This window comes from Micromonospora sp. NPDC049151, from assembly GCF_040648395.1.
GTDB lineage: Bacteria > Actinomycetota > Actinomycetes > Mycobacteriales > Micromonosporaceae > Micromonospora.
On the sequence record NZ_JBEZDP010000007.1, the window covers coordinates 168,090 to 225,382 of the forward strand.

52 protein-coding genes and 1 pseudogene (2 of these 53 cut by a window edge) are annotated in these 57,293 nt (G+C 72.5%); 38 read left to right on the forward strand and 15 right to left on the reverse strand.

Going from position 1 to position 57,293, the window contains the following annotated elements; translation table 11 throughout:
* From AB0B20_RS11205 to AB0B20_RS11225, 5 genes are all read left to right on the forward strand, one after another.
* Positions 1-259: the final stretch of a TOMM precursor leader peptide-binding protein gene (locus AB0B20_RS11205; protein ID WP_357383353.1), read on the forward strand. 2,018 nt of this gene lie to the left of the window's left edge; the window shows 259 of its 2,277 coding nt (coding positions 2,019-2,277); the start codon falls outside the window, past its left edge; the stop codon is at positions 257-259.
* Between the two features lie 80 nt (positions 260-339).
* Positions 340-1,791, forward strand: a complete 1,452-nt coding sequence (locus tag AB0B20_RS11210; protein WP_357383355.1) for a SagB family peptide dehydrogenase — start codon at positions 340-342, stop codon at positions 1,789-1,791.
* On the forward strand, positions 1,788-2,597 hold the full coding sequence (locus tag AB0B20_RS11215) for an HlyD family efflux transporter periplasmic adaptor subunit (protein ID WP_357383357.1): 810 nt from the start codon (positions 1,788-1,790) through the stop codon (positions 2,595-2,597). Before AB0B20_RS11210 ends, AB0B20_RS11215 begins: the two co-directional genes overlap by 4 nt.
* Positions 2,594-4,777 (forward strand): NHLP family bacteriocin export ABC transporter peptidase/permease/ATPase subunit, encoded by a 2,184-nt coding sequence (locus AB0B20_RS11220; RefSeq protein ID WP_357383359.1) that lies wholly within the window; start codon positions 2,594-2,596, stop codon positions 4,775-4,777. Before AB0B20_RS11215 ends, AB0B20_RS11220 begins: the two co-directional genes overlap by 4 nt.
* Positions 4,778-4,801: 24 nt before the next feature.
* Positions 4,802-7,834 (forward strand): ATP-binding cassette domain-containing protein, encoded by a 3,033-nt coding sequence (locus AB0B20_RS11225; protein WP_357383361.1) that lies wholly within the window; start codon positions 4,802-4,804, stop codon positions 7,832-7,834.
* Between the two features lie 8 nt (positions 7,835-7,842).
* Here AB0B20_RS11225 and AB0B20_RS11230 read toward each other — a convergent pair whose 3' ends face one another.
* Positions 7,843-8,622, reverse strand: a complete 780-nt coding sequence (locus AB0B20_RS11230) for a MerR family transcriptional regulator (RefSeq protein ID WP_357383363.1) — start codon at positions 8,620-8,622, stop codon at positions 7,843-7,845.
* A gap of 335 nt (positions 8,623-8,957) precedes the next feature.
* On the opposite strand from AB0B20_RS11230, the gene AB0B20_RS11235 reads away from it, so the two are divergent.
* The 6 genes from AB0B20_RS11235 (at position 8,958) to AB0B20_RS11260 (ending at position 15,703) form a co-directional block, all read left to right on the forward strand.
* Positions 8,958-9,320, forward strand: coding sequence for a hypothetical protein (locus AB0B20_RS11235; RefSeq protein WP_357383365.1), 363 nt, complete (start codon positions 8,958-8,960; stop codon positions 9,318-9,320).
* Between the two features lie 144 nt (positions 9,321-9,464).
* On the forward strand, positions 9,465-9,839 hold the full coding sequence (locus AB0B20_RS11240) for a hypothetical protein (protein ID WP_357383367.1): 375 nt from the start codon (positions 9,465-9,467) through the stop codon (positions 9,837-9,839).
* A gap of 31 nt (positions 9,840-9,870) precedes the next feature.
* Positions 9,871-11,037 carry a YcaO-like family protein gene (locus tag AB0B20_RS11245; protein ID WP_357383369.1) on the forward strand — a complete coding sequence of 389 codons (1,167 nt, stop codon included), beginning with the start codon at positions 9,871-9,873 and terminating at the stop codon, positions 11,035-11,037.
* On the forward strand, positions 11,030-12,427 hold the full coding sequence (locus tag AB0B20_RS11250) for a TfuA-like protein (RefSeq protein WP_357383371.1): 1,398 nt from the start codon (positions 11,030-11,032) through the stop codon (positions 12,425-12,427). The genes AB0B20_RS11245 and AB0B20_RS11250 overlap by 8 nt, the downstream gene beginning before the upstream one ends.
* Before the next feature lie 10 nt (positions 12,428-12,437).
* Positions 12,438-14,564, forward strand: coding sequence for a radical SAM protein (locus AB0B20_RS11255; protein ID WP_357469957.1), 2,127 nt, complete (start codon positions 12,438-12,440; stop codon positions 14,562-14,564).
* Positions 14,565-14,635: 71 nt separating this feature from the next.
* Complete coding sequence (locus AB0B20_RS11260; protein WP_357383375.1) at positions 14,636-15,703, forward strand: DUF2855 family protein; 1,068 nt, start codon at positions 14,636-14,638, stop codon at positions 15,701-15,703.
* Between the two features lie 403 nt (positions 15,704-16,106).
* On the opposite strand, the gene AB0B20_RS11265 is transcribed toward AB0B20_RS11260, so the two are convergent.
* Positions 16,107-17,399, reverse strand: a complete 1,293-nt coding sequence (locus AB0B20_RS11265) for a GAF domain-containing protein (RefSeq protein ID WP_357383377.1) — start codon at positions 17,397-17,399, stop codon at positions 16,107-16,109.
* A 251-nt stretch (positions 17,400-17,650) separates the two neighbouring features.
* On the opposite strand from AB0B20_RS11265, the gene AB0B20_RS11270 reads away from it, so the two are divergent.
* Positions 17,651-19,051 carry a glycoside hydrolase family 6 protein gene (locus AB0B20_RS11270; protein WP_357383379.1) on the forward strand — a complete coding sequence of 467 codons (1,401 nt, stop codon included), beginning with the start codon at positions 17,651-17,653 and terminating at the stop codon, positions 19,049-19,051.
* Between the two features lie 54 nt (positions 19,052-19,105).
* Here the strand turns inward: AB0B20_RS11270 and AB0B20_RS11275 are convergent, their stop codons facing one another.
* The 3 genes from AB0B20_RS11275 to AB0B20_RS11285 form a co-directional block, all read right to left on the reverse strand.
* On the reverse strand, positions 19,106-19,780 hold the full coding sequence (locus AB0B20_RS11275; RefSeq protein ID WP_357383381.1) for an NAD(P)-binding domain-containing protein: 675 nt from the start codon (positions 19,778-19,780) through the stop codon (positions 19,106-19,108).
* Positions 19,781-19,792: 12 nt separating this feature from the next.
* A complete protein-coding gene (locus AB0B20_RS11280; RefSeq protein ID WP_357469960.1) occupies positions 19,793-19,990 on the reverse strand; it encodes an ester cyclase in 198 nt (65 codons plus the stop codon).
* Positions 19,991-20,067: 77 nt separating this feature from the next.
* Positions 20,068-20,754, reverse strand: coding sequence for an SDR family NAD(P)-dependent oxidoreductase (locus tag AB0B20_RS11285; protein ID WP_357383385.1), 687 nt, complete (start codon positions 20,752-20,754; stop codon positions 20,068-20,070).
* A 118-nt stretch (positions 20,755-20,872) separates the two neighbouring features.
* On the opposite strand from AB0B20_RS11285, the gene AB0B20_RS11290 reads away from it, so the two are divergent.
* The 3 genes from AB0B20_RS11290 (at position 20,873) to AB0B20_RS11300 (ending at position 23,884) form a co-directional block, all read left to right on the forward strand.
* Positions 20,873-21,496 carry a TetR/AcrR family transcriptional regulator gene (locus tag AB0B20_RS11290; protein WP_357383387.1) on the forward strand — a complete coding sequence of 208 codons (624 nt, stop codon included), beginning with the start codon at positions 20,873-20,875 and terminating at the stop codon, positions 21,494-21,496.
* Between the two features lie 148 nt (positions 21,497-21,644).
* Entirely contained in the window at positions 21,645-22,715 is a 1,071-nt protein-coding gene (locus tag AB0B20_RS11295) for a sporulation protein (RefSeq protein WP_357469963.1), read from the forward strand.
* Between the two features lie 227 nt (positions 22,716-22,942).
* A complete protein-coding gene (locus tag AB0B20_RS11300) occupies positions 22,943-23,884 on the forward strand; it encodes a cation diffusion facilitator family transporter (protein WP_357383572.1) in 942 nt (313 codons plus the stop codon).
* A gap of 111 nt (positions 23,885-23,995) precedes the next feature.
* Here the strand turns inward: AB0B20_RS11300 and AB0B20_RS11305 are convergent, their stop codons facing one another.
* Together AB0B20_RS11305 and AB0B20_RS11310 are read right to left on the reverse strand one after the other, a co-directional pair.
* A complete protein-coding gene (locus tag AB0B20_RS11305) occupies positions 23,996-24,313 on the reverse strand; it encodes a hypothetical protein (RefSeq protein WP_357383391.1) in 318 nt (105 codons plus the stop codon).
* Between the two features lie 38 nt (positions 24,314-24,351).
* Positions 24,352-25,989 carry an ABC-F family ATP-binding cassette domain-containing protein gene (locus AB0B20_RS11310; RefSeq protein ID WP_357469966.1) on the reverse strand — a complete coding sequence of 546 codons (1,638 nt, stop codon included), beginning with the start codon at positions 25,987-25,989 and terminating at the stop codon, positions 24,352-24,354.
* 85 nt (positions 25,990-26,074) lie between these two features.
* Between AB0B20_RS11310 and AB0B20_RS11315 the strand changes: the two genes are divergently transcribed.
* The 3 genes from AB0B20_RS11315 (at position 26,075) to AB0B20_RS11325 (ending at position 27,633) form a co-directional block, all read left to right on the forward strand.
* Positions 26,075-26,845 (forward strand): ROK family protein, encoded by a 771-nt coding sequence (locus AB0B20_RS11315; RefSeq protein ID WP_357383395.1) that lies wholly within the window; start codon positions 26,075-26,077, stop codon positions 26,843-26,845.
* 91 nt (positions 26,846-26,936) lie between these two features.
* Positions 26,937-27,299, forward strand: a complete 363-nt coding sequence (locus AB0B20_RS11320) for a tetratricopeptide repeat protein (RefSeq protein ID WP_357383397.1) — start codon at positions 26,937-26,939, stop codon at positions 27,297-27,299.
* Positions 27,300-27,378: 79 nt separating this feature from the next.
* Positions 27,379-27,633 (forward strand): Smr/MutS family protein, encoded by a 255-nt coding sequence (locus AB0B20_RS11325; RefSeq protein ID WP_013288724.1) that lies wholly within the window; start codon positions 27,379-27,381, stop codon positions 27,631-27,633.
* Positions 27,634-27,797: 164 nt separating this feature from the next.
* Here AB0B20_RS11325 and AB0B20_RS11330 read toward each other — a convergent pair whose 3' ends face one another.
* From AB0B20_RS11330 to AB0B20_RS11340, 3 genes are all read right to left on the reverse strand, one after another.
* A complete protein-coding gene (locus tag AB0B20_RS11330) occupies positions 27,798-28,691 on the reverse strand; it encodes a hypothetical protein (RefSeq protein ID WP_357469970.1) in 894 nt (297 codons plus the stop codon).
* A 426-nt stretch (positions 28,692-29,117) separates the two neighbouring features.
* Positions 29,118-29,852 carry a hypothetical protein gene (locus tag AB0B20_RS11335; RefSeq protein ID WP_357383399.1) on the reverse strand — a complete coding sequence of 245 codons (735 nt, stop codon included), beginning with the start codon at positions 29,850-29,852 and terminating at the stop codon, positions 29,118-29,120.
* 23 nt (positions 29,853-29,875) lie between these two features.
* Positions 29,876-30,454, reverse strand: a complete 579-nt coding sequence (locus AB0B20_RS11340) for a YciI family protein (RefSeq protein ID WP_357383401.1) — start codon at positions 30,452-30,454, stop codon at positions 29,876-29,878.
* A 32-nt stretch (positions 30,455-30,486) separates the two neighbouring features.
* Here AB0B20_RS11340 and AB0B20_RS11345 point away from each other — a divergent pair.
* Positions 30,487-30,621 (forward strand): annotated as a pseudogene (locus tag AB0B20_RS11345) (NAD(P)-binding domain-containing protein); the annotation flags it as partial.
* A gap of 69 nt (positions 30,622-30,690) precedes the next feature.
* Here AB0B20_RS11345 and AB0B20_RS11350 read toward each other — a convergent pair.
* Positions 30,691-33,069 carry a M28 family peptidase gene (locus AB0B20_RS11350; protein ID WP_357383403.1) on the reverse strand — a complete coding sequence of 793 codons (2,379 nt, stop codon included), beginning with the start codon at positions 33,067-33,069 and terminating at the stop codon, positions 30,691-30,693.
* A 266-nt stretch (positions 33,070-33,335) separates the two neighbouring features.
* Between AB0B20_RS11350 and AB0B20_RS11355 the strand changes: the two genes are divergently transcribed.
* The 7 genes from AB0B20_RS11355 to AB0B20_RS11385 all read left to right on the forward strand — a co-directional run bounded on the left by AB0B20_RS11355 (position 33,336) and on the right by AB0B20_RS11385 (position 42,127).
* Positions 33,336-34,574: a fused response regulator/phosphatase gene (locus tag AB0B20_RS11355; protein ID WP_357383405.1), complete on the forward strand. Its 1,239-nt coding sequence runs from the start codon at positions 33,336-33,338 to the stop codon at positions 34,572-34,574.
* Between the two features lie 32 nt (positions 34,575-34,606).
* Positions 34,607-36,373: an ATP-binding protein gene (locus tag AB0B20_RS11360; protein ID WP_357383574.1), complete on the forward strand. Its 1,767-nt coding sequence runs from the start codon at positions 34,607-34,609 to the stop codon at positions 36,371-36,373.
* Positions 36,370-36,822, forward strand: coding sequence for a response regulator (locus AB0B20_RS11365; RefSeq protein ID WP_210896790.1), 453 nt, complete (start codon positions 36,370-36,372; stop codon positions 36,820-36,822). The genes AB0B20_RS11360 and AB0B20_RS11365 overlap by 4 nt, the downstream gene beginning before the upstream one ends.
* Positions 36,815-37,624, forward strand: coding sequence for an inositol monophosphatase family protein (locus AB0B20_RS11370; protein ID WP_357383408.1), 810 nt, complete (start codon positions 36,815-36,817; stop codon positions 37,622-37,624). Before AB0B20_RS11365 ends, AB0B20_RS11370 begins: the two co-directional genes overlap by 8 nt.
* Before the next feature lie 184 nt (positions 37,625-37,808).
* Positions 37,809-38,846, forward strand: a complete 1,038-nt coding sequence (locus AB0B20_RS11375; RefSeq protein ID WP_357383410.1) for a hypothetical protein — start codon at positions 37,809-37,811, stop codon at positions 38,844-38,846.
* A 60-nt stretch (positions 38,847-38,906) separates the two neighbouring features.
* A complete protein-coding gene (locus AB0B20_RS11380; protein WP_357383577.1) occupies positions 38,907-40,439 on the forward strand; it encodes a fused MFS/spermidine synthase in 1,533 nt (510 codons plus the stop codon).
* A 71-nt stretch (positions 40,440-40,510) separates the two neighbouring features.
* The gene (locus tag AB0B20_RS11385) at positions 40,511-42,127 is read left to right on the forward strand and encodes a serine/threonine-protein kinase (RefSeq protein ID WP_357469974.1); all 1,617 of its coding nucleotides are present in this window, start codon (positions 40,511-40,513) and stop codon (positions 42,125-42,127) included.
* Between the two features lie 73 nt (positions 42,128-42,200).
* On the opposite strand, the gene AB0B20_RS11390 is transcribed toward AB0B20_RS11385, so the two are convergent.
* Both AB0B20_RS11390 and AB0B20_RS11395 read right to left on the reverse strand, forming a co-directional pair.
* Positions 42,201-42,869, reverse strand: coding sequence for a TrkA family potassium uptake protein (locus tag AB0B20_RS11390; protein ID WP_357383414.1), 669 nt, complete (start codon positions 42,867-42,869; stop codon positions 42,201-42,203).
* Complete coding sequence (locus tag AB0B20_RS11395) at positions 42,859-44,193, reverse strand: potassium transporter TrkG (RefSeq protein WP_357383416.1); 1,335 nt, start codon at positions 44,191-44,193, stop codon at positions 42,859-42,861. The genes AB0B20_RS11390 and AB0B20_RS11395 overlap by 11 nt, the downstream gene beginning before the upstream one ends.
* Before the next feature lie 106 nt (positions 44,194-44,299).
* On the opposite strand from AB0B20_RS11395, the gene AB0B20_RS11400 reads away from it, so the two are divergent.
* Positions 44,300-45,439 (forward strand): glycerophosphodiester phosphodiesterase, encoded by a 1,140-nt coding sequence (locus AB0B20_RS11400; RefSeq protein ID WP_357469977.1) that lies wholly within the window; start codon positions 44,300-44,302, stop codon positions 45,437-45,439.
* 236 nt (positions 45,440-45,675) lie between these two features.
* Here the strand turns inward: AB0B20_RS11400 and AB0B20_RS11405 are convergent, their stop codons facing one another.
* A complete protein-coding gene (locus tag AB0B20_RS11405; RefSeq protein WP_013475183.1) occupies positions 45,676-45,903 on the reverse strand; it encodes a winged helix-turn-helix domain-containing protein in 228 nt (75 codons plus the stop codon).
* A 278-nt stretch (positions 45,904-46,181) separates the two neighbouring features.
* Between AB0B20_RS11405 and AB0B20_RS11410 the strand changes: the two genes are divergently transcribed.
* The 7 genes from AB0B20_RS11410 to AB0B20_RS11440 all read left to right on the forward strand — a co-directional run bounded on the left by AB0B20_RS11410 (position 46,182) and on the right by AB0B20_RS11440 (position 51,673).
* Positions 46,182-46,484 (forward strand): DivIVA domain-containing protein, encoded by a 303-nt coding sequence (locus AB0B20_RS11410; RefSeq protein ID WP_357469981.1) that lies wholly within the window; start codon positions 46,182-46,184, stop codon positions 46,482-46,484.
* The gene (locus AB0B20_RS11415; RefSeq protein WP_047894639.1) at positions 46,481-46,726 is read left to right on the forward strand and encodes a hypothetical protein; all 246 of its coding nucleotides are present in this window, start codon (positions 46,481-46,483) and stop codon (positions 46,724-46,726) included. Before AB0B20_RS11410 ends, AB0B20_RS11415 begins: the two co-directional genes overlap by 4 nt.
* A gap of 215 nt (positions 46,727-46,941) precedes the next feature.
* Positions 46,942-48,144 carry a substrate-binding domain-containing protein gene (locus AB0B20_RS11420; protein WP_357383427.1) on the forward strand — a complete coding sequence of 401 codons (1,203 nt, stop codon included), beginning with the start codon at positions 46,942-46,944 and terminating at the stop codon, positions 48,142-48,144.
* Positions 48,145-48,147: 3 nt separating this feature from the next.
* Positions 48,148-48,891, forward strand: a complete 744-nt coding sequence (locus AB0B20_RS11425) for an ABC transporter ATP-binding protein (protein WP_357469985.1) — start codon at positions 48,148-48,150, stop codon at positions 48,889-48,891.
* A complete protein-coding gene (locus AB0B20_RS11430; RefSeq protein ID WP_357469988.1) occupies positions 48,892-49,680 on the forward strand; it encodes an ABC transporter ATP-binding protein in 789 nt (262 codons plus the stop codon). It begins immediately after the preceding gene.
* A complete protein-coding gene (locus AB0B20_RS11435; protein WP_013288704.1) occupies positions 49,677-50,567 on the forward strand; it encodes a branched-chain amino acid ABC transporter permease in 891 nt (296 codons plus the stop codon). The genes AB0B20_RS11430 and AB0B20_RS11435 overlap by 4 nt, the downstream gene beginning before the upstream one ends.
* On the forward strand, positions 50,564-51,673 hold the full coding sequence (locus AB0B20_RS11440; RefSeq protein WP_357469992.1) for a branched-chain amino acid ABC transporter permease: 1,110 nt from the start codon (positions 50,564-50,566) through the stop codon (positions 51,671-51,673). The genes AB0B20_RS11435 and AB0B20_RS11440 overlap by 4 nt, the downstream gene beginning before the upstream one ends.
* A gap of 213 nt (positions 51,674-51,886) precedes the next feature.
* Here the strand turns inward: AB0B20_RS11440 and AB0B20_RS11445 are convergent, their stop codons facing one another.
* Entirely contained in the window at positions 51,887-52,687 is an 801-nt protein-coding gene (locus tag AB0B20_RS11445) for a hypothetical protein (RefSeq protein ID WP_357469995.1), read from the reverse strand.
* Between the two features lie 165 nt (positions 52,688-52,852).
* Here AB0B20_RS11445 and AB0B20_RS11450 point away from each other — a divergent pair, with 165 nt between their 5' ends.
* The 4 genes from AB0B20_RS11450 to AB0B20_RS11465 form a co-directional block, all read left to right on the forward strand.
* Complete coding sequence (locus tag AB0B20_RS11450; RefSeq protein WP_357469998.1) at positions 52,853-54,676, forward strand: BTAD domain-containing putative transcriptional regulator; 1,824 nt, start codon at positions 52,853-52,855, stop codon at positions 54,674-54,676.
* Entirely contained in the window at positions 54,673-56,790 is a 2,118-nt protein-coding gene (locus AB0B20_RS11455) for a DEAD/DEAH box helicase (protein ID WP_357383441.1), read from the forward strand. The genes AB0B20_RS11450 and AB0B20_RS11455 overlap by 4 nt, the downstream gene beginning before the upstream one ends.
* A 146-nt stretch (positions 56,791-56,936) precedes the next feature.
* Positions 56,937-57,167, forward strand: coding sequence for a heavy-metal-associated domain-containing protein (locus AB0B20_RS11460; RefSeq protein WP_302905479.1), 231 nt, complete (start codon positions 56,937-56,939; stop codon positions 57,165-57,167).
* Positions 57,160-57,293: the beginning of a hypothetical protein gene (locus tag AB0B20_RS11465; protein ID WP_357383443.1), read on the forward strand. 889 nt of this gene lie beyond the right edge of the window; 134 of the gene's 1,023 nt are visible here — the first part of the coding sequence; it begins with the start codon at positions 57,160-57,162; its stop codon lies beyond the right edge, outside the window. The genes AB0B20_RS11460 and AB0B20_RS11465 overlap by 8 nt, the downstream gene beginning before the upstream one ends.

Genomic DNA, 57,293 nt, shown 5'->3' on the forward strand with positions numbered 1-57,293 from the left:
GGCGCTGACCACCGGCGACGTGGGCGACGACGTGCGCCGGTGCGTACGCCGGGCGGAGCGGGCCGGCCTGGAGGTGATCGTCGTCGACCAGTCCCGTCCGGACGTGGAGCTGGCGGTGGTGAAGGTCGTGGTGCCCGGCATGCGGCACTTCTGGCGCCGGCTCGGCCCGGGACGGCTGTGGGACGTGCCGGGCCGACTGGGCCGGACCCCGCTGGCCGCCGACGAGACGTCGGCCAATCCGCTGAACGTGTTCTTCTGACCGGCGCTCCCGGCCCGCCGGGAACGTGGAAGGGATGTGGGGATGAGCACCGTGGCGGACCCGACCGGCCGGTGGCCGTCGTGACCGGCGCCGCCGGCCCGCCGGTGCAGGAGTCGTACCGGCTGCGCCGGGACGCCGAGCTGCGGCTCGGTGAGGACGGCTCGCTGGTGCTGCGGCAGACCCGCTTCCGGCTCACCCTGGAGCGACCGGGCATGGGCCGGCGGGCGCTGCTGCTGCGGCTCGCCGCCGACTGGGTCGGCGACGTCGAGGTGGGACGGCTGATCAGCGGCCTGGAGGGGGAGAGCCGGGTGTTGCCGGCCCAGTTGCTGCTGCGCCGGCTGCTCGCCCACTGCTGGCTGGAACGCCGCGTCCAGGTCGACGACCGGCCGCTGCTCGACCTCGTACCCACCGGCCTGGGCCGGGGCAGCCTGCCGGAGAGCCGTCCGCACACCCCCGGGGTCCGCTACCGGCTCTCCCGCTTCGCCACCCTCCAGCACGAACGGGGAACGCTGGTGGCCGCGTCGTCGCTGAGCACCCTCACCGTCGGCTGCGCCGACGCCGCCCTCGGTGCGGTCCTGGCCGCCGCGGTGCCGGGCCTCGGACCCGACACGGTGGCCCGCACGCTCGGCGTGTCGCCGGAGGCCGCCGGCCGGGTGCTCGACGAGCTGGCCACCGCCCGGATCCTGGTCACCGACGCCGAGTACGAGGCGGAGCACGACGACGCGCCGCTGGCGTACTGGTCACCGGAGGAGCTGCGGCTGCACCACCGCTCCCGGGCCGGCCGGCACGCGCTGCCGGTGGGCGGCACCTACCGGATGCGGGAGCGCTTCGCGCCGCAGCCGTTGCGCCGCCCGTACGACGGGGACCGGGCGATCGAGCTGCCGCTGCCCGACCTGGCGACGATCGCCAAGGCGGAACCCGCGTTCAGCCAGGTCGTCGCGGAGCGGCGCACCGTACGCGAGCACGACGACACCGCGCCGCTGCCGCTGGACCGGCTGGCGGAGTTCCTGTACCGGACGCAGCACACCACTGTCGCCGGTGAGGCCGGCGGGCAGGAGGTGGGCCACCGGCCCTACCCCGGCGGCGGCGGGGTCTACGAGCTGGAGATCTATCCGCTGGTCGCGCGCTGCGCGGGGCTCGACCCCGGGCTCTACCACTACGACGCCGTCGGGCACCGGCTGGAACCGGTCGCCGGGTGGGGCGTGGCCGCCGACCGGCTGCTGGCGTACGCCCGGGCGGCCGGCGCCATGCCCCGGCCGCCGCAGACGGTCCTGGTGGTCACCGCGCGCGTGCAGCGGCTGATGTGGAAGTACGAAGGGATGAGCTACGCCATGATTCTCAAGGACGCTGGTGTGCTGACCCAGCAGATGTATCTCGTCGCCACCGCGATGGGACTGGCGCCGTGTGCTCTCGGCGCCGGGGACTCCCAGGCCTTCGCCGAGTTGTCCGGGCTCGACCCGCTCGTCGAACCGAGCGTGGCGGACTTCCTGCTCGGCTCCCGCCACCCCGCCGGCGCGGGAGGCCGGCGGTGAAGTTCCGGCGGCAGGCGCTGCGCCAGTTGGAGGCGCCCGAGCAGCTCGACCGGGCGGTCCGGCTGACCACCGTGCCGAACTGGCTGGCCACCGCCGCTCTGCTCATCGTCGTGGTCGCCGCCGGGGTCTGGTCGGTGCGTACGGTGGTGCCCCGGACCGTCGAGGCGGCCGGCGTGCTGATCCACTCCAACGGCATCTCCGCACTCGACGCGCTGGACAGCGGTCAGGTCACCAAGGTGTGGGCGTCACCGCACCAGCGGGTGACGAAGGGCACGCCCCTCTACAGCCTGCGGTCGATGGACGGCAAGGTGCGGGTGGAGAACGCGCCGGGTGACGCGTACGTGGTGGCCTGGCTGGTGTCCGAGGGCGAGATCGTCACCCCCGGCACGCACCTGGCCGACCTGGAGCGGCTGGACACCGCCGGGGACGCGTTGCAGGCGGTCGTCTACGCCCCGGCCGTCGCCGCGCCGCTGCTGCAACCGGGCGTACCGGTCGAGGTGGCCGCCGCGGCGGCGCCGCGCAACGTGTTCGGCACCCTGGCCGGGCGGGTGACCACCATCGGCGCCTTCCCGGAGACGGAGGCCTCGCTGCGCGCCTTCCTGGGCACCGGGCCGGACGTCCGGCGGCTGCTCGCCCGGGGCAGCGTGGTGCGGGTGACCGTCACCCTGGAACCCGACCCGGCCGCGCCGGGTGGCCTGCGCTGGACCAAGTCCCCGCCACCGTTCCAGCTCAACTCGGCCAGCGAGGTCACCGCCTGGTTCACAGTGGACCGGGAGCACCCGATCGACTGGTTGCTGGGCCGATGACCGCGCCGACGACAGCCGCCACCGCGACGCCGGAGATTCCCCGGATCCGCCGCCGACGGGTGCGTACGCCCACCCTGATCCAGATGGAGGCGGTGGAGTGCGGCGCCGCCGCGCTGGGGATCCTGCTCGCCCACCACGGCCGGCACGTACCCCTGGAGGAGCTGCGCCGGGTGTGCGGGGTGAGCCGGGACGGCTCCACGGCGGCCACCGTGCTCCGGGGCGCCCGCAAGTACGGCATGGTGGCCAAGGGTTTCCAGATGGACCTGGCCGGCCTGGCCACCGTCGCGCTGCCGGCGGTGCTGTTCTGGCGGTTCGAGCACTTCGTGGTGCTGGAGGGGCTCGGCCGCAAGGTCTACATAAACGACCCGGCCACCGGGCCGCGCGCGGTGAGCTGGGAGGAGTTCGACGGCGCCTTCACCGGCGTCGCGCTCACCATGGAGCCCGGCCCGGAGTTCCGGCCGGGCGGCACCCGATACCGGCTGCTGCGGGCGCTGGCGCAGCGGTGGCGCGGCCCGGGTTCGGCGATCGCGCAGATGCTGCTGCTCGGCCTGCTGATCGCCGTGGTCGGCTTGACCATCCCGGTGATGGCGAAGGTCTTCGTCGACCGGGTGCTGTTGCAGGAGGACCGGGCCGCGTTCGCCGGGCTGGTGGCGGCGGTGGCGGTGGCGACGGTGCTGACCTTCCTGGCCAGCCTGCTCCAGCAGCGCCTGACCGTACGCGCCGAGACGGCGCTCGCCCTGAGCAGCGCCGCCCGGTTCTTCCGGCATCTGCTGCGGCTGCCGCCGGCCTTCTTCGACCAGCGGCAGGCCGCCGACCTCGGCCAACGGGTCCGGGGCAACGAGGTGGTCGCCGAGGTGCTCACCCGCCGGGCGGCCACCACAGTCGTGGACACCGGACTGGTGCTGGCGTACGGGGCGCTGCTCTGCCAGTACGACCTGCTGCTCGGTCTGTGCGCGGCGGTCCTCGCCGGGCTGAACGTCAGCGTGCTGCGTTACGTCGCCTCGACCCGGTCGACTGCCGTCGCGGGCCTCCAGGCGGACCGCAGCAAGATGGTGACCACCGTCTACACCACGCTTCAGATGATCGAGACGGTGAAGGCCGGCGGCGAGGAGGAACGCGCCGTGGCCCGGTTCGCGGCGCGGCACGCCACAGTCGCCTCCCGCCAGCAGCGGCTGGGGGTGCCGACGGCGGTGCTCTCCGTCCTGCCCGCGTTCCTCGCCTCGGGGACCACGGCGGTGCTGCTGGGGCTGGGCAGCCGGCAGGTGGTGGCGGAGGCGATGAGCGTCGGCGTCCTGGTCGGCATGCAGAGCCTGGCCGCCGCGATGAACCGGCCGTTGGGCAACCTGACCGCGCTGGGCTCGCGGCTTCAGGACATGAGCGCCGACCTCAACCGGCTGCGCGACGTGGAGCGGTACCCGCTGCCGCCGGCCGAGGACCGGCCCGCGCGGCGGTTGACCCCGATGGAGGGGCACCTGCGCATCGAGGAGGTCACCTTCGGCTACAACCCGCTGGGTCGCCCGCTGCTGGAGAACTTCAGTCTGGACCTGCCGCCGGGCGCCCGGGTGGCGCTCGTCGGGCGGTCCGGCAGCGGCAAGTCGACTGTGGGCCGGCTGGTCGCCGGGCTCTACCGCCCGTGGACCGGGCGGGTCACTGTGGACGGCCTGGAACGGACGGCCACCGACGACGGCCTGTGGGCGGCCACGGTGGCCATGGTGGACCAGGACCAGCGGCTGTTCGAGGGGACGATCCGCGACAACGTCACCATGTGGGACCTCACCGTCGCCGACGAGGACGTCGTCGCCGCGTTGACCGACGCCTGCCTATACGACGAGGTGGCGGCCCGCCCGGGCGGCCTGGCCGGTCCGGTACGGGAGAACGCCCGCAACTTCTCCGGCGGGCAGCGGCAGCGGCTGGAGATCGCCCGCGCGCTCGTCCGCAATCCCCGGGTCCTCGTGCTCGACGAGGCCACCAGCGCGCTGGACGCCGAGACCGAACGCCGGATCGATCTGCACCTGCGCCGCCGGGGGGCGACCTGCCTGATCGTGGCGCACCGACTGTCCACGGTCCGCGACTGCGACCTGATCGTCGTGCTGGACGGCGGCCGGGAGGTGGAGCGCGGCACCCACGAGCAACTGGTCGCCCGCGACGGCGCGTACGCGCGCCTGGTCCGGGACCACTGACCGCCACGACACGAGGAGACGCTGATGAGCGGCGCGGTGGAGGGTCCCGCGGCGGGTAGCCTGATCGGCTTCTGCGCCGAGGGCGTACGCGAGGTCTGCCGCCTGGACGACCCGGTGGCGGGCTGGCTGGTGACCGGCGGCGAGGCCGACCTGTTCGCGGTGCGCCGGACCGGGTTGAACCCGTCCCGTCGGCACCACGTCGCCCGGCTGCCCGCGGGCGGCCTGGTGCCGACGTCCACGGCGATCGGCGTGTGGCAGCTGATCCTGGTGCCGCTGCCCGGCACGGAACTGCGCGCGCTGCCCCGGCCACACCTGTCCCTCCTGGAGCGGCAGGTCCGGCCCGGCCTTCCGGCGGACGAGGAGGTCTCGCCGCGGGCGCGCGGCGCCGCCACGGAGTTGGTCGCGGCGGTGGACCTTGTGCTCGTCGCCGTCGCCGACGCGCTGCGGCGGGGGCAGGCGCCCCGGGAGGCGTCCACCCTGAGCGGGCACGAGATCGTGTCGCTGGCGCAGGGGAGCACCCTCGTCTCCACCGGCGGCGCCTGGTGGCTGCGTAGTGCCGGCGGGCAGTTGCGCCGCAACGACGGGGGCCCGGCGGAGGTGTCGGGGGAGCGCGAGCTGTTGCTGATCGCCGAGCGGGACTGGGTGGTGGCCGAGTCGCCGTGCGCGGTGGAGAGCCACGGCAGCTGGGACCTGCTGGTCACCGGCCAGCTCCGGTCGGCTGTCGACCAGCACGTGGTGCGGCTGCTGCGGCTGGTGGAGAGCCGGATCGAGGAGGCCGACGCGGCACTGCTGAACGGCGTGGAACGGCGTCGGCAGATCGACGCCGAGATCCTCGCCGCGGCGGCCCGCCGGTCACTCGGGGTGATCGGCGCGGGCGCTGCGCTTGCGGTCCCGGACCCGGAGGCCGGCTTCGACAGGTACGGGCGGGCGGCCTCGGTGCTCCGGGTGGTGACCGAGGGGATGGGCAGCCCGGTCAACGAGCCGGCGGACCGCGGCCGCGCGCCGCTGGACGACCGGGCGGCGGTGCGTGCGGTGTCCCGGGCGTCCAGCCTCTTCTTGCGCGAGGTGCGGCTTCCGGACCGGTGGTGGCGGCGGGACCTGGGGCCGCTGGTGGGGTGGCGGACCGGCGACGATCCGTCGGCCGCCGTCGCGGTGCCGTTGCTGTTCCGTCGCGGCCGCTACCACCACGTCGACCCGGAGACCCGCGCGTACGGGCCGATCGACGCGGCGGGGGCAGCGGCGCTGGCCGCCGAGGCGACCCAGGTGCAGGCGCCGCTGCCGCCGGTCGCCCGGATGCGTCACCTGCTGCGGGCCGGGCTCGTGGGCGCGGCCCGCGACGTGCGGGGGCTGCTGGTCGCCGCCGCCTGCGTGGCGGTGCTGGGCCTGGGCGTGCCGCTGGCCACCGGCGAGGTGCTCGGCCAGCTGGCCCGGCAGGGCGAGGTGGACGGGCTGTTCGGCTTCCTCGCGCTGATGCTCAGCGCCGCGGTGGTCGCGGGACTGGTCGGTGTGATGCAGAACCTGCGGTTGCTGCGGCTGGACGGCCGGTTGCAGTCCGGCACGCACATGGCGATCTGGGACCGGCTCATGCGACTGCCGGCCCGGTTCTTCACCGGTCGCAGCAGCGGTGAGATCGCCAACTCGATGCTGGGGATCTCGTTCGTCGGCGAGGCGCTGAGCGCGCTGCTGCCGCAGCTCGCGTCCGCGTCCGCGACCGTCGCGGTGACCCTCGGCATGCTCCTGGTGGTGGAGCCCGTGCTCGGGTTGTGGGGGGTGGGGATCGTCGTCGTCACGATGCTGACGTTCGGCGCCTTCGCCGTCCTGATCGCCCGCCGGCAGCACGCCGCGCTGCCGGCCGAGCACCGGGCGGCGGCGATGACGAACCAGTTACTCGGGGGCATCGTCAAGATCAAGATTGCCGCCGCCGAGTCCCGCGCCCACGCCCGCTGGTCGGAGGCGGCCGCGACTGCCCGGGCGGCGCTGCAACGGGTCCGGCAGAGCCAGGCGGGCCTCGTCGCCTTCGCCACCGCGCTGCCGGTCGCCGGTCAGCTCGTCCTGTTCGCCGTGCTGATGGGCCCGCTCTCCGGCCGGGTCTCGCCGACCGACTTCTTCGTCCTCAACGTCGGCTTCGCGATGCTGCTCGGCTCGCTGCTCGTGCTGGTGTCCGCCGGGGTCGAGGTGATCGCGGCGGTGCCCCGGCTGGGCGGCCTGCGGGACATCCTGCGCGCCGAGCCCGAGGCCCGGCCCGACCGGGTGGACCCGGGCGAGTTGCGCGGCGAGGTCGCACTGCACCGGGTCACCTTCGCGTACCAGCCGGACGAGCCGCCGGTGCTCGTCGACATAGACCTGCACGTCCGCCCGGGCGAGTTCGTCGCGGTCGTGGGGCCGAGCGGCTGCGGGAAGTCGACGCTGCTGCGGCTGCTGCTCGGCTTCGAGCGCCAGCAGCAGGGCGCGGTGCTCTACGACGGCCAGGACCTCTCCGAACTCGACGTGCACGCGGTACGCCGGCAGTGCGGGGTGGTCCTGCAGGACGGCCAGCTCTTCGCCGGCTCGGTACGTGACAACATCTGCGGCGCCGGCAGCTTCCCGCTGGACCAGGTCTGGGAGGCGGCGCGGCTGGCCGGGCTCGCCGACGACCTGGAGGCGTTGCCGATGGGGATGAGCACGATGGTGCCGTTCGGCGGCGGGACGCTCTCCGTCGGGCAGCGCCAGCGGGTGCTGATCGCCCGCGCGCTGGCGCCCCGGCCCCGGATCCTCTTCTTCGACGAGGCGACGAGCGCGCTGGACAACCGGACCCAGGAGATGGTCACCAGGAGCACCGCGACCATGGCCGCGACCCGGGTGGTCATCGCACACCGGCTGTCCACGGTCCGTGCGGCGGACACCATCGTGGTGCTCGAAGCGGGGCGGATCGTCCAGCGGGGCACCTACGACGAGTTGATGGACCAGCCGAACGGGCTGTTCCACCGGCTGGCGCGGCGGCAGCTGGTGGACCAGCCGGGACGCGTCGACGCCGTGGCGGAGAGCCGGCAGCCCGACGGCCAGCCCGCGGCGGGCTGACCGCCCGGTCAGCCGTTGTCGATGACCGCGCCGTCCTCCAGGCACACGTCGGTGTCGAGGTGGTTCTCCAGCAGCTCCGCGATGTGCGCCTCGGCCTGGTTCTCCACGGCGAGCCGGAACGCCTCGGTGAGCACGCCGACCACCCCCTGGGTCAGCAGCAGGGTCTCCCGGTCGAGGTCGGCCCAGGACGACCGGTTGCCGTTGCGGGCCAGCTCCGGCGCGAGGGCCAGCAGTCTCGCGGTCACGGCGGCGACCAGGTCGCCGGCGACCGGCCGGAGGCTGTCCAGCACCTCGCTCAGGGTCTGCAACGCCGGCACCGTGCCGACCCGTACCCGATGCAGGTCCAGGGCGGCGCGTAGCGGGCGCGGCCGGGTGGTCCGGACGGTGCCGTCGGCGGCCCGTCCGATCACGCCGTGCCGGGTGAGCGAGTGGGCCAGCGCGGGACGCTCGGCGGCCAGTCGTTGCAGCATCGCGGTCAGCCCGTCGGGCGCCTCGTCGCCGGCCCGGACCCCGAGCATGGCCTCGATGGAGACCAGGTTGAAGCCCTGTCGTTGCAGGGCGAGGATCGCGTCCAGCCGGCGGACGTGGGAGTCGTCGTAGAGCGCGGCCCGGCCGTGCCGCACCGGCGGGGGCAGCAGCCGCCGGGCCTGGTGGGCGCGGATGTTGCGCGGCGACATCCCGACCTTGCGGGCGAGTTCCTCCACGCTGTACCCGGCCGGGCCGCCGGGCGTCGTCGTCACCTCGTCGATGGTCACGGTGGCCTCCGGCAGCGCTCGGTGACGGAACACGGCACCCCGCCGGACCGCTGTCACGGGGGCGAGCCGGCGATCGCAGCCTAGGTGCGGGCGACGCGCGGGTGACAGGCGAGGAATCACTACTTGTTCACACTGATGACAATCATTAGAATCGCCAATCCGTGGCACGCCGTTGATTCCCAATTACCCGGCTTTCGCCGCGCTGCGGCCCCGTCGCGGCCACATTCGATGAAATTCCCACTCGCCCGGCGGGGCGGCACGGTCCACGGGCCCACGATGAATCGGAAACCGGTGGCCCGGGCCTCCCGCGCTGCCTTCGCCGTCCCGGTGTCACCGCGGGGCGGCCGACCGTCGAAGGGAGCAGGGGTGTGACAAACGTCGATCGGGCGGTCTTCGTGGCCGCGTACAGCCGGCTGGTCGCCGACGTCTGGGCCGACCCGGCCAGGGAGCGGGCGCTGGACTCCGACCCGCGGGCGTTCCTCGCCGGCTACGGCCTTCATCTGCCGGAGGATGTGCAGGTCCGGGTGGTTCGCGACGTCGCCGACGCCGATCCGGACCTTGAGGTGCAGGTCGAGTCGTGGGAGCTGGCGGAGGTCACCGGCGCCTTCGTGCTGTTCGTGCCGTCGCTGCTGCCGGTGGCCGAGGCGGAGCTGGCCGAGGACGAACTGGACAGTGTCGTCGCCGGGCTGGACTCCAGTTGTGCCTGCTGCTGTCCGTGCTGCTGCACCTGACACCGATGTCTGCCGCCCGCCGGGCGGCACGGCAGATTCTGATGGCAGTCAGCGGAAATGCTTGATTGCCTCACCTCGATCTTCCTAGCGTTCTCGCCACAGCAATTAACCGCCCGGCCCGCAGCCCCACGAAAGGACCGAAAGATGAGCAACGACGACCAGGAATACGGTGCCAGGTTCGTGACCAAGTACTCGGAACTGGTCACCGCCGTGTGGCGCAGCGACGAGGAACTCCAGCGCCTCCTCGCCGACCCGACCGGCTACGCGACCGCGGCCGGCCTGCCGGTCGCCCCCGGCGCCACTGTCGAGGTCGACCGCGCCCAGCCCGCCACGCTCTACACCAAGGAGCAGATCGTCGCCGACTGGTCCGGCACGCCCGGCCGGCACGTGCTGCACGTGCCCGAGGTGCCGCTGGTCGACCTCAACGAGCTGACCGAGGCCGAACTGGAGACGGTGGCCGGCGGCGTGGCCGCGGCGGCCGACAACAACGTCAACATCATCGCCGTCCTCATCGTCTGAGTTCCTCCCCCCACCCCCGCCGGGAGCCTCGATGACTGACACGACCGAGACCATCGCCTTCCGATCCGGCACCTACCGGACGGCCACAGTGGAGCAGACCTGGGCACGGGTCGGCGGCATGCTCGACCGGTTCCGGCTCACCCGGGTCGCCGACATCACCCGGCTCGACGAGATCGGCCTGCCGGTGCACGTCGCCTACCGGCCGGTCGGCGCCACCATGGCGGTGAGCGTCGGCACCGGCGCCACGGCGATGCAGTCCCGGGTCAGCGCGGTGATGGAGAGCATCGAGTCCTGGCACGCCGAGAACCTCCGGCCGGGGACCGCCGTCCGGTCCCCGGCCGAGGCGCTGGACCTGCCGTACGACGTGCGGTGGCTGCACCTGGCGGAGCGGTCACCGCTGACCCCCGCCGTCGAACTCGACTGGGTCGAAGGCCGTGGACTGGTTACCGGTACGCCCTGCCTGGTGCCCCGCGCCACCATCGAACTCGACTTCACCGTCCGGCGTGGCTGGGACCGCGCCCTGTTCACCGCCAGCAGCAACGGGCTGGCCACCGGCAACACGCTCGCCGAGGCCAGCCTGCACGCCCTGCTGGAGGTCGTCGAGCGCGACTGCATCGCCCCGTACTGCACCTCGCCGCTGACCGAGCGCACCTACACCGACCCGGGCACCGCCACCAACGCCATGACCCGCACCGTGCACGAGGCGCTGCTCCGGGCCGGCTGCTGGGTGGAGGTCTGCGACATCACGAACGAGGTCGGCGTGCCCTGCTACGCCGCCTCGATCTGGTCCCCGGACCTGCCGGTCACCTTCGGCGGCTTCGGCTGCCACGTCGACCCCGAGATCGCTGTCGGCCGGGCCATGGCGGAGGCGGCGCAGTCCCGGCTGGTCATGGTCTCCGGTGCCCGCGACGACATCGACGCCACGGCGTACCACGACGTCGGCGCGCCGCCGGTGCCGCCGCCCACTGTCGACCGGCCCGCCGGGCCGGTCCGCCGAGACCCCCCGCCCGCCGGGGACGTGACCCAGGTGCTGCGTGAGCTGGCGGCGCGGGTGCAGCGGATCACCGGAGTCGAGCCGTTCCGCGTCGACCTGACGCACGACGACATCGGCATCCCGGTGAGCAAGGTGTTCGCCCCCGGCCTGCGCATGTTCGACGAGCGGGCCCTCAGCACCCGACCGGGAGCACCGCGTGACTGATGTCGTCTTCATCGGACCGAGCCTGCCGGCCGACGAGGTGGGCCGGCTGATGCCCGAGGCGGTGGTGCTGCCACCTGTCGCGCACGGCGACCTGCTCCGCCTGGACGTCGGCCCCGGCGACCGGGTCCTCGTGATCGACGGGTTCTTCCTGCAACACCCGCCGGTCCGTCACCGGGAGATCCTCGACCTGCTCGACCGTGGGGTGACGGTGGCCGGCGCGGCAAGCATGGGCGCGCTGCGCGCCGCCGAGCTGTGGCCGTTCGGCATGCGTGGCGTGGGCGAGGTGTTCCGGCTCTACCGCGACGGTGTGGTCACCGGCGACGACGAGGTGGCGGTGGTGCACGGGCCCGCCGAGGAGGGTCACCGCACGTTGAGCGAGCCGCTGGTGAACATCCGGGTCGAGCTGCGCCGCGCGGTCACCGCCGGAGTGCTCAGCCCGGCCGAGGCCGAGCTGCTGCTGGACATCGCCCGGGAACTGCCGTTCCGGCGGCGGTCGTACCGCGCGCTGGAGCGCACCGCGCCGCCCGGGGCCGCGGGCGCGGTGGACCGGTTCCTCACCTGGCGACGGCGCGATCCCGGGGACGCCAAGGGCGCCGACGCGCGGCTGCTGCTGTCGATGGCGGCGGAGAACGCGCCGGAGTTGTGCCCGGCGCACGCCGGGGACCAGCCGATCGACAACCTGCACACCCGTTTCCTCGACAGCTGGCGGTCACGGTTCGCCGGGGCGTCGGTCGGCGGCCACTGGGTCAGCGACCGGGAGGCCGCGGCGGTGCTGATGCTGATGCATCCCGAGGCGCCGGCCTGGCACCGGCGCGGGGTGCTGGCCGGGCTGGCCGAACTCGACATCACCCACCCGGCGGTCGAGGAGCGCGCCCACCGGGCGGCCCGCGACCGTGGCCTCACCGGCGTGCCACCGGGCGGCTGGGAATGGCTCACCGACCGGGACCGGGGCATCGACGACCGCGAGGCGGTGCTGCGGGTGCTGGTGCGGGCGTTCGGCACCACGCCGTACCGCAGCCTGGCGCTCTGGATGGTCGCGGCGCCGCTGCGTACCCGCGCGATGCTCGCCGCGGCGCGGCAGGTCGCGGCGACCGCGGCGTCGCTGAACGAGACGCTCGTCCCGCGTACGACGGGACACCGCCGCCCGGGCGGCCGGCTCCACTTCCGCACCGAGGTGGTCGACGGGTGCTTCGCGCGGTTGTGGGGCTGCGACGACGGTGGCCTGGAAGCGGCGGCGTGGGACCGGGGCTTCGACAGCCTGGCGGCGTTCCGGTACGCCGCCGAACCGCTCGTGGCGTACGTCAAGGCGTTCGGCGCACCGCGACTGCCGGCGGTGGCGCAGCGCGCGCAGGAGGACAGCCCGGCCGGTTCAGCGGCCCGGATCGGCTGAGGAGGCGTCGATGACCGCAACGGTGAAGGCGGCACTTGTCTACCCCCCGCTGACCGACCCCACGTCGGGATACCACTCGCTGAACTACCTCGACTCGTACGCGCGGGCGCAGGGGCACCGGCCGGCGGAGATCATCGACGCCAACATCGAGGCGTTCCATCACTCGTACACCCCGGGGGCGTACGAGTGGCTGCGACGGGAACTGTCCCGGCGCTCGACCGACGACCTCAGCGGCCCGGACGCGTTGATGGCCCGGGCGAACCACCTCGGCCTGCCCGACCCGGACCCGGAGCGGCTGCGCCGGTCGATCGGCGTGTTGCAGGACCCGAACCTGTTCTACGACTACCGGCACTACCAGGACGCGGTCGAGGGCGTGATCTCCTGGATGGACGCGCTCGGCGCGGTCGGTTTCCCCGGGCAGTTCCGGGCCGGTTTCCGGCTCCAGCCACCACCGATGGTCTCGATCGGCTCGGTGGCCGCGCTGACCGACGAGGCGCTGCTCGGCCGGCTCAACCGGCCCTTCCAGCCGTACTACGAGGACGTGCTCATCCCGCGGCTGGCCGCCGGCGACCATCAGGTGATCGGGATCAGCGTCACCTACCAGTGGCAGCTACCGTTCGCGCTCTGGATCGCCCGGCTCGTGCGCCGGGCCTGCCCGGACGCCTTCCTCGTCGCCGGCGGTACGGAGATCTCCGACCTCTGGAAGTGCGCCGGCCGGCCCGAGTACGTCTTCCAGGTGCTCGCCGACTTCGACGCGATAGTGGTCGGGGAGGGGGAGAGCGCGTACACCGAGATCCTGGACGCGGTCGCCACCGGCACGCTGCCGGCCGGGCACCCGAACGTCCGCCTGCACCCCAGGTACGGCCGCCAGCGTCAACTGCCGTTGCGCTACGAGCGCCTGGCCCAGGTGCCGGTGCCGGACTTCTCCGGCCTGCCGTGGGACCTCTATCTCAGCCCGGAGCGGTTCGTCTACTACTCGCCGACGCGCGGCTGCTACTGGAACAAGTGCACGTTCTGCGACTACGGCCTGAACACCGACGGCCCCACCAGCCCCTGGCGGCAGGACACGGTGGCCAAGATGGTCGCGGACGTCACCGAACTGTCGAAGTTCGCCAAGTTCATCTACTTCTCGGTGGACGTGCTCGCGCCCGCTACCATCCTGCGTTTCGCCGAGCAGGTCGTCGAGCGTGGGCTCGACTTCCGCTGGGGCGCCGAGATCCGGCTGGAGAAGTACTGGTCGGACGAGCGCTGCGAGCTGCTGCGGCGCAGCGGCTGCGTGGCCGTGTCGGTCGGCTTCGAGTCCGGCAACCAGCGCATCCTCGACCTGATCGACAAGGGCACCAAGCCGGAGCAGGTGCGGCGCACCATGACCGCGATGACGAAGGCCAACATCGGCGTGCAGATGATGGGCTTCACCGGCTTCCCCACCGAGACCCGGGAGGAGGCGCTGGACAGCATCACGTTCCTGCGCGACAACCCCGACCTGTGGACCCTCGGCGGGCTCGGCGACTTCATGCTGACCCCGGGCGCCATCGTCGCCAAGGAGCCGGAGCGGTTCGGCATCACCAACGTGCGGCCGGTGGAGGGCTCGGACATCGTCCGGATGCTCCGGTACGACGAGCCGGTGACCGAGGCGGCGCAGGCCGAGGTGGCCAGGGCCAAGGCCGACCTGAACCCGGGCCACTTCCACCGGCCCTGGCTGGGCAGCACCGACACCCCGCACACGTTCTTCTACCACGACCGGTACGGCACGGCGGTGCGCGGCGTGCTCGCCCACGACCGGGTCCGGCACGACACCGACGACGAGACCGAGTTCCTCGCCAACGGCGTCTTCGTGGATCGCGACGACGAGCAGGTGTGGGACGCGTACCGGCGGATCCGCTCCGACGAGCAGGAGGGCGCACCCGGCGAGCTGCCGGCGAACCGGCACCTGTTCCGTCGCACCGACGGCCAGGTGTTCGCCCTCAACCGCAGCAGCCGGCTGTTCCTGGATCTGTTCAGCGCGCCGCTCACCCTCGCCGACGCGCAGCGCCGCCTCTGGATCGTCGAACCGGCTGTCGCCGACCGGGTCTGGCGCACCTTCATCGGGCAGCGGCTGATCCGCCGGCACCAGCTTCCGGCCGAGCCGGTGCGGTGACCCGCGCGGAGTGGGATTTTGCACTCGCAGTGCATCTTGTCTCCCGGGCCGCGCCTGCCTAGCGTCAGACCATGCCTGACTCGTGGACGTTCGCTGTGGCCCGGGACGACCTCGCCGACACCACGCTCGTCGGCGGCCCGGCGCCCGGCCTCTCCGACGGGGAGGCGCTGCTGCGCGTCGAGCGCGTCGGCCTGACCGCGAACAACGTGACGTACGCGGTGCTCGGCGAGGCGATGCGCTACTGGGAGTTCTTCCCGCCCGCTCCCCGCGCGCTCGACGAGCGGTGGGGCCTCCCACCACTGTGGGGCTTCGCCGAGGTCGAGGCGTCCGCGGTGGCCGGGGTCGAACCGGGCCAGCGGGTGTACGGCTATCTTCCGCCCGCCCGTCACCTCGTGGTGCGCCCGGACCGGGTGGACGCGTCCGGTTTCCGCGACGCGAGCACACACCGGGCCGGCCTGCCCTCGCCGTACAACGCCTACCGGTCGACCGGCGGCGATCCGGCGTACCGGGCGGATCAGGAGGACCTGCTGATCCTGTTCCGGCCGCTGTTCTTCACCTCGTTCATGCTCGCCGACCAGATCCTCGACGAGGGCGCCTACGGAGCGCGGTCACTGGTGCTGTCGTCGGCGTCGAGCAAGACGGCGTACGCCGCCGCGTTCGAACTGCACGGGCGCGGCCCACGCCTGATCGGGCTCACCTCGCCCGGCAATGTCGCCTTCACCAGTGCGCTGGGCTGCTACGACGAGGTCGTCTCGTACGACGACATCGGCACGCTCGACGCCGCACCGACCGTCTACCTCGACCTGTCCGGCTCACCCGCGACCCGCGCCGCCCTGCGCACGCACCTCGGCGATCTCCTCGTCCGGGACATCGCCGTCGGGCTCACCCAGCAGACGCCGAACGCCGACGCCGCCGGGGAGGTCTTCTTCGCGCCGGTACGCATCCGCAAGCGCAGTCGGGACTGGGGTCGCGCCGGCCTCGACGACCGGTTCGCCGATGCCTGGCAGCGGTTCTCCCAGGTGGTGAGCGGATGGCTCGACGTGCGGGTCGGCACCGGCCCGGAGGCGCTGCGGGAGGCGTGGCTCGACGTCCTCGCGGGCCGTACGCCACCACGGGTGGGGCACGTCGTCCAGCTGTAAGAACATCGCCGATTTCGACCGCGGCGCGCCCGCCCGGCCGATGCGCGCTAGGCTGACGACGCGGGGTACCGAAGACTGATCGCCACCCCTTGCTTCTCCCACGGTTTCCCAGCCGCGATGACTGAGTCGAGCGCTGCCGTGCAGATTCCCTTGGAGCACCTTGTGCCCGACAACACGTTCGCCCTGAACCCCTTCCGTGTAGACGGGCTCGGGGCCACCGACGACGAGCGCAGCCCGACCGCGGACGTCAGCGCCGAATCCATGACGCGCCTGCGGAGCCCGTTCACCGCGGCGCGTCCCGCTCACGAGCCGGCCGCGCCCGCCCGACGCTAGGCCCGCACCCGGGCGTGACGGCCAGCCGCACGCACAGGTTCCGGACGTTGCCGCCGGGCACTGTCAGTGGTCAGCGGTTGACGTAGGCGGCCAGGCCGCCGAGCTCCTCGTTGGCGATGAAGACCGAGCGGACGTTGATGATGGCCTCCTCGACGTGGACCGGGCAGCCCCACGCCGAGTCGCCCCACGAGTCGGCGACCTTGATCTCGGCGGGTGCCGCGCAGCCGTCGCTGCCGCCGAGCTGACACCGCTCGGGGCGAGGGGAGGCGGCCTGCGCGGCGGCGGCGGCGCGCAGCCGGGCGGTGAGTTCCGCGGCGGCTGCGGCGCGCTGCTCCGCCTCGGCCCGCAGTTCCCGTTCCGCCCGGACCACCCGGGCCAGTTCGTCGTGGGCGGCCCGCGCGCGGGCGTCCGCGGCGGCCTTCGCCTCCTCGATGTGGTGGCGTTCGATGGCCAGGGCCGCGGTGCCGGCGAAGACCCGGGCGAGGGCCAGGTCGGCGTCCTGCGGGACGCGCGGGGTGCGGTGGTACATGGCGAACGTGCCGAGCAGGCTGCCGTCACGGGCCAGGATCGGGGTGGACCAGCAGGCGGCGAGCCCCGCCCGCCCGGCCAGATCGCGGAAGTCGACCCAGAACGGGTCGGTGGCGATGTCGGTGACGATGACCGGTTCCCGCCGGTGCGCCGCGGTGCCGCACGAGCCCACGCCCTCACCGGTGGCGATGCCGTCGATGGCCTCGTTGTAGAAGTCGGGCAGGCTGGGCGCGGCGCCGTGGCGCAGGTGCCGGCCGTCGGTGTCGGCGAGCAGGACGGAGACGAGCACCTCCTGCGGCGCGAGGTTCTCGATGCGGCGGGCCATCCCGTCGAGCACCTCGGCCAGGGGGGCCTGACGGGCGATCTGCTCCAGCATGGCGCGGTGCTCGGCCATCAGCCGTTGCGCCTGCTTGACCTGTGTGGTCTCCACCCCGATGACCCGGATCCCGGTCACCGTGCCGGCGGCGTCGCGGCGTGCCTCGTAGGTGAAGTCGAAGAACGTCTCCCGGGCCTGTGACCCGGTGCCCAGCATGATCCGGGCGTCGTGGCCGGTGTAGGACTCGCCGGTGCGGTAGACCTCGTCCAGCAGGGCGATGAAGCCCTGACCGTCCAGTTCGGGCATCAACTCGGCGAGCGTGACCCCGGTGCGCGCGCGCTCCTCGCCGATGGCCGCGAAGAACGCCGGGTTCGCCGCCTCGACCACGTGCGTCGGCCCCGCGAGGGCCGCGAAGACGGCGATGGACTGCCCGAACAGCGTCCGCAGGTCCTCGTCCGCGGCTCGCGCGGCGACCGGTGAACCCACGGTGGTCGGACGCTGGCCTGGTAGCGCCGTCATCCCTGGTCTCCCTCCGCACCGGCGTCGTCGGTCGGCCGGCGGGCCCGCGCCGGTGACCATGGTCAGATTACGGGTAGGGCCGCGCGGCCGCCGTCCGGCATACCGGTGGAACGTGCCGACCGGCCGACTCCGGGCACTTCCTCCGAGAGTGGCTGCCGTTCACATCTTGGCATCGACGCCCGCCTCCGTTACCGTCGTGGGAACGCTCCCATGAACTTAGATACATCTATGTGATCAGGAGGAAACACGTCGTGGCTATCCTCTCGTCCCGCCGCAGGTCAGCGGCCATCAGCGTGGCGGCCGTCGCGGGCACCGCCGCGGCTGGTGTCTGCCTCGCCGTCGGCGGCGCGTCCGCCGGCACCGTGTCCGGAACGCTCTACCGCGACCCGAGTTCGGCGGTCGTCCGCTGGGTCGCCGCCAACCCCGGTGACTCGCGGGCAGCCGTCATCCGCGACAAGATCGCAAGCCAGCCGCAGGCCCGCTGGTACGCCAACTTCAACCCGTCGACCATCCAGTCCGAGGTCTCCGGCTTCGTCGGCGCCGCCAACGCGGCCCAGCAGATTCCGGTGCTGTCGGTGTACGAGATCCCCAACCGGGACTGCGGCGGGGCCAGCGCGGGCGGGGCGCCGGACCTCAACCAGTACCAGACCTGGGTGTCCAACTTCGCCAGGGGACTCGGCAACCAGACCGTCCTGATCATCCTGGAGACCGACTCGCTCGCGCTCCAGACCTGCCTGAGCCCCAGCGAGCTGAACGCCCGCAACCAGGCGCTCACCACGGCGACCCAGACCATCAAGTCGGGGAACCCCAACGCCAAGGTCTACCTCGACGGCGGCCACTCGACCTGGAACAGCGCGAACGACACGGCCAACCGGCTGCGGGCGGCCGGCGTGCAGTACGCCGACGGCTTCTTCACGAACGTGTCGAACTTCAACCCCACCTCCAGCGAGGCCAACTTCGGCCGGGCGGTCATCTCCGCGCTCAACGGCATGGGCATCTCCGGCAAGCGGCAGGTCATCGACACCAGCCGCAACGGGGGAGCCGCCGGTGACTGGTGCGCCGACGACAACACCGACCGGCGGATCGGGCAGTACCCGACCACGAACACCGGCGACGCCAACATCGACGCGTACCTCTGGGTGAAGCCGCCGGGTGAGGCGGACGGCTGCCGCTACACGGCCGGTTCGTTCCAGCCGGACCTGGCCTTCAGTCTCGCGAACGGCGCGCCGAACCCGCCCACCACCGCGCCGCCGACGACCAACCCGCCGACCACGGCGCCGCCGACGACCGCGCCGCCCACCACGGCGCCGCCGACGACCGCGCCGCCCACCACGGCGCCGCCGACCACCCCGCCGCCGGCCGGTAACGGCTGCTCCGCGTCGGTCGCGATCAACCAGTGGAACGGCGGCTTCACCGCGAGCGTGAACGTCACCGCCGGCTCCACCGGCATCAACGGCTGGACCGTGACCGTCGCGCTGCCCGGCGGCGCCTCGATCACCGGCACGTGGAACGCCCAGGCCAGCGGCACCAGCGGCACCGTCCGGTTCACGAACGTGGGCTACAACGGGCAGGTCGGAGCCGGCCAGACCACCAACTTCGGCTTCCAGGGCACCGGCACCGGCCAGGGCGCCACCGCCACCTGCGCCGCCTGACCGGAACCGGCACCCGGGGCCCGGCGCGGAGGATCGCTCTCCGCGCCGGGCCTCTCACCTCTCCGCTGCCGTCCGCACCGGAGTCACGAGCCGCCGTGCCCGCCTCAGATTGCGCGCCAGCTCCTCCCGGTCCTGGTGCGCGTGGCGGATCCACGCCGGCTGGCCCGGGCCGGTACGCCAGGACTCGCTCAGCGGGCTGTTGTCCACGGTGTCGAAGCCAAACCGGTCGTACAGTCGCGTCACCAGCTCGACCGCCTCCGGGTGATCGCTTGAGACGGACAGCGCCAGCCGGTCCGGCGCGCCGGCGGGCCGGGCCGAGGTCAGCAGCCGTGGCGCCTGGATGTGGGTGAACGCCTTGGCGACCTTCGACGTGGGGAGTTGTTCCTGGCGCAGCTCGTGGACCGTCTTCTCGCCCGAGTCGAGGACCGGGATGTTCCCGTCCCGCCAGACCATGTAGTTGTTCGTGTCCAGCACGACCTTGCCGGCCAGTTCCTCGACCGGCATGTCGTTCACGACCTTCAGCGGTACGGCGACGATCGCGAAGTCGCCCGCTGCCGCCGCCTCCGGCGCGTACGCCGCCCGCGCCGACGGCCCGAGTTCGGCCACCAGGTCCGTCAGCGTCCACGGTCCCCGCGAGTTGGCGATCACGACCCGGTACCCGGCCGCCACCGCCGCGCGGGCGAGCTGGCTGCCGACCTCGCCCGCGCCGATGATGCCGATGGTTGTCATCGTCGGTGCCCGTCAGCGGGCGGCGGTGAGCTGCCGCAGCATCTCGGCCGAGTCGTGCGGGGCGGTCATCTGCGCGAACCGCCCGTCGCTGACCTTGTAGATGGCGTACTCGACGATCTCGAACGAGGCGCCGGAGGGCGGTACGCCCAGCCCCTCCTTCACCGGTGTGCCGTAGCGCAGGTACCAGTCGCGGAGATCGTGCTGGGTCATGTCACTGTCCTCTGATGTGCGGACCCCGGCCGGGGTCTCGGTCTGCTTGGTCGGAGTTGCTTTCTCGGGGCGGGTGGCTACCAGCGCAAGGGCCCGAGGTCGTCCTGGAGGGTTCCGGTCGGGCCGTCGGGGGGAAGCGTCGCCAGGCGTACGACGGTCCTGGCGCTCTCCGCCGGGGTCCTGCCGCCGCCGATCGAGGCGGTCAGGTCGGTGGCGGTGTAGCCCGGCTCGACCGCGTTGAACCTGATCCCCGGCTGGGACTTGGCGTACTGGAGGGTGATCATCGTGGCGGCGGACTTCGACGCCGAGTAGAGCGGTGAGGTCAGGTTGTACTCCGGCCGCTCGGGGTCGGTGACCGCCCAGAAGGAGCCGGCGCTGCTCGACACCGTGACCACGACGGGGTTGGACGACCGGCGCAGCAACGGCAGCGCCGCCTCCGTGACACGGACGATCCCGACCGCGTTGGTGTCGAAGACGCGGAGGGCGGTGGGGCCGTCGACGACACCGTTCTCGGCGATGCCGGCGTTGTTGACGAGGACGTCCAGCCGTCCCTCGTCGGCGTCGACGGTCGCCAGCGCCTTGGCCACCGAGTCGTCGTCGGTGACGTCGAGCGGCACGAATCGCGCCCCCAGAGCCGAGGCTGCCTCCTCGCCCCGCCCGGTGTCGCGCGCTCCGACGTAGACGACGTGCCCCAGGTCGAGGAGCTGTCTGGCGGTCGCGAAGCCGATGCCCTTGTTCGCGCCGGTGATCAGGGTGACGGTCATGATCTTCCCTCGCCTTCCCAGTTTTGTACTGATCGGTTCACGGCTCACCGTAGCAGCATTCTGTACCGACCGGTTCGTGGGCTGGGTCACGTTCTGTACCGAGCGGTATAGTCGAGGCATGAGTACTGAGACGCCGGCCCCCGGGCGGCCGCGGGCATTCGACGAGCAGACGGTCCTCGACCGGGCCGCCGAGGTCTTCTGGCGGCAGGGCTACGAGGGCGCGTCGCTCAGCTCACTCACCAAGGCGATGGGCATCAACCGGCCCAGCCTCTACGCCGCGTTCGGCAGCAAGGAGGAGCTGTTCAAGCGGGCCTTCGACCGCTACCACGAGACCAACCTCGCGAACGCGCGCGCCGCCCTCGAACAACCGACCGCGTACGCCGCGATCGAAGTCTTCCTGCGCGCCAGCGCCGACAACCTGACCGCCGGCGGCCACCCCGCCGGCTGCCTCTCCATCCAGGGTGGCCTCGCCTGCTCCCCGGAGAACGCCCGTATCTCCGAGATCCTCGCCGCCGGCCGGGCGGCCACCGAGGCCGCGCTCGAGGAGCGGCTGTCCCGCGCGGCGAAGGAGGGCGATCTCCCGGACGGCATGGACAGCCGGGCGCTCGCCCGTTTCGTGATGGCGCTCAGCGAGGGGCATGCCGTCCACGCCGCGGCCGGCGCGAGCCGCGAGGACCTGCAGGCCTCCGTCGACGTCGCCATGCGCGCCGTCGCGGCGCTCCGCCCCGGCGCCGGAGGGTAGCCACCTGGATTCACCCAGCTACTTCTCAGGTGGCGTTTCTGGCTTCCCCGCTCGGCGGCCTCCATCATGGACGCCGTTGATGTCGTTGTGACACAAGGGTTTCACGGTCCGTGTGTCGCGCGTACGGCGGTCGTCGAGGGAGAGGTTCGTGGTGTTCAAGAAGATGCTTGGTGCGTTCGGGGTGGGCGGCCCGAGCGTCGATACGGTCCTGTCCAATCCGAGTACCCGCCCGGGGCTGATGCTGGGCGGGCAGGTGAACCTGACCGGTGGCAGCCACGACGTGGAGATCGACCACATCACCGTCGGGCTGGTCACCCGGGTGGAGATCGACGGCGCGGAGGAGGAGTACGACGCCCTCGTCGAGTTCCACCGCGTACAGGTGGCGGGTGCTCTGCACCTGCGCGAGGGCCAGCGGTTGTCGCTGCCGTTCCAGGTGGCGATGCCGTGGGAGACCCCGGTGACCGACCTGTACGGGCAGCGTCTGCACGGCATGACCATGGGCCTGCGTACCGAGGTCGCGATCCGCGGTGCGATCGACAAGGGCGACCTCGACCCGGTGTACGTGCACCCGCTGCCGGCGCAGGAGCGCGTCCTCGAGGCGTTCGGCCGGCTCGGCTTCGGGTTCAAGGGCGCCGACCTGGAACGCGGGCACATCTCCGGCCTGCACCAGAGCCTGCCGTTCTACCAGGAGATCGAGTACTACGCCGCCCCGCAGTACGCCCACGGCGTGAACGAGGTCGAGCTGACCTTCGTCGCGAACGAGCACGGAATCGACGTGGTGCTGGAGTTCGACAAGCGCGGTGGCCTGTTCACCGGCGGCCATGACTCCTACGGCCGCTACCACGTCGCACACGCCGACGCCGACCGCGTCGACTGGGCGGCGCAGGTCGACGCCTGGGTCCGCCAGGCACTCGACGGCTACCAGAGCCGGCACGCCGGCCACGGCTATGCCCCGCCCGCCCAGGGATACGGCACGCCCGGCTACCCGCCCCCGCCGCCCGGCTACGGGCAGCCCGCGTACGGCGCTCCCGGATACGGGCACGCCGCGTACGGCCACCACAAGGACGAGCACCACCACGAGCGGCACGGCGGCCCCGGCATGGGTGCCGTCGCCGCGGGCGTGGTCGGTGGCGCCGCCCTCGGCTTCGCCGGCGGCATGGTCGCCGACGAGGTCTTCGACTCCTTCGGCGACGACGAGAGCGGCGGCGAAGAGGAGTGACTCATGTGCCATCCGCAGTGGACCGGCGGCGACCTGCCGGCGACCTGACCGGCACGAGGTAGCACCGTCTCCGGCGGCCCGGGAGACCTTTCCGGGCCGCCGGCCGTCGGCTGCTCCGCCCCGCCCGCCGGGCCGAAATCCCGACCGGCACCCCGGTCGGCGGGTCGGCCGGGCCGCTGGCACACTGACCCCCCAAAACCGTGACGTACGACGAGGGGGAACAGCCGATGGCTGCGGAGGGCAGCACCAGGGCCGTGGTGACGGCGCTGGCCGCGAACCTGGGCATCGCGGTGAGCAAGTTCGTCGCCGCCGGCATCACCGGGTCCGCGTCCATGCTCGCCGAGGGCGTGCACTCGGTCGCGGACTCCACGAACCAGGCCCTTCTGCTGGTGGGCGGCAAGCGGGCCCGCCGTGCCCCGACCGCGCTGCACCCGTTCGGCTACGCCCGTGAGCGCTACGTCTACTCGTTCATCGTCGCGATCATCCTGTTCACCCTCGGCGGTCTCTACGCCGTCTACGAGGGTTACCACAAGATCAGCGACCCGCACGAGCTGTCCTCACCGCTGATCGCCGTCGCCGTCCTGCTGATCGCCATCGCTCTGGAGGGCTTCGCCCTGCGGACCGCGGTGAAGGAGGCGAACAAGGTACGCGGCAAGCGGAGCTGGGTCTCCTTCGTCCGCCACGCCCGCGCCCCGGAGTTGCCGGTGATCCTGCTGGAGGACGCCGGAGCCCTGCTCGGCCTGCTGTTCGCCCTCTCCGGTGTGGGCTTGAGCGTGCTCACCGGCAACGCCCTCTTCGACGGCATCGCCACCCTCTGCATCGGCGTCCTGCTGGTCGTCATCGCCGTCGTCCTCGCCGTCGAGACGAAGAGCCTGCTCATCGGCGAGGCCGCCCTGCCCGAGGAGGTGAGCACGATCAACACCGAGCTGGTCTCCACCCCGGGCGTCGACCGGGTCATCCACCTGCGCACCCTGCACCTGGGGCCGGAGGAACTCCTGGTCGCGGCGAAGATCGCGATCAGCACCTCAGACCGGGGATCCGACGTCGCCGCCACCATCGACGACGCCGAGGCGCGGATCCGCCGGGCGCTGCCCATCGCCACGGCGATCTACCTCGAACCCGACATCGACCGGCAGCCCGCACCGGCAGCCGCCGCCCCCGGCACCTGACCCCACCCGGCACTCGCGACTCCGCCCGCTCGATCATGGACTTTCGGCCCGGACCAAGCTCGCAAAAGGGGCAAGCGAGGGGCCGAAACCGCAAGATCGCGTGGGTGGGGGTTAGGGGGAGAGGGTTCGGCGGACCGTGCGGGAGCCTCGCATGCGCTGGCGGGGCTGGGCGGGTGCGGTCTTCGGCCGCTTGAGGTGGTAGCGGTGCAGCTCGTTGTTGCCCGGCAGCGACGGGTCCTCGCTCATCGCGACCAGCTCCCAGCCCTGGTCACCGGCCCGGTTGAGGTGGGTCAGCGCGGTGTCGCCGTACGGCGTCACGTCGATCATGGAGCCGTCCGGGCCGTACCAGATGAAGACGACCTCCCACCCGGCGTCGGTGGCGGCGGCCTGGCGGCGGCGGACCAGCAGCGCGTACTCCCACTTGAGCATGCGCTCATTGTGGACCCCCGCGCGCCGGTCGGCACGGATCAGTGTTCGGCGATCCGTCCGTCCGCCACGCGCAGCCGCCGGTTCACGCTCACCGCGTCGAGCATCCGCCGGTCGTGGGTCACCAGCAGCAGCGTGCCCGGGTAGCTCGCCAGCGCCGACTCCAACTGCTCGATCGCGGTCAGGTCGAGGTGGTTCGTCGGCTCGTCGAGCACCAGCAGGTTGACGCCCCGGCCCTGGAGCAGGGCCAGCGCGGCCCGGGTCCGCTCGCCGGGGGACAGCGTCGCGGCCGGCCGCAGGACGTGGTCGGCGCGCAGCCCGAACTTCGCCAGCAGCGTCCGCACGTCCGCCGGTGCCAGATCGGGTACGGCGGCGCCGAACGCGTCGAGCAGCGGCTGGTCGCCGAGGAACAGTCCCCGGGCCTGGTCGACCTCGCCGACCACCACCCCCGGCCCGAGCGCGGCGTGCCCCTCGTCCAGCGGCAGCCGCCCCAGCAGCGCGGCGAGCAGGGTGCTCTTGCCGGAGCCGTTCGCCCCGGTGATCGCCACCCGGTCGGCCCAGTCGATCTGGAGGTCCACCGGCCCGAGCGTGAACCCGCCACGGCGTACCACAGCTTGCCGGAGCGAGGCCACGACGGCGCCGGCGCGGGGCGCGGCGGCGATCTCCATCCGCAGCTCCCACTCCTTGCGCGGCTCCTCGACCACCTCCAGCCGCTCGATCAGCCGGGCGGTCTGCTTGGCCTTCGCGGCCTGCTTCTCGGTCGACTCGGTGCGGAACTTGCGGCCGATCTTGTCGTTGTCGGTGGCCTTGCGGCGGGCGTTCTTGACGCCCTTCTCCATCCACGCCCGTTGGGTGCGGGCACGCGCCTCCAGGCCGCCCTTCGTGTCGGCGTACTCCTCGTAGTCCTCGCGGGCGTGCCGGCGCGCCACCTCCCGCTCCTCCAGGTAGGCCGCGTAGCCGCCGCCGTAGTGCTTGACCTGCCGCTGGTGCAGGTCAAGCTCGACGATCCGGTTGACGGTGCGGGTGAGGAACTCCCGGTCGTGGCTGACCAGCACGGTCCCGGCGCGCAGGCCGGTGACGAAACGTTCCAGCCGGTCCAGCCCGGCCAGGTCGAGGTCGTTCGTGGGCTCGTCGAGCAGGAAGATGTCGTACCGGCTGAGCAGCAGCGACGCGAGCCCGGCGCGGGCCGCCTGCCCGCCGGACAGGCCGGTCATCGGGTGGTCCAGGCCGACGTCGAGACCCAGCTCGGCGGCGACCTGTTCGGCCCGCTCGTCAAGATCCGCGCCGCCGAGGTCGAGCCAGCGTTCCAAGGCGTTCGCGTACGCGTCGTCGGCGCCCGCCGCCCCGGCGGTGAGCGCCTCGGTGGCGGCGTCCAGCGCGGCCTGCGCGGCGCTCACCCCGGTCCGCCGGGCCAGGAAGTCGCGGACCGTCTCGCCGGGGCGGCGCTCCGGCTCCTGCGGCAGGTAGCCGACAGTCGCCGTGGGCGGGCTCAGCGCGACCGAGCCCTGCTCGCGGGGGGTAAGACCGGCGAGGGTACGCAGCAGCGTGGACTTGCCGGCGCCGTTCACCCCGACCAGGCCGACCACGTCGCCGGGTGCGACGACCAGGTCGAGGTCTTCGAAGAGGATGCGGTCACCGTGGCCGGCGGTGAGGTCCTTGGCGATCAACGTGGCGCTCATCAGGTGCCCGAGCCTACCGGCGGGCGCATCCGGATTACCGTGACCCGCGCCCGCGCCGGCGCCGATCTGAGGGAGACTCACAGCCGTGGTGACCACACTGGCGATCGACTGTGGTGGCGGCGGGATCAAGGCCTCCGTGCTGGATGCCGCCGGGACCATGCGCGCCCGGCCGCTTCGCGTGCCCACGCCGTACCCCTTGCCGCCCGGCCTGTTCGTCAAGACGCTGCTGGATCTCGGCGCCCGCCTGCCCACGGCGGACCGGCTCACAGTCGGCATGCCCGGCATGATCCGGCACGGCGTCGTGGTGGCCACGCCCCACTACGTGACCCGCTCCGGGCCGCGCAGCCGCGTCGACCCGGACCTGGTGGCCGAGTGGTCCGGGTACGACGCGCGCACCGCGCTGGCCGAGGCGTTCGGCGTGCCCGCGCTGGTGCTGAACGACGCCGAGGTGCACGGCGCGGGCGTGGTCGCCGGGACCGGCTGCGAGCTGGTGCTGACGCTCGGCACCGGGCTTGGCAGCGCGTTGTTCGACGGCGGGGTGCTGGCGCCGCACCTGGAGCTGTCGCACGCGCCGGTGCGGTGGAACACCACCTACGACACGTACGTGGGGGAGCCGGAACGGCGGCGCCTGGGCGACGCGTTCTGGTCGCGGCGGATCCGGCAGGTGGTGGACGGCCTGCGGCCGGTGTTCCGCTGGGACCGGCTGTATCTCGGCGGCGGCAACTCCCGGCTGATCCGGCCCGAGCAGGTGGCCCGGATGGGCGACGACGTGGTGATCGTCCCGAACACTGCCGGAATCGTCGGTGGTGTCCGAGCCTGGGAGCTGATCGGCGGCCGGTACGACCCGACCGGCTGATCTTCGCCGGCAGGAACACTCGCGCTCGCGCCGGTGTTGTGCCAGCGTCGGACCTTAGGGCCTGGCGCGACACGAGGGGGAGGTGGGTCGAGTGGATCTTCTGGCGGAGTACCGGCGGGCGACCATGTTCTTCGAAGCGGGTGACCCGACCGGAGCGGCCCGGCTGCTCGAACCGATCATCGAGGCCGAGCCGGACAACTCCTCGGTCCGGCAGCTGCTGGCCCGCGCGTACTTCCAGTCGGCCCAGCTCAACCGGGCCGAGGAGCAGCTGCGCGAGCTGGTCGACCGGGACCCGAGCGACCACTACGCGCACCACGTGCTCGGCCGCACGCTGGAGCGGATGAACCGGCCGGCGGACGCGCTGCGGCACCTGCGCATCGCGGCCGCGATGTACTCGACGAACACCGACTACGCCACCGCGCTGCGGCGGGTGGAGGGCAAGGTCGGTCGTTGACCGATCACGTCGGTCGTTCGCTGATGACGCGGAAGGGCAGCCCGGGCGGGCTGCCCTTCCGCGTACCTAGGATGGGACCGTGAAGCTCAAGCTCGACCTCCACGACATCTACAACAAGGGCCACGACATCGATCGTGCGCTGCGCGGGATCATGGACGAGGCGGTCGCGAAGAAGGCCACGCTCGTGGAGATCATCCCGGGCAAGGGGTCGGGCGCGCTGAAGAAGAAGGTGCTGCGCTTCCTCGACCAGAAGGACGTGAAGCAGCTCTACCACCGGGTCGAGAAGGACTCGAAGAACTTCGGCCGGCTGTTCGTGCACTTCCGCTGGAAGTAGTGGCCGCATACCCCCCTGACCCGCACCGTGGGCCGTTCAGATGGGCCAGGAGCAGGATCATGCCGTTCCCGGCCGTCGTCGGGCTCCGGACGGTCGTCCTCCTCCTGGTCCTCGCTTCTCGGCCGCCATGATCGATGGCCGTTCCGGGGCTTCACGTTAAGGGATCATCCCCCGTATCTCACCGTGTGGTAGTAGGCGGCATAGGGTGAGTTCACATAGCAAGGGCAAAACGATCCCCTCTCGTCCTTCAGGATCGTGCCGCCTTTGGTCAGTGAGCTGTCCCAGGGCTGATAGCCGGAAGCACCCTTGATTCGCAGAGCTGCATTCGTGTTCGGATCGCTTGCCCCAAACGTGGAGCGGGGCATTTTGGTGCTGCGGCCAGTGCCGTTGTACAGCTCGTTTGAAGTCGACGCGGCCATCGAGTTCGGCAGGCCGCAGACCCGCTCTGCAAGCGAGTTGTAGTTGTAGTAGGCCCGCCAGCACCCGCTACCTTCAAACTCAACCCGATAGATCACTGATCCGCCCTTGGATAGCGGGCTCACCTGCCTGCAGCTTGTGCTTTGGCCTGGGAGTTTCCACTCGACATAGAGGCGGTACTCGTTGGTCGGCGTGGTCGGGCAGCCAAGAATTGTGCCGCTGTACCAACCGATCTGCAGCCACGCGTTCCAGACGGACCAATTCGACCCGGTGGACACCATCTGCACGAACCCGTTAACGTGATCAGTGTAGGTCGAGTAGAGCTGTGGATCTTCAGTCGGCGTGGTTATCTGGCCATTTACCCCAATCCACCCGTTGTAGGGCGTGGCGAATGCATAGCAGCCATGATCCTCTTCGGTAGATAAAGCCGTGAGGAGTTCTGCATGATGGTAGGGCCCGTCGCACACGCTGGCGGCACTTGCATCCTCGGGCAGGGGGTGGCTCGGGGCAGGTCCCGCTTCTAGGGCCTGAGCATTGCCATCGCTGGCCGAATAGGCAGATGCTGTGGAGGGGGTGGCGAAGCCGGGGCCGACTCCCAGAATTGTGACGGCAAGGAGAGCCAAGACCTTGTTTGGACGCACTCGAACTCCAATTCCGCTAGGAGGAGACCGAATCCTAGCCGAGTCGCCCCATCTCCGATGCCCCGGTCGTATCGCTGGCCCGCATGCAGCGCCGTCGATCAGTAAACGGTTCGGGTGGCGGGCGGCAACGTGCACCGATTCGCCTCCGCGCGTCGGGCTGCGCGGACTATGACACCAAGATCTGTCGACAGTCTGCGTACCAGGTCGGGAGGCGGGAAGCCCGCTTTGGTCGTCCTTGCCGATAGCCGAGATTAATGCCGCTGGAAGTAGTGGGGCACGCCAGTAGCGTGCCGTGACGTGGGCGAACTCGTCGAAGCAGTCGAGCTGCTGTGGCCGGTCGTCGGCCGCGATCTCGTGGCGATCACCGAGGCCTGGCACTGGTTCGGCGGTCGGCGTGGCGGTGACGGAGTGATGCCGGCAGCCGGCTCAGCCGGCCGTACCCCGCAGGTCGGTGACCAGCCGACGGTATTCGTCAGGCGTGCCGATGGTGGCCCGATGGTCCGGGTGGGCGACGTAGTGGTCGATCACGGATGCGAGGAAGCCGGGCTGGACGCCGTCGACGGGTATCGCGGGGCGGCCCACCAGGCCACGACGCCGTACCAGCGCCGGGTTCGCGATCGTCAACGGCAGCCGCAGGGTGGATTGCGTGTCGTTGCTCGGACCCTCGACGCGCGGCCCTGCCTCCCACGGGATCATCCTCGACCCGAGGAGTCCCATCGTGCGTACGCCGTCCGGGCTGAGCCGCACGCTGTGCCCGCGCCACGCCGTGGCTACCAGCAGCGCGATCAGCGCGAGCCAGAGCAGGCCGATGACGACCTCGGACGTGGTCGCGGTGCCCGCGTCCACGGAACGCAGGTATGAGCCGGCGGTTGCGGAGGACTGACCGAGGAGCCCCAGGGCGAGGAGGACCCGCCACGCCGGGACCGGTGAGGCGAAGGCCGCGTTTCGCGGCAACACCACCAGAGCGGCGGGCCGTGTCCCCATGCGGATGACTGCCAGGATCAGGAGGGTCAGCGCGAGGAGGAGAAGCGGGAGGGTCGACGCCCGCGCCACGTCCGGGGCGTAGCCCATGGCGGCGGCGTTCCCGGCCGCCACCAGCAGGCCCGCGAGTAGGAGGGGACGTCGGTGCCGCACCACGGCGGCCGAGATCGCGTCGATCACTTCCGCGACCCTACAACCGGGGTTCACCCCCGTTCGCTGCGCCGAGATGCGACGCCCTGGTCCGGGCGTCCGCCGAACATCCAGTTGTGCGACTCCACCTGGGCGTACCGGTCGGCCAGCACGGCGCGCGCCTCGTCCGGCCCGGCCGCCCGCACCAGCACCGCCGTACCGAGCCATGTCACGCCGTCGTCGGACAGCAGCGGCCCGTACGCGATCAGCTCGTCCTGTTGCTGCGGAAGCACCGGGCCGCCGCTCTGCTCCGGGCCGAGGCCGAGCACCAGGTAGCGGTTCCCACCGGTCCGGCCGCCGGGGAAGTCCCACATGCTGCGGCCCAGCATGTTGCGCCACCGACGCAGCATCACGTCCCGGTACGCGCCGGCCTGGTAGTTGGGCTCGTCGAAGGCGAACGCCCGGGCGGCGGCGGGGTCGGGCAGGCTCACGATGTGCACGCTGCCGGTGGGCGAGCCGTCATCGGCGAGGGTCGGTCCGCGCGCGATCATCTGCCCCGCGTACCGGTCCATGTAGGACCAGTGTTCCTCGACCAGTTCCTGACGCAGAGCTGCCGAGCCGAGCCGATCGCGGTGGTAGCAGAAGAACTCCATGCCCCGAGTCTCGCGGACGTGGCCCGCCGTCGATCAACGAACGTAGCCACGGGCTCGACTGCGCGTCTGTCACGGTGCTCGGCCTGGGCCCGATGGGTCGCGCGCTTGCCGGCGCCTTCCTGGACGCCGGAATCGCCACCACGGTCTGGAACCGCACGCCCGGCAGGGATCGCGAGTGGCGGTATCCGCACGCGGGATACCGCCACTCCGGCGAGGTGGAGTCGATCAATCGGCGGTCAGAGCGGGTACGTGCGCGCCACCGCCAGCATCTCCGAACTGTGCGAGCCGACCACGCCCACACCCTCCGGCCGAGGCCGGAAGCCGGGCACCCCGGACAGCCCGTCACTGGCGTCCATGGCCCGCACGTTCACCGGCCCGGCCGCCGGGGTCAACGTCAGCGTCACCTCGACACCCTCCGGCGGCGGGGCGTGGAACACGATTCCGAAGCCCCACTTCCCGCCGCCCGGCTCGACCGGCGCGTCCCGCCCGGCCACCGAGGCGGACCGCACGGTGGCGGTGGTGGTGTCGACGTGCAGCGTGAGCAGGCGTACCTGCCGTTGCGGCGTCACCCGCACGCGCAGCACCCGCTGGTCGCCCGAGCCGCTGTCGGAGAGCAGTTCGAGCTTCGGTGCGGGCAGGGGCGCGGCGTCGGCCGGTCCGGCGCGCATCTCGCCGTTGCCCAGCCCGGGGAAGTCGTCGGCGACCGAGATGCTCCGGTCGACGTAGCCGTCGGTCCAGGGCTGTGGCTTCTCCTCCCGGCTGAGCCACGCCGCCTTCCCGGTGCCCGCGTCCAGCGCGTACATCAGGTGGGTCGGCACGGGATGCGCGGCGTCGAAGCGGTCCACCGCCAGGCCGACCCCGGCGAGCACCACCGCCGCCAGCGCGGCGGCCGCGGCGGGCAGCGCGCCGAGCCGGCGCGCGCGCAGCGCGAGCAGGCCGCGCTGGCCGCCGGCCCGGGGGTGCAGCAGGTCCACCACCGGGAGTACGGCGAGGCCGAGCAGCACCGCGACGAGCGCGGCTACCGCGCCCATGCCCATGCCGAGCGCCGGGAACAGCAGCACCACCGGCGGCAGCAGGACCACCACCGCCACCGAGGCGGCGAGCGTCACCGCCACCACCGGCCACGGACCGTCACGCCGGGTGACGAGCGCCACGAGACCGGCGAGCGCGCCGGCCAGCGCCGGCACTGTCGTCAGGTACGCCCCACCGGGCACCGCCACGGCGAGCAGTACCCCGAACACACCGAGCCACGCCAGCCCGCCGAACGCCAGCGCGGCCGGGCCGACGCGGCGGCGCAGCAGCGCGTACCAGCAGAACAGCACAGCGGCGGCGAGCGCCACGACCGCGAGCCGGTACCAGACCGGGCGGTACGGGTCGAGCAGCTCGGCGTACCCGGGCCGGATCGTGGTGATCGCGGCCCAGAGCAGCCACGCGCCGAGCGGCGCCACGACGACCGGCACCAGGGCCAGGCCGAAGCCGGCGGCGAGCGTGCCGGCGGTGGCCCGGCCCCGGCGGCGCAGCAGCCAGCCGAGCGCGCCGACCGCGAGCAGCGCGACCACCGCGAGCGGAAGGGTCAGCCAGCCGGGGTAGCGGACCAGCGCGCCGAACACCGGGAAGTAGGTGGCGTCGTGCCCGGCGCGCAGGTCGCCCAGGTCGGTACGGCCGAACTCGCGGGCCAGGCCGAGCGCGTTGTCGCCGTGCATCTGGAGGCTGCCCCGGTCCACCCGGGTCGGCACGTCGAGCGGGGTGTGGTAGATCGCCCCGCCGTCGATGTAGGCGGAGTTGAGCCCGACGAACTTCCGGTCCAGGAACGCGGTGAAGTCGGTGTCGTTCGGCAGCGCCCGGTAGATCTCCACCGCGAACGAGGTGCCCACCGGGTGCGGCGCGGCCTTGCCGAAGATCTCGACCAGTTTCGCGTTGTCCCGGGACGTCTCGAACATGATCACCGGGCCGGTGGAGCCGCGCGCCTCCAGGTTGAGCACCACCCCGCCGTCGCGGGCGAGCGGGTGGTCGCCGGCGAACCCGGCGGCCCCACACAGGCACGCCTCCTCCGCGTCGGTGAGCACGAAGACGATGTCGTTGCGGGGTCGCGGCCCGGTGGTCAGCGCCCGTGCCACCTCCAGGATCGCTGCGGTGCCGGCCGCGTCGTCGTTGCCGCCCGGCCCGGTCTGCACCGAGTCGTAGTGCGAGACCAGGAAGACCTTCCCGGTCGGGTCGGTGCCGGGCAGCCGGGCCACCACGTTGCGGACCCGGGCCAGCGTCGCCCCGCCCGCCGCGCCGGACAACTGCCCGGCCTCGGGCGCGACCGCGTCCTGTACCTCGGTCTCCAGACCCAGCCCGCGCAGCGTCGCCACCAGGTGTTCGCGTACCCGGTCGTTGGCGGCGCTGCCCGCCACGTGCGGCTCGGCCGCGATCACCTGGACGTTCCGGTACGCCCGGGCGGCGCTGAACTCGCCCGCGGGCGCGTCCGCCGGACGCGGCGCCGGGGTGGCGAGACCGACCAGGACGCCCGCCCCGACGGCGAGCAGCGCGGCAAGGGCGGCCACGGCGGCGATCGGCCGGCGGCGGGGCCTGGTGAACGCGCGGTCGGCGGGGCGGGTGGGGGGTGCGCCCACGGGGACTCCTCGGGGTGGATCTACGGGGTGGGGATCATCCTGCACCCCCGAGGGCTGCGGCGGCAGTCCTCGGTCGGTGCGCTGCCGGTGCGACAACTGTTGCCGCGTAACATCGTGGGTCGACCGTGCCGCTGTGGAGGTGGACCGGTCACACGCTCCGCCGCGCCGGTGCCGGTCGCGTTGTGTGCGACTGTTGTCTGAGTCAGGATCAGCAGGGCATTCGGAAGGAGCCCGACATCACCAGCGAACTCCCGCGACTCGCGGCGGTGACCCGACCGGTCCGGGGGGCCGGTGCGTCGGGTGCCGCCTACGTGCCGTCGGCCGGGGCGGGGCTGCACGGCGGCGTACCGCCGGGCGAGCGGCTGCGGGTGCTGCTGGTCGAGGACGACGAGGGCGACGCCTTCCTGGTCGGCGAGCTGCTCGCCGAGACCAACTCGATGATCGACCTGCTGGTCGCCACGAGTCTCAGCGAGGCCCGGCAACGGGTGATGGGCGTGGACTGCGTCCTGCTCGACCTGGGTCTGCCGGACGCGCAGGGCCTGGACGGGCTGCGCCGGGTGCTGGAGATGGCGAGCGGCGCCGCGGTCTGCGTGCTGACCGGTCGGTCCGACGAGCACCTGGGCATCGTCGCGGTCGCCGAGGGGGCGCAGGACTACCTGGTCAAGGGCCAGGTCGACGGTGTCCTGCTGACCCGGGCCCTGCGGTACGCGGTGGAGCGCAAGCGGGCCGACGAGAACGCCCGCCGGCTGCGCGAGGTGGAGCTGCGCCAGGCCGAGTCCGCCCGCCTGGAGCGCGGCCTGCTGCCACAGCCGCTGATGACCACCGACGAGGTGTCGGTGCACACGTTCTACCGGCCCGGCCGGCACGCCGCGCTGATCGGCGGCGACTTCTACGACGTGGTGCAGACCCAGCCGGACCGCATCGACCTCATCGTCGGCGACGTGTGCGGGCACGGCGTGGACGAGGCCGCGCTCGGCGTCGAACTGCGCGTGGCCTGGCGGGCGCTGGTGCTGGCCGGGGTGCCGGACGACGAGGTGCTGCCCGCGCTGGAGCAGGTGCTGATGAGTGAGCGCCGACTCCAGGAGATCTTCGCGACGGTGGCCACCACCCGGCTCGACCTGGCGTCGGCGCGGGCCACCGTACGCCTCGCCGGTCACCCGCCGCCGCTGCTGCTCAGCGGCGGTAAGGTCGCGCCGGTGCCGGCCAAGGGCGGGCTGCTGCTGGGCGTACGCCCACGCCGCCCGATCGCCTTCGACCTGGAGTTCGACACCGACGACTGGTCCCTGCTGATGTACACGGACGGCCTGATCGAGGGCCGGGTGGACGGCGGGGACGAACGCCTCGACGTGCCGGGCCTGACCGGGCTGCTCGCCGACCCGGCGAACCGGGCGGTGCCGCTGGCCGAGCTGCCCGCCTGGCTGGTCGGGCGGGCCGAGCAGATAAACGGCGGCCCGCTCGCCGACGACGTGGCGATGCTGCTGGTCACGCGGGGCAGCGGACGGTGAGCGCGAGCGCGAAGGGCAACGGGGAGGAACCTGTGAAGGCGTACCAGCAGGGGTGGACCCTGCGGCGGCGGGTGGTCGCGCTCCTCGGCGTGGTGGTGGTGCTGCTGCTCGGGCTGGCCGCCGCCGAGGCGGCGGTCGCCGCGAAGAACCGCGAGAACATCGACGCGGTGCTGCTCAAGACCGGCCCGCTGCGCGTCCAGGCGCAGGAGCTGATGAGCGTGCTGCTCGACCAGGAGACCTCGGTGCGCGGGTACGCGGTGAACGGTGACCGCACCGATCTGGAGCCCTACCAGCAGGGCGTGCAGCGGGAGCAGAGCCTGGCCGCGTCGATCCGCGACCTCTCCGCCGACTATCCGGACGTGCGCCGGTCGCTGGACGTGGTGGAGCGGGAGACCGCGCAGTGGCGGGCCCAGGTGGCCGAGCCGGTGATCACCACTGTCGAGCGGGACGGCCCGGAGGCCGGCCAGGCGCTGATCACCGACGAGACCCGTCAGCAGTTCGACGGCATCCGGTCGGCGGTGAACACGCTCCAGGACGAGATCCTCACCGTCCGGGAGGAGACCGCCGACCGCGTCAACTCGACGAGCAACGCGCTGGTCGTGCTGCTGATCGTCGCCGCGCTGGTGGTGACCACGGCCGGCGTGGTCATGCTGCTCTCGCTGGACCGGATCCTGATCCGCCCCCTGGCCGCCCTGGTCAGCCAGGTACGCGAGGTGGCCGACGGCGACTACCGGCACCACATCGAGGGCTCCGGCCCGCCGGAGTTCCGCCGGCTGGCCGAGGACATCGACCAGATGCGCATGAAGATCGCCCGCGAGCTGGACGAGGTACGCGAGGCGCGGGAGCGCATCGAGTGGGTCAACAGCCAGTTGCAGAAGCAGGCCGAGGAGCTGACCCGCTCCAACCGTGACCTGGAGCAGTTCGCGTACGTCGCCTCGCACGACCTCCAGGAGCCGCTGCGCAAGGTGGCGAGCTTCTGCCAGCTTCTCCAGCGGCGCTACGCGGGGCAGCTCGACGAGCGGGCCGACCAGTACATCGCGTTCGCGGTGGACGGCGCGCAGCGGATGCAGCGGCTGATCAACGACCTGCTGGCGTTCTCCCGGATCGGCCGGTTGACCACCGGTTTCACCGAGGTCGACCTGAACAAGGTGATGGGCGACGTGGCGGGGCAGACCGAGGCGGCGTTGCAGTACGCCGACGCGGATCTGACCTGGGGCGAGATGCCGACCATTCGCGGCGAGGAGCCGCTGCTGACCAACCTGCTGGTCAACCTGGTCAGCAACTCGGTGAAGTTCCGCCGGCCCGACGTGCCGCCGAAGGTGCACGTGTCGGCGCGGCTGGTGGACGACGAGTGGGAGATCAGCTGCCGGGACAACGGCATCGGGATCGAGCCGGAGTTCGCCGACAAGATCTTCGTGATCTTCCAGCGGCTGCACTCGAAGGACGCGTACCCGGGCACCGGCATCGGGTTGGCCATCGTGAAGAAGATCGTGGAGTATCACGGCGGCCGGGTCTGGGTGGACACCGACGCCGGGGAGGGCACGACCATCCGGTTCACGCTGCCCGCGCTGGAGGCCGACATCGAGGCCGCCAAGGCGGCGGAGGCGGCAGCGGACGGGGACGCCGCGGACGGGGACGCGGCGGACGGTGCGGAGCCGGCCGAGGCGCCGGCCGCCGAGGGCACCGAGACCGACCCGGCGGGCGCCGGGCGGCAGCCGGACGGCGAGGCACGCGAAGAGTCGCCCGCGGAGGCGGACCGACACGGTACAAACGGTGGCATGAAGGAGACGGTGGGATGACCGCGCCCGCGGACGGCAAGAGCCCGATCGAGGTCCTGCTCGTCGAGGACGACCCCGGTGACGTGCTGATGACCCAGGAGGCGTTCGAGGAGCACAAGCTCCGCAACCGCCTCACCGTCGTCTCCGACGGCGCGGAGGCGCTTGCCTACCTGCGCCGCGAGGGTCAGTACGCGGACGCGGTGACGCCCGACCTGATCCTGCTCGACCTTAACCTGCCCCGGCGCGACGGCCGGGAGGTGCTCAAGGAGATCAAGAAGGACGCGCAGCTCTGCCGCATCCCGGTGGTGGTGCTCACCACCTCGCAGGCCGACGAGGACATCCTGCGCAGCTACCAGCTGCACGCCAACGCCTACGTGACCAAGCCGGTGGACTTCGAGCGCTTCATCTCGGTGGTCCGCCAGATCGACGAGTTCTTCGTCAGCGTGGTCAAGCTGCCGCCGCGTGGCTGACCCGCTGCTGGACGACGTCGGCGCGCTGCTCAAGGAGGCGGCGGCCAAGGTCGTCGTGCCCCTGTTCCGCCGGCTCGACGCGTCAGACATCTCCGAGAAGGCGCCCGGCGAGGTGGTCACCGTCGCCGACCGCGAGGCCGAGGTGCTGATCTCGGAGGGCCTGCGGCGGCTGCGTCCCGGGTCGGTGGTGGTCGGCGAGGAGGCCGTCGCCGAGGACCCGGATCTGCTGCGGCACGTGCGCGGCAGCGGCGACGTGTGGCTCGTCGACCCGGTCGACGGCACCTCCAACTTCGCCGCCGGCCGCCGCCCGTTCGCGTTGATGGCGGCGCTGCTCACCGACGGCGCACCGGTGGCCTCCTGGGTGTACGACCCGCTCGACGGCACGATGGCGGCGGCCCGGCTCGGTGCCGGCACCGAGCTGGACGGCGCGGCGCTGCGGTCGCCGGAGACCGAGCCGCAGGTGGGCGCGCTGCGCGGCACCGCGACGACGAGGTTCCTGCCGGCGGACTTCCGCCGCCGGGTGGAGGAGGGCGGGCGCCGCATCGGCGAGCTGCTGCCCGGCCAGCACTGCGCCGGCCGCGAATACCTGGACATCCTCACCGGCGCGCAGCAGTTCGTGCTGTTCTGGCGCACCCTGCCGTGGGACCACACGCCCGGTGCCCTGCTGGTGCGCGAGGCCGGTGGGGTGGCCCGCCGGTTCGACGGCACCGACTACCACCCGGCCGACGAGGGCCGGGGACTGCTGGTCGCGGCCAGCCCGGAGATCTGGGACGAGGTGAGCACCGCCCTGCTGGGCGGTTGAGCGGCGCTGCGCGACGAGCCCGGCACGCTGCGTCGACGTCTGGCGCCGTACGCCGTCGCCGGCCTGGCGTCTCGCGCGTGGTCCGGTATCGTGACCGGCGGTCTCCGCCAGCAGGCCGCCATCCGGCGCCGGCGGAGACGCCGCTCGGTGTGCGGGGGCCGGCGGTCGACGGAAGGACCATCACGTGCCCAGGACCAGCCCTACCGGCCGGCGCGTCCGGCGGTCGCTGCTCGCCGTGTTCGCCGCGGTGGCCGTGCTTCTCGGCTCCGGCGTGGCCGCCGGACCGGCCGCCGCCGTACCCAGCCCGAACGCCCCGAACGAGGGCGGCAGCAAGCAGCTGCGGGCGGCGCTGGAGGCGGCGGCGAAGGGTCACATCGAGGCCCAGAACAAGCTGGAGAACTCCAAGCGCCGGCAGAAGGCGCTCGCCGCCCAGCTCGCCGACGTCGAGACGCGTCTCGTCGGGCTCAGCGAGCAGGCCGGTGAGGTGGCCGCGCAGTCGTACCGGATGGGCCGGCTGACCGCGACGTCGATGCTGCTCGCCAGCGCCGACCCGAACGACTTCCTCAAGCGCGCGGCCGAGCTGGACGTGATGGCCCAGCGGGACAGCAAGCGGCTGCGGGAGCTGGCCGACGCGAAGGCGCAGGCGGCCGAGGCGAAGCTCGCCATCGACGCCGAGGTGCGGGAGCAGGCCAAGCAGGTCGCGGTGCAGGCCCGCAAGAAGAAGGACGCCGAGGTGGCGCTGGCGAAGGTCAGCTCCGGCAGCGGGTCCGGGTTCAACGGCACCTCCTCCTCGGCGAAGCCCGCGCCGCGCAGCTCGGACGGCTCGTGGCCGTCGGAGTCCTGCTCGGTGGACGACCCGACGCCCGCGTCCGGCTGCATCACCCCGCGCACGCTGCACATGCTCCAGCAGGCCAAGGCCGCCGGTTACAAGCGCTACGCCTCCTGCCACCGCAGCGGCGGCGGCGGCGAGCACCCCAAGGGCCGGGCCTGCGACTTCTCCGCCGCCAGCGGCGGGTTCGAGGACAAGACCGCCACCGGCGGCGACAAGGCGTACGGCGACAGCCTCGCCGCCTGGGCGAAGAACAACGCCAACCGGCTCGGCATCATGTACGTCATCTGGTACCGGCAGATCTGGATGCCGAACACCGGCTGGCGGGCGTACAGCGGCGGCGGCAGCCCGGCCGCGGACCACACAAACCATGTTCACATCTCGATGTACTGACCCGGCCCGCCAGGACCGCTGCGTACCATCGCCACGGTGAGCAGCACATCGTCCGACGTCATGGCGGAACCGGCGGCCGACGCCCCGGTTCCGCCCCGGGCCCTGCCCAACGGGCTCGCCGCGTTCCTCGTCTTCTTCTCCAGCGGTGCGGTGCTGGTGCTGGAGACCGTCTCGTTGCGCCTGGTCGGCCCGTACGTCGGGGTGACCCTCCAGGTGACCAGCTCGGTGATCGGCATGGCGCTCGCCGCGATCGCGTACGGAGCGTGGTTCGGCGGATGGCTCGCCGACCGGCGTGACCCGCGCACGCTGCTCGCCCCGGCGCTGGTGCTCGCCGGCATCGCCACCGCTGTCACGCTGCCGATCGTCAGGTACGCCGGTGAGGTGTTGCGCGGCGGCGCGGCGAGCGCGGTGCTCCTGCTGACCGCGCTGACGGTGGTGCTGCCGGCGGCGCTGCTGGCCGGTATCACCCCGCTCGTGGTGAAGCTTCAGCTCGCCGACCTGCGCCGCACCGGCCAGGTGGTGGGCAAGCTGTCCAGCATCGGCACGCTCGGCGGCATCACCGCCACGCTCGGCACCGGCTTCGTGCTGGTGGCCGCGCTGTCCAGCTCCGTCATCGTGCTCGGGCTCGCTGCCGCGCTCGGGGTGACCGGGCTGGCGCTCGGCGTCTGGCTGCGACGGCAGGCGGGCGCAGGCGGGCCGTCCACACCGAGCCGGGTCAAGGCCGCGCTGGCGTTGCTCGGCCTCGCCGCAGCCGGGCTGACCGCCGCGGCACCGAACCCGTGTGACGTGGAGACCGCGTACCACTGCGCCCGGGTCGAGGTGGACCCGTCGTGGCCGCAGGGGCGCACGCTCTACCTCAACTCGGCCGAGCACTCGTACGTCGACCTGGGTGAACCCACCCACCTGAAGTACGCGTACACGCAGTGGATCGGCCTGGTCGCGGACGTGGCGCGGCCGGCGAGGCAGCCGGTGGACGCGCTGCACCTCGGCGGCGGCGGCTTCACCGTGCCGAACTACCTGGCCGCGACCCGGCCCGGCACCGACAACCTGGTGTTCGAGCTGGACGGCGGGCTGGTCGAGCTGGACCGGCGGGAGCTGGGGCTGCGCACCGGCCCGCTGATGCGCGCCGAGGTGGGTGACGCGCGGGTGCTGCTGCGCGGCGAGCCGACCGACAGCCGCGACTTCATCGTCGGCGACGCGTTCGGGCACCTGGTGGTGCCGTGGCACCTGGCCACCCGGGAGATGGCCGCCGACATCCGGCGGGTGCTGCGCCCGGACGGGATCTACGTGCAGAACGTCATCGACTACCCGCCGGGCCGGTTCATCCGGGCCGAGCTGGCCACCGTGAAGGCCGAGTTCGCGCACGTCGCGCTGATCGCGCCACCGGGCGCGATCGACGGGGAGCAGGGCGCCAACTTCGTGATCGTCGCCTCGGACGCGCCGCTGCCGCTGGACGCGATCCCGCCCGGGCTGAAGCTGCTGCCGGAGCGGGCCGAGCTGATGAACGAGGCGCAGGTGACCGAGTGGGTGGGCGACGCGATGGTGCTCACCGACGACTACGCGCCGGTGGACCAGCTCCTCGCGACCGCCTGAACGGGTGACTTTCCTGACCGATTCCGACCGCTGAGGTGTACCGGGGCCCACTTCGGGCAACAGGACCGACCATGGGTGGACCGGTCAGGAACGGCGTGCAACTGCTCGGCGAGCGATATCGGCTCGTCGAGCAGTTGGGTGCGGGCGGCATGTCGGTCGTCTGGCGCGGCTACGACGAGGTGCTGGGCCGGCAGGTAGCAGTCAAGGTGCTGGCCTCGCGGCTGGCCAGCGACAAGGCGTTCCGGCACCGGATCCGGGTGGAGGCGCAGGCCGCGGCGCGGCTGTGCCACCCCAACATCACCAACGTGTACGACTACGGCGAGTCCGTGCAGGTCGGCCTGACCGTCCCGTACGTGGTCATGGAGCTTGTCGACGGCGGTCCGCTCAGCGGCCGGCTCGGTCGCGACGGGCAGCTTCCCTGGCGGGAGGCCATGACCATCGGCGCGGAGGTCGCCTCGGCGCTCGCCGCCGCGCACGCACGTGGCGTGGTGCACCGGGACGTGACCCCGGGCAACGTCATGCTGACCCCGACCGGGGTGAAGGTCGTCGACTTCGGCATCTCGGCGCTGGTGGGGGAGAGCGACAAGGGGCCGGACGGCGCGCTGCTCGGCACGCCCGCCTACCTCGCTCCGGAGCGGCTGGACAACGGCCACGTCTCCCCGGCCACCGACGTGTACGCGGTCGGGCTGCTGCTGTACCGCATGCTGACCGGCCGCCTGCCGTGGCAGGCCAGCACCACCACCGAGATGCTGCGCGCGCACATGTACCGCGACCCGGACCCGATGCCCGCCGTGCCGGGGCTGCCCGAGCCGGTCGCCGCGCTGGTGCAGCGGTGCCTGGCCAAGCGCCCCGAGGACCGCCCGGCCACCGCCGAGGTGGCCCGTACGCTCGCCGAGGCGGCCGGCATCGCGGCGATCGTGCCGGTGTCACCGGCGTTCGGCCGGATGGACCCGGCGCTCGCCGAGAACGCCGGCACCACCATCCTGCCGTGGTCGGCGGAGACCGACGCGCTGCCGTTCTCGGTGGTGCGTACCCGCACGCGGCGGGCGGTGGCACGGCGGCGCAAGGTGGAGGCGGGCGTGGCCGCCGTCGGCCTGATCGCGGTGACCGCCACCCTGTGGGGGCTGACGTCCCGCAGCCCGGCCAGCGGCGGGGTGGAGCCGACCGAGGCGCGGATGAGCATGCCCGAGCCGATCCCCTGCGCAGTCGACTACTCGCTGCGCCGCGACACCGGCAAGGACTTCGCCGCCGAGCTGACGCTCACCAACACCAGCGACCGGGAACTGCGCGGCTGGACCATGGACTTCACGTTCCCCGGCAAGCAGACGGTCACCACGGCCCAGCCCGCGGCACGTCAGGTGGGGCGTACCGTCTCGATCGCCGCACCGGCGGCGGACCCGGCGCTGGCGCCCGGCGCGTCGACGAAGCTGACGCTGGCCGGCCGCTACACCGGGAGCAACACGCTGCCCGTGGAGTTCCGGGTCGGGGACAGCTCCTGCGGGGTGCAGGTCTCCGGCATCGCCGGTTCGGCGCCGACCACCGCGCCGCCGGTGCAGACGCCGGTCAAGCCGGCCAGCAAGGCCACCGCCAAGAGCGGGCCGGCGAAGGCCAAGCCGAAACCGAAGCCCAAGGCCGAAGGGCCCGGCAAGGCCAAGGGCAAGGAGAACGGCAAGGGAAAAGCAAGGTAGACCGGCCGAAGGGGGGTGGGAACGCCAAGGGCAAGGGTCCGAAGAAGGGCTGACGGTCAGGTCGGCGCGGCCGTCAGGTCAGCGCGGAGAAGCGCTGCACCTGGGTGATGCCGCCCTCCACGATGAGGACGCTGTCCGCCGCCAGCACCGTGTCCGGCCCGGCGTACCGGAACGGCTCCCCGGCCTGCTTCGCGCCCACCACCATCACGCCGTACCGGTCCTGCGGGGCGATGTCTCGCAGGGACCGCCCGACCAGCGGCGCGGGCACCTTGATCTTGGCGATGGCGAAGTCGTCGTCGAACTCGATGAAGTCCAGCATCCGGCTGACGATCAGGTGGGCCACCCGCTCCCCGGTCTCCGCCTCGGGGAAGACCACATGGTGCGCGCCGACCGAGTGCAGGATCTTCGCGTGCTTCTCCGAGACGGCGCGCGCCCAGATCTGCTCGATGCCCAGCTCCGCCAGGGCCAGCACGGTGAGCACGCTCGCCTCCAGCGACGCGCCGATCGCGACCACCACCCGGCGGAAGTCCGCCATCCCGAGCTGGCGCAGCACCGCCTCCTCGGTGCTGTCCGCCTGCACCACCCGGTCCAGGTCGGACGACCAGTGCTGGACCCGGGCCGGGTCACGGTCGACCGCCAGCACCTCGTGACCGAGGCGTGACAGGGAGCCCGCCAGGCGCGAGCCGAACCGGCCCAGGCCGATCACCGCGATGCCCGTCTCCTCCGGATGCCTAGCCGACAATGGGTTGCTCCTCCGGATAGCGGTACAGCCGTCGACGGGTGTTCAACGCGATGGCCGAGCCGAGGGTGAGCGGCCCGACCCGGCCGACGTACATGAGCGCGGTCAGCACGTACTGGCCCGGCGGGGAGAGCTGCCCGGCCACCCCGACGGTCAGGCCGGTGGTGCTGAACGCGGAGGTGACCTCGAACAGCGCGGCCGAGAACGACACCTGCGAGGTCATCGCGATCAGGCCGACAGTCCCGCCGGCCACCAGCGCCACGCTCAGCAGCGCCACCGTCAGCGCCTGCCGCTGGCTGGACGTGGCCACCCGGCGGTGCCCGACAGTGGTGTCCAGCTCACCCCGCAGCTCGGCCCAGATGGCGAAGCCGAGCAGGAAGAACGTGGAGACCTTGATGCCGCCGGCGGTGCTGGCGCTGCCGCCGCCGATGAACATCAGCCCGATCAGCATGGGGTAGCTCTCGTCGGTGAGCCGGCCGACGTGGATCACGTCGAAGCCGCCGGTACGGCTCAGCGCGATCTGGGCGAACGACGCCAGCAGCTTGCCCGGCACGTCGTAGGTGCCGATCGTGAACGGGTTGGCCCACTCGGCCAGCAGCAGGTAGGCGACGCCGAAGACGATCAGCACCACGCTGCCCCAGACGGTCAGCTTCGTGGCGACCGCCCAGCGCGCCGGCTGCCGCCACTCACGTACCGCCTCGAACAGCGCCGGGAAGCCGAGCCCGCCGATGATCGCGCCGAGGCTGAGGGGCAGCGCCACCCACCCGTCGCGGGAGAACGCGATCAGGCCGTCGGAGTAGAGCGCGAACCCGCCGTTGTTGAACGCCTGGACCGAGTGGAACACCGCCGACCAGAGCGCCCGGCCCGGCCGGTAGTCGTACGCCAGGAACAGGCGCGCGGCGACCACCGCCGTCATCACCGCCTCGGTGGCGAAGACGGTGGCCGCGATGCGCACCAGCAGCCGGCGTACGTCGCCGAGACCGAACTCGGCGGTCTCCGCCTGCACGAGCAGCCGGTTACGCAGGCCGAGCTGGCGGGACACCGCGAGGATCACCAGCGACGCCCCGGTCAGGATGCCCAGACCGCCGAGCTGCGTCAACACGGTGATCATCACGAGCCCGAAGCCGGTCCAGTAGTTCGGCGTGTCGGTCACCGCCAGCCCGGTCACCGACACCGCCGACGTGGACGTGAACAGCGCGGTGACGAACGGGGTGTACCGCTGCTCGCTCGTGGCCCAGGGCAGCATGAGCAGGCCGGTGCCGGCCAGGATCACCGCCAGGAACCCCAACGGCACCAGCCGTACGGGCTTCCGGAGCAGGCGGCGCACCCCGTCATCTTCCGTCCGGAGATTCACCGGCAGGTCAGGAACCGACCAACTGGCGGTCAACCACACCCGGTCTGCTGTGCGTACCCATCAACGACAGGAGACGGCGTTGCGACGTACCCTTTCCGCCCTCGGCATGGCCGGCGCGCTGCTCGCGGCGGCCGCTGTGGTGGTGCCGGCAGTGGCCGCCCAGGCCGGCCCGGACCACCGCGCCGCCGGCCCGGACCACCACGCCGAGCGTGCCCACGCGCCCCAGCGGCCGATCGTGATCGGCCACCGCGGCGCGAGCGGCTACCGCCCGGAGCACACCCTCGAGGCCTACCGGCTCGCCATCCGCCAGGGCGCCGACTTCATCGAGCCGGACCTGGTCGCGACGAAGGACGGCGTCCTGGTCGCGCGGCACGAGAACGAGATCTCCGGTACGACGGACGTGGCCGCCCGCCCCGAGTTCGCCGGCCGCAAGGCGACGAAGACCATCGACGGGGTGACAGTCGCCGGCTGGTTCACCGAGGACTTCACGCTGGCCGAGCTGAAGACGCTGCGGGCCAAGGAGCGCCTGCCGCAGGTGCGGGTCGCCAACACCGCGTTCGACGGCAAGTTCGAGATCCCGACGTTCCAGGAGGTCATCGACCTGGCGCGAACCGAGTCGAAGGCGCGGGGCCGGACCATCGGCGTCTACCCGGAGACCAAGCACCCCACCTACTTCGCGTCGATCGGCCGCCCGCTGGAGGAGCCGCTGGTCGCCGTGCTGCGCCGCAACCGGCTCACCCACCGCGCCGACCCGGTGTTCGTGCAGAGCTTCGAGACCGCCAACCTGCGCAAGCTCGACAAGATGATCGACGTACGGCTGGTGCAGCTCATGGACGCGAGCGGCGCTCCCTACGACTTCGTCGCGGGCGGCGACAAGCGGACCTACGCCGACCTGGCCACGCCCGCCGGACTGGCCTGGATCTCCCGGTACGCCGACGGCGTGGGCCTGAACAAGAACCTGATCGTGCCCCGGGACTCCGCCGGCCGGCTGCTCGCGCCGACCCCGGTGATCCGCGACGCGCACCGGCAGAAGCTGGTGGTGCACGCGTGGACGTTCCGGGCCGAGAACCAGTTCCTGCCGGTGGACTTCCGCATCGGCGCCGACCCGAACGCGCGTGGCGACATCACGTCCGAGTACGAGCTGTTCCTCGACCTGGGCCTGGACGGCGTGTTCAGCGACCACCCGGACACGGCGGTGGCCGCCCGAGCCGGCCGCTGACCGCTGCTCCTGTTCACGGGGTGCCCGCCGCAAGCGGCGGGCACCCCACGCGCTTGGCGCTCCCGAGATCTTGGTACGAAACGGCCCCTATGAGGGCCCTTTCGTACCAAGATCTCCCGCGCTTCGCCGATCTTGGAGTTGTGGCACCTCGTAAACCACCCTTATTCCGGCATCCTGGGCGCCACAACTCCAAGATCGGCGGGCGGAAGGGGGAGGGAGGCGGTGAGGGGGGTGGGTCAGCTCGGGGGTTCGGCTACGTAGGTGCCTCGGCCGGGCTGGCCGGTGATCAGCTCGCGATCGTGCAGCAACGAGAGAGCGCGGGACGCCGTGTTCATGTGGACGCCGTAAGCCTCGGCGAGTTCACGGGTCGAGGGCAGCTTGTCGCCGGGCTTCAGCTCGCCGCTCTTGATCTTTGCGGCGAGTTCGTTGGCGATCTGACGATATGGCGCTTCAGCTGTAGGCATGGTGAGGACTCCGGTCGGTTCGGCACCTCCGATCATGCCGGGCCTACACCAGTAACTGCAACAAGCAGAAAGCCCGATGTGGACGCTCGACCTACACAGGTATTTTGGGTAGGCTGACCCGCGTCCGGCTCCGGTTGGTTCGGCAAACCTCGGGAGTCGGACCCGGATTGGGCTCCGGGGTCGTACCGCCGAACGGGCTGCGGTCTCGGGGTCGGCGGCCCGCCCGCGTCCCCTGTCTGCGGGCGGGCCGCCTCCACGGCTCGGTGAGGAGGATCGGCGTGCGTAACGTGCTCAACCTGTTCCAGCCAACCCGGCGACGTAGCAAGGGCGGGCCGCCCAACCAGGGCTGGTACCGCTCGGAGTCGTGCCGGCCGCTGAGCGTCGGACAGATCCGCGAGCGGAGGTTCCGCACCGTGCGGCACGGGCTCGACCCGGCGGAGGTGCACGCCTTCCTCTACCGGGTGGCCGGTGACCTGGCGCTGGCCCGGCGCGACGCGTCCCGGTACGCCGAGGAGAACACGCGTATCAAGGCGGCGCTCAAGAGCTGGCAGTCCCGGTTCACTCCGGGCGCGCAGCGGTGAGCCGGGAGCGGTTCGTCGTACACCTGCCGGTGCTCGCGGCCGACCTCGACGGCGCTCGGGGGTTCGCGCGGGCCATCTGCCGGGCGCTCGGGTTCCTGGCCGACGTGGAGCGCGCCGGGACGACCGTGTCGCGGGAGGACGAGCAGTCCGTACGCCACTGGGTCTGGTGCGACCGGCCGCGCGACGGTGGCCGGCGATGCGCACGGGCGGCCGACCACGACGGGGACTGCGGCGGGCGTTGACCGGCGCGCGATGGCGTGGGGCGACATTCCCGGCGGGGCGTGCGTGGCGGGTGCGGCCATCCCGGGTCGGTGCGGTTACGTGGCGATGTCCGGCGCTGTAACGTGCGGCCACCCCGTCACGGGTACTTGTGTGCGCCGACCACATAGCCCGTGGGTGACGTCACTTCTAGCGTGAGCCGACAACTGACATTCCCCTGTCCTCACCTGGAGTCGCAATGACGATCCGGCACACGCGACGGGTGTTCCTTACCGCTGCCACCTCGGTGGCGGTCGCTCTGGCCGCCACCGCCTGTGGCAGCCCGCAGGACACCGCATCCGGCGGCGGCGACGCCGCCCCGGTCAAGGTCGGTCTGGTCTACTCCCAGTCCGGGCCGCTCGCCAGCTACGGCAAGCAGTACATCGAGGGTTTCAAGGCCGGCCTCGACTTCGCCACAAAGGGCACCGGCAAGGTCGGTGACCGCACCATCGAGGTGAGCGAGGCCGACGACGCGGGCGACCCGGCCAAGGCCGTGTCCGCCGCGAAGGACCTGATCGGCAAGGGTACGAAGATCATCGCCGGGTCCACCTCGTCCGGGGTGGCGCTCCAGGTCGCGCCGATCGCCGCGCAGAACAAGGTGCTGTTCATCTCCGGCCCGGCCGCCACCGACGCGGTGACCGGCGCGAACAAGTACACGTTCCGTTCCGGCCGGCAGTCCTGGCAGGACGTGGTGACCGCCCGGTCGTTCATCGGCGACGCGGGCGGCAAGAAGGTGGTCGTGTTCGCGCAGGACGGCGCGTTCGGCGACGCGAACGAGGCCGCCGTCAAGGCCGTGATCGGCGGCGCGGGCGCGAACGTGAGCAGCGTCCGGGCCCCGGCCAGCGCCACCGAGTTCACGCCGTTCGCCAGCCAGATCAAGGCCGCCAAGCCGGACCTGCTCTTCGTCGCCTGGGCCGGCACCACCGCCGGCGCGATGTGGCAGACGCTCGACCAGCAGGGCGTCCTCGCCTCCACCACTGTCGTCACCGGCCTGGACATCCGCGCCTCCTGGCCGACGTTCGGTGCGGCCGGCAGCAAGATCTCGTTCCTGTCGCACTACTTCGACGGGGCCAGCGACACCGAGGCCGCCAAGGCCGCGAAGGCGAAGGTGCCGGGCGGCACGCTCGACCTGTTCCACCCGGACGGGTTCGCCGCCGCGCAGATGGTCGTCCGCGCCGTGCAGGAGGGCGGCGACGACGTGGAGAAGATGGTGAAGGCGCTTGAGGGCTGGGAGTTCGAGGGCGTCAAGGGCACCATGAAGATCCGCGCCGAGGACCACGCCCTGCTCCAGCCGATGTACCAGGCGAAGCTCTCCGGCAGCGGCACCGCCTTCACGGCGACCGCGCAGAAGTCGCTCACCGGTGACGAGAGCGCGCCGCCGGTCGCGCAGATGAAGGGCTGACCCGTGCTCGCCACCCGCGGTCTGACCTGGCGGATCGGTGAGGTCGCCATCGTCGACTCCGTCTACCTCGATCTGGCGCCGGGGGAGTTCCTCGGCGTGATCGGGCCCAACGGCGCCGGCAAGACCTCCCTGTTCAACCTGATCACCGGCCTGCGCCGGCCCACCGAGGGCACTGTCCTGCTGGACGGCGCGGACATCACCGCGCTTGCGCCGCACCGGCGGGCCCGGCTCGGCCTGGGACGTACCTTCCAGGCGTCCTCGGTCTTCGGCTCGCTGACCGTGCGGGAGAACGTCCGGCTGGCCGTACAGGCACACCGGGGTGGCTCGATGAAGCTGTGGCGGCGGGCGGCGGCCGACCGGGAGGTGGCCGCCGCCGCCGACGCGGCGCTCGACCGGGTCGGCCTGCACCACAGGGGTACGGCGCTCGCCGGCACCCTTGCCCACGGCGAGAAGCGCAAGCTGGAGATCGCGCTGCTGCTCGCCGGTGAACCACGGGTGATGCTCCTGGACGAGCCGATGGCCGGGGTGAGCGCCGAGGACGTGCCCGAGCTGGTCAGCGTGATCAAGTCGTTGACCGGCGACAGCGGCCGGGCGGTGCTCATGGTGGAACACCACATGGACGTGATCCTGGAGCTGGCCGACCGGATCGCCGTGATGCACCACGGCGCGCTGCTGGCATGCGACACCCCGGACACGGTGATGGCGAACGCCACCGTGCAGGAGGCGTACCTGGGGGAGGCGCTCTAAATGACTGAACCTGTCCTGTCCGTGGCGGACCTGTCCGTGCGGATCGCCGGACTGCACATCCTCCAGGGGGTGTCGTTCGAGGTCGCGGCGACCGGCGTCACGGTGCTGCTCGGGCGCAACGGCGTCGGCAAGACCACCACGCTGCGCGCGATCGTCGGGCTGACGCCGCGCGGCGGCGAGGTACGCGGGACCGTGCGGATGGGTGCGCGCAGCCTGCTCGCCCGCCCCACCCACCGGCTGGTCCGCGACGGCCTCGGCTACGTGCCGGAGGACCGCTGCGTCTTCGCCGCGCTCACCGTCGCGGAGAACCTGCGGCTCGCCGAACGGCGGGGCGTCACGCCCGCGTACGACAAGGTGTTCTCGCTCTTCCCGGAGCTGGAGCGGCGCGGACGGCAACGGGCCGGCTCGCTCTCCGGCGGGCAGCAGCAGATGCTCGCGATCGGCCGGGTGCTGCTCAACGACAACCGGCTGCTGCTCGTCGACGAGCCGACGAAGGGGCTGGCGCCGAAGGTGGTGACAGAGGTGGCCGAGGTGCTGGAACGGGTGGCGGAATCCGTGCCGGTGCTGCTCGTCGAGCAGAACCTGGCGGTGGTGCGGCGGCTGGCGACCGACGCGGTGGTGCTCTCCGCCGGGAAGGTCGCCTGGACCGGCGACGCCCAGGAACTGCTGCTGGAGACCGCGCTGACCAAGTCGCTGCTCGGTGTGGGTTCGGCGGAGGTGCCGGTGAGCGCGAGGAGTGAGCCGGGTTTGCGAGCCCCGCAGTCGCGAACGAAAGGCGGCACGGCATGAACACGGTGGTCCTGCTGACGCTGACCGGGCTGGGCCTGGCGGCGCTCTACTTCCTCGTGGCCTCCGGACTGTCCCTGGTGTTCGGCCTCGCCGACGTGCTCAACTTCGCGCACGGGCTGTTCCTCGGCGTCGGCGCGTACGCGACGTGGTGGGCGGCGGGCAACCTGCCCGGCGCCGGGCCGGACGGGTTCGGTTTCGTGCTCGCAGTCGTCTTCGGCGTGCTGGCCGGTTCGCTCGTCGCGGTGCTCGTGGAGCTGGTGCTGATCCGGCCGCTCTACTCCCGCACCATCGAACAGGTGCTCGTCACCGTCGGCCTGTCGCTCGCCGGGGTGGCGCTGCTCCAGGCCACCTGGGGCGCCGACCCGCGACCGTTCCCGCGCCCGGACTGGAGCCGGGGCGTGACATCGGTGCTCGGCGCGCAGGTGCCGAACGCCGGGCTGCTGCTGATCGTCGCCGCCGCTGTGGTGCTCGGCGCGCTGCTGGCGTTCCTGCGCTGGACCCGGTACGGCCTGATCATCCGGGCCGGTGTGGAGAACCGGGAGATGGTCACCGCGCTCGGTATCGACGTGCGCAAGGCGTTCACGCTGGTCTTCGCGATCGGCGGGGCCGCCGCCGCGCTGGCCGGCGCGCTCGGCGGCGTCTACTTCGGCACCGTCTCGCCGGGGCAGGGCGGCTCCCTGCTGATCTTCGCCTTCATCGTGGTGGTGATCGGCGGGATGGGCTCGGTGGTCGGGTCCGCGTACGCGGCGGTCGCGGTGGGGCTGCTGCAACAGTTCGTCAACTACTACGGCACGTCCGGCCTGGGTGACCTGTGCGTGGTCGGTCTGCTCGCCGTGGTGCTGCTGCTGCGTCCGCAGGGCCTGGCCGGAAAGGTGGCTCACGCATGACCAACTCGGTGGTCGACGCGCCTCCGGCGCAGGTGCCCGACGAACTGACCCCCGGGCGTTCCCGCTGGCACGGGCTTCGCCCGTACCTGCCGCTGGTGGCGCTGGTGGTGGCGGCGATCCTGCCGTACTCCACACTGCACCTGCCCGGGATCTTCGAGGGGCCGCTGAACTCGCCCGGCACGCTGCAACTGCTCGCCATCTGCCTTGTCTTCGGCGGGCTGGCGGCCGGATACGACCTGCTGTTCGGGCGTACCGGGATGCTCTCCTTCGGCCACGCGCTCTACTTCGCCGCCGGGGTGTACGGCACCGACATCCTGGTCACCAAGGCCGGGCTGCCGCTGTGGCAGGCGGCAGTGCTCACGGTGGTCGGCGGCACCACCCTGGCCGCGCTGCTCGGTGCGGTGGCCCTGCGGACGGTGGGCATCGCGTTCGCCATGGTGACGCTGGCGTTCGCGCAGGTCGGGGCGATCCTGGTGGCCCGCGACTTCGGCGGCCTCACCGGCGGCGAGGAGGGCCTGCCGCTGGACGTTTCCGGACTGCCGGCTGCTCTGGTGGGGGTCACCAACACGGTGAACCTGTACTGGCTGGCGCTGGCGTACCTGGCGATCGTGGTCCTCGTGGTGCACCGGGTCAGCGCCTCGCCGACCGGGCGGGTGCTCGCCGGGCTGCGCGACGACGAGCGGCGCATCGGGGTGCTCGGGCTCGACCCGTACCGGTTCAAGCTTGTCGCGTTCACGCTCGCCGGCGGTCTCGCGTCGGCCGGCGGGGTGGTCTACGTGCTGATCGTCGGCGGGGCCAGCCCGCACATCACCTCGTCGGAGCTGACGCTGTCGCTGCTGGTCATGGTGGTGCTCGGCGGCCCCGGCACGCGGTGGGGGCCGGTGCTGGGCGGCGTCCTCTACATGTACCTGGACCACCGGCTCACCGCGTTCGGCAGCAGCGACGCGGTGAACAGCCTGCCCGCGTTCCTCAGCCACCCGCTGAGCCAGCCCCTGTTCGTCCTGGGCACCGTGTTCATCCTGGCCGTCTACTTCTTCCCCGGCGGCCTGGCCAGCCTGCGCTCCCGCGTAACCCCTCTCCTGGCCGCCCTCCGCCGCCCCCGCTGACCCTCTCCCGGCCCACCCGCCCCGCTCCCGTCCCGTTGATCAAGGAGTTTGTGTCCTGATCCCACGGCCAGGATGACGCAAACTCCTTGATCAACGGGGCGGGCGGGAGGGCGGGAAGCGGGGAGGCCGGGGAGGGAGTGGGAGGGAGCGGTGGGGCACGCGCGAGGGGCGGCGGCCCCCCGTGTGGCCCCCGCCCCCGAGCGTGCGTCGTGGTCAGCCGTTGAGCATCTCGTACGCCGACGCCGGCGCCTTCTGCACCTGCGCGCCCGTCGGCGCGCTGATCTTCGGCGCCTTGCCGAAGTCGTAGTACTTGGCGACCAGCTTCATCGCCTTCTTCTTGCCCGCGGCCGGCACCTCAAGGGTCAGCGAGGTGAGGTTCCCGTCCGGCCCGACCACGGCCGTGAACGGCACCTTCTTCGCCGCGTCACCGAGCGCGTCCACGTCCACGGTGGTGAAGCTCTCGCGGATGTCCGCGCTCGCGGTCAGGTCGGCGAACCCGGCGTACGTCCCGTCGCCCCGGTCCTCGACCGTCTCCGAGGTCCGGATGACACCGCCCATGTTGGCCGGGTCGGCGTTCTGGTAGACCGGCACCTCCGAGGTGTCGTCGAGCTTGGTGCGGTCCAGGAGCATCCAGCGCTTCGGCAGCTTCATCATGTCCTGCAGGCCGGCCATTCCGGTGATCTTCACCCGCATCCAGATGTCCTCCTCGATCACGCGGAAGGTCATCCCCATGGTGAACTCCGGGTCCTTGCTCTTCTCCGACATGGACAGCTCAAGGCCGCGCGCCGCCGGGTCGACCACCCCGTCGAACTTGTCCGCGCCCTCGATCGTGGTGAACCGGAAGGCCGGGTCGTTCTCGTCCGGCACGGCGGCCAGCAGCGTGGCCTTCGGGTCGGCCGACGGGCTCGGGGCCGGCCCGGCGCTCTCGGTGGCGTCGCCGGTCCCGCACCCGGCGGCCAGGACGGTGGTGGCCAGTACGGCCGTCGCGAGAGCCGCGATCCGCCGGAGTTTCACGACGGATCCGAATCGCTGCGTCATGGTGTTCGACTCACTTTCCCAGGTGATTGTTGCCGGGTAAGTATCGGCAGCCGTCACGGCGGCCCCGCTGCCGATATGCTGCCGTCCGACTGCCGTCGGCCACAGTGGGCGACGGCAGCCGGTACGGGGGCGGAAACTCGCATGTCAGAGGCGCTGCGCTTCGAACTGCTCGGCCCGCAGCGGGCCTGGTACGCCGGCCGTCCGCTCGACCTGGGCCCGGCCAAGCAGCGGGCGGTGCTGGCCGTGCTGCTGCTCGCCGCCGGCCGTCCCGTCCCGACCGGGCAGATCGTCGAGGCGGTCTGGCCGGACGAGGCACCGGTGAACGGCCTCAACGTGGTGCAGAAGTACGTGGCCGGTCTGCGCCGGGTGCTGGAACCCGACCGGTCGCCGCGTACGCCGGGCCGGGTGCTCACCCTCACCGACGCGGGCTACCTGTTGCGCGTGCCGCCCGAGGCGGTGGACGTGGTGTGCTTCGAACGGGGCGTGCAGCGTGCGCGGGCGGCGCAGGCGGGCGGCCGTACGGCGGAGGCGCTGGCCGAGGTGAGCGCCGCGCTGGACCTGTGGCAGGGGGAGCCGTTCACCGGGTTCGCCGGCCCGTACTTCGACGCGGCCCGGCACCGGCTGGTGGAGATGCGGGCGGTCGCGCTGGAGACGCGTACCGACCTGGAACTGGCCGACGGCCGGGACGGCGAGCTGGTCGGACGCCTGGTCGAGTTGGTCACCGAGTTCCCGGTCCGGGAGCGACTGCGCCAGCAGCTCATGCTGGCGCTGCACCGCAGCGGTCGGCAGGCCGAGGCGCTGGCCGCCTACCGCGACTACGCCGGGCTGCTCCGCGACGAGTACGGCATCGAACCGGGCGAACCGCTGCAGGATCTGCACCGGCGGATCCTCCGCGCCGATCCGGGCCTCCTGGCGCGTCCGGAGCGGGCCGGGCCGGACGGGAGGTGGACGGGCCGTCCGGAGCCGCTTCCGGTCGCCGCCGGTACCCCCACCGGCGCACCGGCTCCACCGTCGCTCACGAGCCCCGCCGAGGCGCCGGGCCGGCCGCTGCCCACTGATCCGGCCGAGAATTCGTTTCCGCCCACCGCTGCGGCGCCGGTCTCGGCCCGGCTCACCGTGCCGGTCCAGTTCACCGTCTCCGCGCAGCCGGGCGGTCCGCTCCCGCAGTCACCGGCCGGCGAGCCGCCTGCCGGCCTGCCGGCCTGGGTCTCGCCCCCCGTCGCACCGCTGTTCGGCGCCGTGCCGCCGACCGGGCGTCCGTCCGGTGTGCCGGGGTGGCTGAGCGTCGTCGTGACGGTGGGCGGTGCGCTCACCGCCCTGCTCTCGTTCGGCATGCTCACCTGGCTGGTGGTGCTGCTGTACGGCTTCTGGCGGCGCAGCTGGGGCAGCGTCGTCGCCGCCGTCTGCTACCTGACCGTGGCCGTGACGTTCGTGACGGTCCTGGGCAGCAGCGAGTCCGAGGAGGTCACCGCACCCGAGATCACCCTGATGGCGATCTGGCTGGCCGCCTGGGCGGCGGGCGTCCCGCACGTGGTGCTGCTCAACGGCCGGCTGCTCGCCTGGTTGCGCGGCCTCTGGCGGGGGCGGCCGTACGCGGACCGCAACCGGCTGCGCCGGGAGTACGCCCGTTACCTGCTCTACCAGTACCCGTCGGCCCGCGACGACCTGCGCATCGGGCGCCCCGACCTGCCCCGCGCGTACGACGACGGCGGACTGGTGGACGTCAACTCGGTGCCGGACCAGGTGATCGTCGGGCTGCCGGGACTGACCCGGTCGCAGGCACAGCACGTGGTGGTCGACCGGAGGCTGCGTGGCCCGTACACGTCGATGGAGGAGCTGGCCTCGCGGTGCCTGCTGCCGGCGGCGGCGACCGACGTGCTGCGCGAACTGCTTGTCTTCCTGCCGCCCGCGCCGCAGCCCGGTCCGCCGGTGACGCCGGCCGCCCCTGGTAGAAATGCCGGATGAGCCAGGATCGGATGGCCGTCCGGGAACGCGCCGAGGCGGTGCTGCGGCGGCTGGCGGGTGACCACGCCCGGCTGCGCGAGGACCAGTGGCGGGCCATCGAGGCGCTCGTGGTCGACCGGCGGCGGGTGCTCTGCGTGCAGCGCACCGGCTGGGGCAAGTCGGCCGTCTACTTCGTGGCCACCGCGCTGCTGCGGGAGGGGAATCAGCACGGGCCGACGGTGATCGTCTCGCCGCTGCTGGCGCTGATGCGCAACCAGGTCGAGTCCGCCGCCCGGGCCGGCATCCGGGCACGCACCATCAACTCGGCGAACCTGGACGAGTGGGACCAGATCACCGCCGAGATCCACGCCGGGGCGGTCGACGTGCTGCTGATCAGCCCGGAACGCCTGAACAACCCGGACTTCCGCGACGGCGTCCTGCCGAAGCTGGCCGCCACCACCGGGCTGCTCGTGGTGGACGAGGCGCACTGCGTCTCCGACTGGGGGCACGACTTCCGCCCCGACTACCGGCGGCTGCGCACGTTCCTGGCCAACCTGCCCGAGCGCACGCCGGTGCTCGCCACCACCGCCACCGCCAACGCCCGGGTCACGCAGGACGTGGCCGAGCAACTGGGCGACGCGCTGGTGCTGCGGGGCACGCTGGACCGGGAGTCGCTGCGCCTCGGCGTACTCGATCTGCCGAGCCCGGCCCACCGCCTGGCCTGGCTGGCCGACCACCTGGACCGGCTGCCCGGCTCGGGGATCGTCTACACGCTCACCGTGGCGGCGGCCACCGAGACGGCCGAGTTCCTGCGCGGCCGGGGCTGGTCGGTCGCGTCCTACACCGGGCAGGCCGAGGACGCCGACCGGCGGGCCGCCGAACAGGACCTGCTGGACAACAAGATCAAGGCGCTGGTCGCCACCAGCGCGCTCGGCATGGGCTTCGACAAGCCCGACCTCGGCTTCGTCGTGCACCTGGGCGCTCCGCCCTCGCCGATCGCCTACTACCAGCAGGTCGGCCGCGCGGGCCGGGCCGTCGAGCACGCCGAGGTGCTGCTGCTGCCCGGCGTGGAGGACGCGGCGATCTGGCGGTACTTCGCCTCGCTCGCCTTCCCGCCCGAGGAACAGGTCCGCGCCGTGCTCGCCGCGCTGGACACCGAGCGGCCGATCTCCACCCAGGCCCTGGAACCGGTGGTCGACCTGCGCCGGACCCGGCTGGAGCTGATGCTCAAGGTGCTCGACGTGGACGGCGCGGTCCGCCGGGTACGCGGCGGCTGGCTCGCCACCGGCGAGCCGTGGGTCTACGACGAGGCCCGGTTGCGGCGCGTCGCCGACGCGCGCGCCGCCGAGCAGCGGGCCATGCGGGAGTACGCCTCGACGTCCCGCTGCCGGATGCGCTACCTGCGGGAAGGGCTGGACGACACCGGGGCGCAGGACTGCGGGCGGTGCGACAACTGCGCCGGTCCGCTGTTCGACGCCGAGGTCACCGAGGCGGCGCTGACCGCCGCGCAGACGTTCCTCGGGCGCCCCGGCGTGCCGATCCCGCCGAAGAAGCTCTGGCCGACCGGGTTGGAGGCGGTCGGCGTACCCCTGAAGGGCCGCATCCCCCCGGCGGAGCAGGCGCTGGCCGGCCGGGCCGTGGGGCGCCTGTCCGACCTGGGGTGGGGCGGGCGGCTGCGCGGGCTGGTCGGGCCGGAGGCGCCGGACGGCCCGGTGCCCGACGACGTGGTGGCCGCCGTGGTCGAGGTGCTGAAGGCGTGGGCGCACGGCGACGACCCGTGGCCCCGGCGGCCCGCCGGCGTGGTCGCGGTCGGCTCCCGGACGCGACCGCTGCTGGTCGGCTCGCTGGCCGAGCGGATCGCCGCCGTGGGCCGGCTTCCGCTGCTCGGCCACGTCGTCCCGGCCGGGCCTGGCGGTGGCGGGCCGCGCGGCAACAGCGCCCAGCGGGTACGCGCGCTGCACGGCGCCTTCCACCTGCCGGACGACCTGGCCGGCGCGCTGCCGGGGCTGGACGGTCCGGTGCTGCTGGTGGACGACCTGGTCGACTCGGGCTGGACGATGGCGACGGCGGCGCGGCTGCTGCGCCGGTCCGGCGCCCCGGACGTGCTGCCGCTGGCGCTCGCGGTCGCCGGCTGACCCGTCGCGGCGGGTTCGCGGCGCGGCGGGTTCGCGGCCGGTTCGCGGCTCGCGGCGGAAAGTTCCCGGACCGGGCGGAATGCGAGCGTCACCACCGTCGGCGGACCGTCGTCCGGCCCGCGTCCGGGCGGCGGTACCGTGGGGTCATGACCGAGCAGCGACCCGTCGTCCAGACGTACACCGTGACCGGGATGACCTGCGAACACTGCGTCAAGGCGGTGACCGAGGAGCTGTCCGCGCTGCCCGGTGTCGACGAGGTCCGGATCGATCTGACGAGCGGCACCGCCACCGTCACCAGCGCGGCGCCGCTGTCCGTCGAGTCCGTGCGTGCCGCGGTGGACGAGGCGGGTTACGAGCTGGTCGGCGGCGGTGCCTGAGTCGTTGTCGGTCACGTCCGGCACCGGCGTCGTCCCCGACGACGCCGAGGCCGGTTCCGGCGCTCCCGCGACAGGGCCCGGCGACGCGGTGGACCGGGAGACGCTGCGGCTGGCCATGGTGGTGGG

Coding starts and splice junctions, on each gene's coding strand:
- AB0B20_RS11385 (WP_357469974.1), top strand. CDS start 40,511: ATGGGTGGACCGGTCAGGAACGGCGTGCAACTGCTCGGCGAGCGATAT.
- AB0B20_RS11310 (WP_357469966.1), bottom strand. CDS start 25,989: ATGAGCGCCACGTTGATCGCCAAGGACCTCACCGCCGGCCACGGTGAC.
- AB0B20_RS11225 (WP_357383361.1), top strand. CDS start 4,802: ATGAGCGGCGCGGTGGAGGGTCCCGCGGCGGGTAGCCTGATCGGCTTC.
- AB0B20_RS11290 (WP_357383387.1), top strand. CDS start 20,873: ATGAGTACTGAGACGCCGGCCCCCGGGCGGCCGCGGGCATTCGACGAG.
- AB0B20_RS11275 (WP_357383381.1), bottom strand. CDS start 19,780: ATGACAACCATCGGCATCATCGGCGCGGGCGAGGTCGGCAGCCAGCTC.
- AB0B20_RS11220 (WP_357383359.1), top strand. CDS start 2,594: ATGACCGCGCCGACGACAGCCGCCACCGCGACGCCGGAGATTCCCCGG.
- AB0B20_RS11380 (WP_357383577.1), top strand. CDS start 38,907: ATGGCGGAACCGGCGGCCGACGCCCCGGTTCCGCCCCGGGCCCTGCCC.
- AB0B20_RS11450 (WP_357469998.1), top strand. CDS start 52,853: ATGTCAGAGGCGCTGCGCTTCGAACTGCTCGGCCCGCAGCGGGCCTGG.
- AB0B20_RS11285 (WP_357383385.1), bottom strand. CDS start 20,754: ATGACCGTCACCCTGATCACCGGCGCGAACAAGGGCATCGGCTTCGCG.
- AB0B20_RS11265 (WP_357383377.1), bottom strand. CDS start 17,399: ATGACGGCGCTACCAGGCCAGCGTCCGACCACCGTGGGTTCACCGGTC.
- AB0B20_RS11405 (WP_013475183.1), bottom strand. CDS start 45,903: ATGCCTACAGCTGAAGCGCCATATCGTCAGATCGCCAACGAACTCGCC.
- AB0B20_RS11340 (WP_357383401.1), bottom strand. CDS start 30,454: ATGGAGTTCTTCTGCTACCACCGCGATCGGCTCGGCTCGGCAGCTCTG.
- AB0B20_RS11430 (WP_357469988.1), top strand. CDS start 48,892: ATGACTGAACCTGTCCTGTCCGTGGCGGACCTGTCCGTGCGGATCGCC.
- AB0B20_RS11280 (WP_357469960.1), bottom strand. CDS start 19,990: ATGACCCAGCACGATCTCCGCGACTGGTACCTGCGCTACGGCACACCG.
- AB0B20_RS11455 (WP_357383441.1), top strand. CDS start 54,673: ATGAGCCAGGATCGGATGGCCGTCCGGGAACGCGCCGAGGCGGTGCTG.
- AB0B20_RS11365 (WP_210896790.1), top strand. CDS start 36,370: ATGACCGCGCCCGCGGACGGCAAGAGCCCGATCGAGGTCCTGCTCGTC.
- AB0B20_RS11255 (WP_357469957.1), top strand. CDS start 12,438: ATGACCGCAACGGTGAAGGCGGCACTTGTCTACCCCCCGCTGACCGAC.
- AB0B20_RS11460 (WP_302905479.1), top strand. CDS start 56,937: ATGACCGAGCAGCGACCCGTCGTCCAGACGTACACCGTGACCGGGATG.
- AB0B20_RS11260 (WP_357383375.1), top strand. CDS start 14,636: ATGCCTGACTCGTGGACGTTCGCTGTGGCCCGGGACGACCTCGCCGAC.
- AB0B20_RS11420 (WP_357383427.1), top strand. CDS start 46,942: ATGACGATCCGGCACACGCGACGGGTGTTCCTTACCGCTGCCACCTCG.
- AB0B20_RS11440 (WP_357469992.1), top strand. CDS start 50,564: ATGACCAACTCGGTGGTCGACGCGCCTCCGGCGCAGGTGCCCGACGAA.
- AB0B20_RS11435 (WP_013288704.1), top strand. CDS start 49,677: ATGAACACGGTGGTCCTGCTGACGCTGACCGGGCTGGGCCTGGCGGCG.
- AB0B20_RS11240 (WP_357383367.1), top strand. CDS start 9,465: ATGAGCAACGACGACCAGGAATACGGTGCCAGGTTCGTGACCAAGTAC.
- AB0B20_RS11300 (WP_357383572.1), top strand. CDS start 22,943: ATGGCTGCGGAGGGCAGCACCAGGGCCGTGGTGACGGCGCTGGCCGCG.
- AB0B20_RS11305 (WP_357383391.1), bottom strand. CDS start 24,313: ATGCTCAAGTGGGAGTACGCGCTGCTGGTCCGCCGCCGCCAGGCCGCC.
- AB0B20_RS11245 (WP_357383369.1), top strand. CDS start 9,871: ATGACTGACACGACCGAGACCATCGCCTTCCGATCCGGCACCTACCGG.